The organism is Lacrimispora sp. (genome assembly GCF_032078915.1).
Lineage (GTDB): Bacteria > Bacillota > Clostridia > Lachnospirales > Lachnospiraceae > Lacrimispora.
In genome coordinates, this window is record NZ_DAMAUN010000021.1 from 30174 (window position 1) to 78708 (window position 48535).

At 41.1% G+C, this 48535-nt stretch carries 46 protein-coding genes and 1 pseudogene; 5 read left to right on the forward strand and 42 right to left on the reverse strand.

What is annotated here, in order from left to right; translation table 11 throughout:
- From RT269_RS10650 to RT269_RS10665, 4 genes are all read right to left on the reverse strand, one after another.
- The coding region (locus RT269_RS10650; protein WP_313182490.1) for an SdrD B-like domain-containing protein at window positions 1-1341 on the reverse strand (1341 nt) is incomplete at its 3' end.
- A gap of 217 nt (window positions 1342-1558) precedes the next feature.
- Window positions 1559-2545, reverse strand: a complete 987-nt coding sequence (locus tag RT269_RS10655; RefSeq protein ID WP_313182491.1) for a hypothetical protein — start codon at window positions 2543-2545, stop codon at window positions 1559-1561.
- A gap of 267 nt (window positions 2546-2812) precedes the next feature.
- The gene (locus RT269_RS10660; RefSeq protein WP_313182492.1) at window positions 2813-3193 is read right to left on the reverse strand and encodes a VOC family protein; all 381 of its coding nucleotides are present in this window, start codon (window positions 3191-3193) and stop codon (window positions 2813-2815) included.
- Window positions 3194-3237: 44 nt separating this feature from the next.
- Entirely contained in the window at window positions 3238-3564 is a 327-nt protein-coding gene (locus tag RT269_RS10665; RefSeq protein ID WP_313182493.1) for a cupin domain-containing protein, read from the reverse strand.
- Window positions 3565-3750: 186 nt separating this feature from the next.
- Between RT269_RS10665 and RT269_RS10670 the strand changes: the two genes are divergently transcribed.
- The gene (locus RT269_RS10670; protein ID WP_313182494.1) at window positions 3751-4092 is read left to right on the forward strand and encodes a winged helix-turn-helix transcriptional regulator; all 342 of its coding nucleotides are present in this window, start codon (window positions 3751-3753) and stop codon (window positions 4090-4092) included.
- A gap of 127 nt (window positions 4093-4219) precedes the next feature.
- On the opposite strand, the gene RT269_RS10675 is transcribed toward RT269_RS10670, so the two are convergent.
- From RT269_RS10675 to RT269_RS10700, 6 genes are all read right to left on the reverse strand, one after another.
- The gene (locus RT269_RS10675) at window positions 4220-5566 is read right to left on the reverse strand and encodes a DEAD/DEAH box helicase (RefSeq protein ID WP_313182495.1); all 1347 of its coding nucleotides are present in this window, start codon (window positions 5564-5566) and stop codon (window positions 4220-4222) included.
- A gap of 761 nt (window positions 5567-6327) precedes the next feature.
- A complete protein-coding gene (locus RT269_RS10680) occupies window positions 6328-7641 on the reverse strand; it encodes an MFS transporter (RefSeq protein ID WP_313182496.1) in 1314 nt (437 codons plus the stop codon).
- A gap of 79 nt (window positions 7642-7720) precedes the next feature.
- Complete coding sequence (locus RT269_RS10685; RefSeq protein WP_313182497.1) at window positions 7721-8284, reverse strand: GNAT family N-acetyltransferase; 564 nt, start codon at window positions 8282-8284, stop codon at window positions 7721-7723.
- A gap of 58 nt (window positions 8285-8342) precedes the next feature.
- Window positions 8343-8792 carry a YaiI/YqxD family protein gene (locus RT269_RS10690; protein WP_313182498.1) on the reverse strand — a complete coding sequence of 150 codons (450 nt, stop codon included), beginning with the start codon at window positions 8790-8792 and terminating at the stop codon, window positions 8343-8345.
- 112 nt (window positions 8793-8904) lie between these two features.
- Window positions 8905-9435 carry a GNAT family N-acetyltransferase gene (locus RT269_RS10695; RefSeq protein ID WP_313182499.1) on the reverse strand — a complete coding sequence of 177 codons (531 nt, stop codon included), beginning with the start codon at window positions 9433-9435 and terminating at the stop codon, window positions 8905-8907.
- 148 nt (window positions 9436-9583) lie between these two features.
- Window positions 9584-9811, reverse strand: coding sequence for a PDDEXK nuclease domain-containing protein (locus tag RT269_RS10700; RefSeq protein WP_313182500.1), 228 nt, complete (start codon window positions 9809-9811; stop codon window positions 9584-9586).
- 861 nt (window positions 9812-10672) lie between these two features.
- Here RT269_RS10700 and RT269_RS10705 point away from each other — a divergent pair.
- From RT269_RS10705 to RT269_RS10715, 3 genes are read left to right on the forward strand one after another with little or no spacing between them, the layout of a single operon-like run.
- Window positions 10673-11359 (forward strand): flavodoxin family protein, encoded by a 687-nt coding sequence (locus RT269_RS10705; protein ID WP_313182501.1) that lies wholly within the window; start codon window positions 10673-10675, stop codon window positions 11357-11359.
- Window positions 11346-11798: a MarR family winged helix-turn-helix transcriptional regulator gene (locus RT269_RS10710; protein WP_313182502.1), complete on the forward strand. Its 453-nt coding sequence runs from the start codon at window positions 11346-11348 to the stop codon at window positions 11796-11798. The genes RT269_RS10705 and RT269_RS10710 overlap by 14 nt, the downstream gene beginning before the upstream one ends.
- Window positions 11799-12062: a hypothetical protein gene (locus RT269_RS10715; RefSeq protein ID WP_313182503.1), complete on the forward strand. Its 264-nt coding sequence runs from the start codon at window positions 11799-11801 to the stop codon at window positions 12060-12062.
- Between the two features lie 74 nt (window positions 12063-12136).
- Here RT269_RS10715 and RT269_RS10720 read toward each other — a convergent pair whose 3' ends face one another.
- From RT269_RS10720 to RT269_RS10865, 30 genes and pseudogenes are all read right to left on the reverse strand, one after another.
- A complete protein-coding gene (locus RT269_RS10720) occupies window positions 12137-12796 on the reverse strand; it encodes a DUF4145 domain-containing protein (protein ID WP_313182504.1) in 660 nt (219 codons plus the stop codon).
- Window positions 12797-13215: 419 nt separating this feature from the next.
- On the reverse strand, window positions 13216-13737 hold the full coding sequence (locus RT269_RS10725) for an SF0329 family protein (protein WP_313182506.1): 522 nt from the start codon (window positions 13735-13737) through the stop codon (window positions 13216-13218).
- A gap of 297 nt (window positions 13738-14034) precedes the next feature.
- Window positions 14035-15675: a hypothetical protein gene (locus tag RT269_RS10730; protein ID WP_313182508.1), complete on the reverse strand. Its 1641-nt coding sequence runs from the start codon at window positions 15673-15675 to the stop codon at window positions 14035-14037.
- 1155 nt (window positions 15676-16830) lie between these two features.
- Complete coding sequence (locus RT269_RS10735) at window positions 16831-17553, reverse strand: hypothetical protein (protein WP_313182510.1); 723 nt, start codon at window positions 17551-17553, stop codon at window positions 16831-16833.
- Window positions 17554-17625: 72 nt separating this feature from the next.
- Window positions 17626-17805: a RhuM family protein gene (rhuM, locus tag RT269_RS30385; RefSeq protein WP_331664134.1), complete on the reverse strand. Its 180-nt coding sequence runs from the start codon at window positions 17803-17805 to the stop codon at window positions 17626-17628.
- Between the two features lie 774 nt (window positions 17806-18579).
- Entirely contained in the window at window positions 18580-19416 is an 837-nt protein-coding gene (locus RT269_RS10745; RefSeq protein WP_313182512.1) for a pentapeptide repeat-containing protein, read from the reverse strand.
- A 649-nt stretch (window positions 19417-20065) separates the two neighbouring features.
- Window positions 20066-21605 (reverse strand): annotated as a pseudogene (gene tnpC, locus RT269_RS10750) (IS66 family transposase).
- Window positions 21606-21691: 86 nt separating this feature from the next.
- Complete coding sequence (tnpB, locus tag RT269_RS10755; RefSeq protein WP_158418561.1) at window positions 21692-22048, reverse strand: IS66 family insertion sequence element accessory protein TnpB; 357 nt, start codon at window positions 22046-22048, stop codon at window positions 21692-21694.
- Window positions 22042-22416: an IS66 family insertion sequence element accessory protein TnpA gene (gene tnpA / locus RT269_RS10760; RefSeq protein WP_313182515.1), complete on the reverse strand. Its 375-nt coding sequence runs from the start codon at window positions 22414-22416 to the stop codon at window positions 22042-22044. Before tnpA ends, tnpB begins: the two co-directional genes overlap by 7 nt.
- A 280-nt stretch (window positions 22417-22696) precedes the next feature.
- Window positions 22697-22999: a hypothetical protein gene (locus RT269_RS10765; protein ID WP_313182517.1), complete on the reverse strand. Its 303-nt coding sequence runs from the start codon at window positions 22997-22999 to the stop codon at window positions 22697-22699.
- Between the two features lie 568 nt (window positions 23000-23567).
- The gene (gene rlmD, locus RT269_RS10770; protein ID WP_313182519.1) at window positions 23568-24932 is read right to left on the reverse strand and encodes a 23S rRNA (uracil(1939)-C(5))-methyltransferase RlmD; all 1365 of its coding nucleotides are present in this window, start codon (window positions 24930-24932) and stop codon (window positions 23568-23570) included.
- Window positions 24933-25165: 233 nt separating this feature from the next.
- Complete coding sequence (locus tag RT269_RS10775) at window positions 25166-26848, reverse strand: DEAD/DEAH box helicase (protein WP_313182521.1); 1683 nt, start codon at window positions 26846-26848, stop codon at window positions 25166-25168.
- 440 nt (window positions 26849-27288) lie between these two features.
- Window positions 27289-27885 carry a cytidylate kinase-like family protein gene (locus tag RT269_RS10780; RefSeq protein ID WP_313182523.1) on the reverse strand — a complete coding sequence of 199 codons (597 nt, stop codon included), beginning with the start codon at window positions 27883-27885 and terminating at the stop codon, window positions 27289-27291.
- A 16-nt stretch (window positions 27886-27901) separates the two neighbouring features.
- Entirely contained in the window at window positions 27902-28564 is a 663-nt protein-coding gene (locus RT269_RS10785) for an amino acid ABC transporter permease (protein WP_313182525.1), read from the reverse strand.
- Window positions 28558-29292 (reverse strand): amino acid ABC transporter permease, encoded by a 735-nt coding sequence (locus RT269_RS10790; protein WP_313182526.1) that lies wholly within the window; start codon window positions 29290-29292, stop codon window positions 28558-28560. Before RT269_RS10790 ends, RT269_RS10785 begins: the two co-directional genes overlap by 7 nt.
- 24 nt (window positions 29293-29316) lie before the next feature.
- The gene (locus RT269_RS10795; protein ID WP_313182527.1) at window positions 29317-30207 is read right to left on the reverse strand and encodes a transporter substrate-binding domain-containing protein; all 891 of its coding nucleotides are present in this window, start codon (window positions 30205-30207) and stop codon (window positions 29317-29319) included.
- Window positions 30208-30246: 39 nt separating this feature from the next.
- Window positions 30247-30978 (reverse strand): amino acid ABC transporter ATP-binding protein, encoded by a 732-nt coding sequence (locus tag RT269_RS10800; protein ID WP_331664135.1) that lies wholly within the window; start codon window positions 30976-30978, stop codon window positions 30247-30249.
- A gap of 185 nt (window positions 30979-31163) precedes the next feature.
- Window positions 31164-32156, reverse strand: a complete 993-nt coding sequence (locus RT269_RS10805; RefSeq protein ID WP_313182529.1) for an ABC transporter ATP-binding protein — start codon at window positions 32154-32156, stop codon at window positions 31164-31166.
- A gap of 1 nt (window position 32157) precedes the next feature.
- Window positions 32158-33177 carry an ABC transporter ATP-binding protein gene (locus tag RT269_RS10810; RefSeq protein WP_313182531.1) on the reverse strand — a complete coding sequence of 340 codons (1020 nt, stop codon included), beginning with the start codon at window positions 33175-33177 and terminating at the stop codon, window positions 32158-32160.
- 16 nt (window positions 33178-33193) lie between these two features.
- The gene (locus RT269_RS10815) at window positions 33194-34078 is read right to left on the reverse strand and encodes an ABC transporter permease (protein ID WP_313182532.1); all 885 of its coding nucleotides are present in this window, start codon (window positions 34076-34078) and stop codon (window positions 33194-33196) included.
- A gap of 6 nt (window positions 34079-34084) precedes the next feature.
- A complete protein-coding gene (locus tag RT269_RS10820) occupies window positions 34085-35038 on the reverse strand; it encodes an ABC transporter permease (protein ID WP_313182533.1) in 954 nt (317 codons plus the stop codon).
- Window positions 35039-35161: 123 nt separating this feature from the next.
- Window positions 35162-36787 (reverse strand): ABC transporter substrate-binding protein, encoded by a 1626-nt coding sequence (locus tag RT269_RS10825; RefSeq protein WP_313182535.1) that lies wholly within the window; start codon window positions 36785-36787, stop codon window positions 35162-35164.
- A gap of 159 nt (window positions 36788-36946) precedes the next feature.
- Complete coding sequence (locus RT269_RS10830) at window positions 36947-37639, reverse strand: MgtC/SapB family protein (RefSeq protein WP_313182537.1); 693 nt, start codon at window positions 37637-37639, stop codon at window positions 36947-36949.
- 175 nt (window positions 37640-37814) lie between these two features.
- Window positions 37815-38591 carry a 5-deoxy-glucuronate isomerase gene (locus tag RT269_RS10835; RefSeq protein ID WP_313182539.1) on the reverse strand — a complete coding sequence of 259 codons (777 nt, stop codon included), beginning with the start codon at window positions 38589-38591 and terminating at the stop codon, window positions 37815-37817.
- 141 nt (window positions 38592-38732) lie between these two features.
- Complete coding sequence (gene iolG, locus RT269_RS10840) at window positions 38733-39746, reverse strand: inositol 2-dehydrogenase (RefSeq protein ID WP_313182540.1); 1014 nt, start codon at window positions 39744-39746, stop codon at window positions 38733-38735.
- Window positions 39747-39775: 29 nt separating this feature from the next.
- On the reverse strand, window positions 39776-40675 hold the full coding sequence (gene iolE, locus RT269_RS10845; protein WP_313182542.1) for a myo-inosose-2 dehydratase: 900 nt from the start codon (window positions 40673-40675) through the stop codon (window positions 39776-39778).
- 54 nt (window positions 40676-40729) lie between these two features.
- Entirely contained in the window at window positions 40730-42661 is a 1932-nt protein-coding gene (gene iolD / locus RT269_RS10850) for a 3D-(3,5/4)-trihydroxycyclohexane-1,2-dione acylhydrolase (decyclizing) (protein ID WP_313182544.1), read from the reverse strand.
- A 21-nt stretch (window positions 42662-42682) separates the two neighbouring features.
- Window positions 42683-43717: a 5-dehydro-2-deoxygluconokinase gene (gene iolC / locus RT269_RS10855; protein WP_313182545.1), complete on the reverse strand. Its 1035-nt coding sequence runs from the start codon at window positions 43715-43717 to the stop codon at window positions 42683-42685.
- A 120-nt stretch (window positions 43718-43837) separates the two neighbouring features.
- On the reverse strand, window positions 43838-45361 hold the full coding sequence (locus RT269_RS10860; protein ID WP_331664136.1) for a CoA-acylating methylmalonate-semialdehyde dehydrogenase: 1524 nt from the start codon (window positions 45359-45361) through the stop codon (window positions 43838-43840).
- Between the two features lie 58 nt (window positions 45362-45419).
- Entirely contained in the window at window positions 45420-46268 is an 849-nt protein-coding gene (locus RT269_RS10865) for a class II fructose-bisphosphate aldolase (RefSeq protein WP_313182546.1), read from the reverse strand.
- A 226-nt stretch (window positions 46269-46494) separates the two neighbouring features.
- On the opposite strand from RT269_RS10865, the gene RT269_RS10870 reads away from it, so the two are divergent.
- Window positions 46495-47271, forward strand: a complete 777-nt coding sequence (locus RT269_RS10870; RefSeq protein ID WP_313182548.1) for a DeoR/GlpR family DNA-binding transcription regulator — start codon at window positions 46495-46497, stop codon at window positions 47269-47271.
- Between the two features lie 110 nt (window positions 47272-47381).
- On the opposite strand, the gene RT269_RS10875 is transcribed toward RT269_RS10870, so the two are convergent.
- Window positions 47382-48230, reverse strand: coding sequence for a carbohydrate ABC transporter permease (locus RT269_RS10875; RefSeq protein WP_313182549.1), 849 nt, complete (start codon window positions 48228-48230; stop codon window positions 47382-47384).
- The coding region (locus RT269_RS10880; RefSeq protein ID WP_313182551.1) for a carbohydrate ABC transporter permease at window positions 48230-48535 on the reverse strand (306 nt) is incomplete at its 5' end. The genes RT269_RS10880 and RT269_RS10875, both read right to left, overlap by 1 nt.

Sequence of the window (48535 nt, forward strand, 5' to 3'; positions counted from 1 at the left end):
CCCTTCAACTCTCGCCTGAAACGTCACTTCTGTAGTAGTTCCACCTGGAATATCCGGCAGCGGAAAGCCTGTATTAGGATCGGCTCCTGGCTCAGGAACTCCATTAACCATTGCACTTCCAGATATGAATAATAGACCAATAGGGATGCTATCCTTAAAAAATACATCTGTCAGAGGACTGGTACACGTATTTGTTAATTCAACCGTATACGTTACGATATCGCCTACTTTTGCAGTAAACGTGCTGCTTGATTTAACTGGAGTAAATGTTGGTACTAAGATTTCCTGTAAAGCAACATCATCAATCGCATAATCATTCCCTACAACAGCTTCTCCTTCACTGAAGAATTCCACTGTAATTTGAGTGTTATTCATAGAATTAATGACAGTTCCTATTTGTTTCCACTCTGGTGCATTTATATTAACTGGAATTTCAACTCCTAATGCTTGCTGAAACAGTACATTGCCGTTTTGATCAAGGATTCTGACACCTAACTGTGCTGGCGGAAAGCCTGTTACTTTAAAAAGATTAAGAATCCAGGTGCTGAATAAATAATTCGTATTCGGTGTAACCGGTACTGCAGACCTAAAAAATACGGCTCCTGGGTTAAATCCATTTACTACCATCATTCTTCCGGTTTCATTTCCTGTCGTATGGTCAGCGATACGCCACCAAGCCCCTATAACATTGCTCATTGCATCTGTCATAATATTTTGTACCGTATATTCTCCATCAATTGGTGTAAACTTAGTTGGATCCGGTACTACATACGTAAAATCTGGTGTAACATTGGGATATGGTTCGACCGCTGGTCCTGTATTGGCTGGTGTCCCTGACGGGAAGAATCCAAATGTTCCGTTATCTGCATCTGTAATAAGATTCGTATTGGATACCGTTGTACATGGGTCTAATATCGTTGCAATTGGTGTATAAATCACTGGGCCATTTAGTATATTTTGATTGGTTACATCCGCTCCTGTTACTGTTATTAATATTGTGTTAGGCGTTAAACAATCCAGGTTTGTTGACCCTGCGGGGGGATTTACAACAAAATTAATAGGGGGTGTTGCCGCTGTAGGAACTGGTCCTGCCATTGCCAGGGTAAAATCACCTGGTGTTGGTACTCCCCCCGCAGTACCATACGCTTCTACAATTCTATAGCTGCCATTTGGAACATTAATAAATGCATAATTTCCTGCAGCATCCGTAAGAACTACCAGCCTGACACCTGTTGTTATATTCTGTAATACAACAGGTACATTTGCTATTCCAGAATCACCAGCATCAATAGCAGCACTTCTATTTCTATCAAATATAATTTGACCTGATACTGTTGCCATATTATCACTCCTTTATATGAATTCTGTAATACTATAATATTCTTCCAAACTTTTATTGGTGACAGCCTAATCCTTTTATACTTACTCCCGTAACTCAAACTTCACGTTTTATCCTCTTTAAATTTGGGCATAAAAAAGAGAACCTTTTTACAGTTCTCTTAGTTTTAATTTTGATTATATCAATTGATATTTATGAAACCCTTAAACGCTTCTTTCTTTAGAATTTACTTGAAAGGTAATTGACTATTGTACTTATATCTTTATTGTTTCCGGAATCATTTATTTCCTGGCTCAGCTTATCGTCTCTTGTAAACGCCCCGTCATCCTCTTGCAGCAAAACGGTGGCTATTGGTTCTCCAGACGCACCATCATAGTTGTCTTCCGCAATAATAATTATATCCTTTAATCCATCCTTATTTACATCCTGAAATGAAACTGCTTTAACATCTACGCTGTAAGGGAGACCTGCATAGATATAATTAAGAATATCTCCTTCTTCATTGGTTAAATAAAATACTACAGGTATATGGTTTCCACCTGTTAATTTACCTGATACAAATTTAACATTACCCCATGAATCTAAATCCACCATAAAAGTTTGATCTTTGGTAAGTTCAAAACCATTTATATTTTTAAGATTATCTGGAGAAAATTCAAACGTACCTTCCGGAAGGCACATAATTGTATCTTCGGATCTCTCGGTTATTGTAATCGTGGCCTCAATGGTATTATCAGGTTTCAATAAAAGTTCAACAGTTCCCTTATTTCCCCTCGAATCATTTACAAGCTGGCACTCTGCTGTATCATTTATAATAGTTCCTTCAAGTTCCGCGCTATCCATATTGTATGCCGGGGCATTGCCCACTACAGTGATCTCCCCCTGGATTTTACCATCTGCAATTTTTGAAATTGTAATACATACGCCGCCGTTATCAGGAAAACCAGTATCAGTATTTCTGACCCATGTTTTTTTAAGATATTGCTTATAGTCAGTGGTGTTACTTGTTGATGCAGCCGTTGTAGCTGCGGTAGTTGTTGTTATGGGGATACTCTCTTCTTGAGATTCTGTCGTTACACTATTTTCTGCAGAAGTCTCCAGGGATGGCTTCTCATTTTGCTGCGGATTATTGGTTGAAGCATTTTTCCCACAGCCTGCAATTAGGAGAGAGATTGTGATAATTGTTAACAGCATCTTTTTATTCATTATTACCTCCGATGGCAGTTCTATTAGACTTTGTTGATAAACATGATCATGAGTATATGAAACAATTCCTATTATATCATTATCTCATCTAGCTTTCTATCTTTATTTGAAAACTCTATTTATCTGTTGCCTCATCTGTTTTAATAGCAGGCTTTCCTTCCGCACATCAAATATATGTCAATGAATAAAGAATCCTGGGTCTCATGGCAGAATACAATAGCCAGGGGATACTTCATCACTCTCATGTCCTTTATAACAAATTACATGTTACCCTCGAAACTCAATGAATTCGCCGTCAGGGCCTTGAAAAACAACTCTTTTCCAGCCCTTTTCCTGAGGAGTTCTGGGCTCAGGGTTATGTGGCTCAGTTACAACCGGGATCCCTGCATTCTTAAGCCTTTGATAATCGGAATCAAAATCATCGCTAATGAGACAGAAATGATATCCCTTATTCTCCTTTTCATTTGTCCAGTGTTCAAACTCTAACACGGTATCGCCCAACTGAAGGTAAACAACCTTTTCAAGGTTCGGAACCCCGGGAACATCGTGTTCGTAATATTTTTTAAATCCAAAGTTTTTTTCATAGAAGTCCATCGACTTTTGTCTGTCTTTTACTGAAAATGCTACATGATCTATTCGTGTAAACATGAAACAATACCTCCTCCGCTCAATCTTGATCTTTTAAATATGATTTAATTCTTTTTGGAAGTTTCAATTTTAATCTGCAGAACGACCCAATTGTCAGAACTGGTATTATTGAATCCGTGCGTCTCACCATTTGGGGAGAAAATTATATCCTTTTCCTTCACATGCATTTCTTCATTGTTTATAGTAATGGTACCTTCACCAGAAATTACATAAAAGACTTCATCGATATCTGAATGCTTATGATCAGGTGTTGTTTGTCCTGGGGTATATAATAAAAGTCCTGTATCCAACTGGCCTTCTTTGAAAATTGCCTTACGCGCACTTTTATCCGCTGCAAAATCTAGTATATCGTCAATATTAATTTTTTTCATTTTTAACTCCTATCTATTTGAAATAGTATTCAGCAATCATTATCCATTTAAATCGGAACCAACCGGTTTAATGGTACTGCTGTATAATCACTATAATATCGTTACATACTTTTTGCAAGAAGGCACTATTTTGTGCTATACTAACCAAATAGTAAGTAAATACAACAGTTGATAGGAGTGATCATAATGCCGTGTGATAAATTATGCCCTATTGAGCATACCGTCAATCTGATCGGGCACAAATGGAAGGTACTTATTCTGAGAAACCTATTCAATAACGGTACACAAAGATTTATTGAACTCAGTAAAGGAATCAACGGAATAAGTCAGAAGATGCTGACTCAACAGCTTCGCCAGCTGGAGGCCGATGGGATAATTGATAGAAAGGTTTATCCGGAGGTACCCCCAAAGGTCGAATATTCTCTTACGGAACTTGGAAAATCTTTAAGTCCGATTATGGAGGAAATGAATCGATGGGGATTAGAGCATCTAAAACAAAGCAATCGAAATAAGCAAAATAATGGGTAATTTTAATTTCATCATTCAAATCTTATCTTTATGGAAAAAAGGAATGCCGGCGTAAGTTAAACACCGGCATTCCTTTTTCTATATTTCCTTACTTCATCAAAATCTATGGTACAACGGAAGAGCATATCTACCGCTTTTTGTCATTCTTTGAAAAGTTATTAAAACTCCTTTTTTCTTTTAATGTTCCATCTGCTGTCATACGATACTTTTTCTTTGATGATGAAACACGATCTATGGAAGCTGTATGCAATGATCCTCTCTTTGGCGAAGCACCCGTTTTCGCTGTTTTTGCTCCATCTCTTCTTGGCTGCACAACCTTTATCGCCGGAAAATTGTTCACTAATGGGTAGGGATGATCTTTTATTTCTGTTATTTTCTTTCCAATCAATTTTTCAATATCGTTAAGTTGTCCTTTTTCATCAAAATCGCAAAAAGATATTGCTGTTCCACCAAGTCCTGCCCTGCCTGTTCGCCCAATACGATGCACATAAGTCTCTGGTATATCTGGCAGGTCATAATTAATAACATGGGTTAACTCATCTATATCTATTCCTCTTGCCGCAATATCAGTTGCAAGCAATATTCGCAATGTTTTGTTTTTAAAGTTGTTTAATGCACTCTGACGTGCTCCTTGTGATTTATCACCATGAATCGCCCGCGCAATCACGCCATCCCTTGATAATTGCTTCATAAGACGATCCGCCCCGTGCTTGGTACGTGTAAATACCAGCGCTGAATCTATATTTTTATCTTTTAGAATGTGCAAAAGCAAATCCTTCTTATTACATTTATCAACAAAATACAGATACTGCTCAATGGTATCCACTGTTGATGATACCGGAGTGATTTCTATTTTCGCAGGACTCTTTAATATCGTACTGGCCAGCCTGGCGATGTCTGGCGGCATCGTAGCCGAGAAAAGTAATGTTTGCTTTTTTAATGGTGTTTTGGCAATGATCCTTTTAACATCATGAATAAATCCCATATCCAGCATGCGGTCCGCTTCGTCCAATATAAATATTTTAATATGTTCTATATTTATAATATTTTGATCGATTAAGGCTAGTAGTCTTCCTGGTGTTGCCACCAGTATATCTACCCCTTGCTTTAATTTTTCCTCCTGAGGCTTTTGAGATACGCCCCCAAAGACTACACAACTTTTTAAATTGGTGAATTTTCCATAAGTATTAAAACTTTCATAAATTTGCAGAGCTAACTCTCTGGTCGGTGTTACGATTAAAGCCCTTATATTTTGTTTTGCCCGATGAGGCACTTTCTCTTCGCTGAGCAGCTGAATCGTTGGTATTGCAAATGCAGCTGTTTTTCCGGTACCTGTCTGGGCACAACCAAGTAAATCCCTGCCGCTTAATATAACTGGTATTGCCTCTTCCTGTATCGGCGTAGGAACATCATAATTTTCATTTTTCAAAGCCTTAATAATATCAGGCATAATATTTAATTCTTTAAATTGCATAAATTCTCCCTTTTATTCTGTATTGTATTAATTTATCTCTTATCTGACGCTTGACCAAGCCAGTCCATTCAGAACGGAATGATCGTCTAACTTTTAATTATTTCGTTTTTTACCTCCCCACTCTCACAACTCTTCCAAAACGGGTAATAGAGTTTCTGCTTTATCTGTCAGAAGTACTCAACTTTAGGAGGGATTCCATTTACCACCAATCACTGACATTGTATAGCCAAAAGGTGTATCCTGAATATTTTTAACTTTACCATACAATCAGCCAAACCCATATTTACATACACTATCCTTTCGAATAGTACCTATCAGTATAGTGCTTGCTATTCTTTTATATTAGCTTAGTATATACTAAGCTTACTTTAAAGTAAAGGAAAGATAATAATGACGAATACTAAAACCTACAAACACGATCTTCCATAGGAAGACAAACACGGTACCGCACAAGGCTGCTGCGTTAACGGCACTCTATATATTTCGGGTCAATTCTCCCATGATATGCAGGGCATTTTATTGGAGAGGGCCATACCCTCTCGGTGTGTCAGGTATGGCGTTCCCTGACCAGCTGATTGAAATTCGTGCTGTAGCACATATAACTATATCGTTCACAGGGTTACAAGGTGCCAGGAAATCAGGCTTCAAATTGGCCCAAAAAAAAGAACCGCTCCCTTACTTTATGACAGGGAGCAGTTCATTATACGCCTCTGTTATTTATCAACTCTGGATTAAAAATCCTAATGCTACCGATGAAAGAGTTAACCATGAGCCACAGGATTATCAACTTCCCTATGCGCTTTACCGAATTCAGGATCACGGATACGGCCAACGATAATAATTGCTACGATGTAAATAGTAAATGTAAACACAAATGGCAAGCGGCGGTCAATACTTGATAACCAGCCAGCAAAGTAGCCAAATGGTGAGGCAAAAGCAATGGTAAAGGACATAATCAAAGCATTAATACGAGCACGCTCCTTCGGATTAATATTTAGCTGGAGCAAGGCATCTTTACGAGGAATTACAAGGGCACTGGCTACTGCTGCAACAAAGACATAAATGATAATAAACGGCATACCACCGATCGGAGTCAGTATCAGAAGAATGGAGCACGCAGCATACAATACCAGACCGATCCACATAGGAATCCGGAATTTTACAGATTCCAAGCGGTGCTGCACTCCAATCATGAAAATCAACATTACAGCCGCATTCAAAATAGGAAAGAATGCCAGATAGCGATCCGCTATACCTAACCTTTGTGTTACATACAGGCTAAAGAAGTTAGTACTGACAAGATTCGTTATATGTAATATCACAGAGACAATAAGCACCTTCATAATCTCTTTGTCCATTAGCACTTTGGGTATCAGATCCTTGTATTCATATAACATCTGTAAAACAGTGGTATCTTTCGTTTCGGTCATACGAATCTTTCCTTGCCGGGTTTCATCACAATACCGAAAAGTAACTATTACCTTAATCAGCATATTCACAGCGAAAACAAAATATAAAACACGGACAACCGGTACCACGGTAAAGGAATTTATCAACAATCCCGAAATTGGTGCAAAAAAGATTGCAACTAAACCGCCTATATTCACCCAGGTATAGATTCCTAATAAATCCTTGGAATCTGCATCTTCAATCAATAAACAATACCATGCAGTCTGGTTAATCTGTTCAAAACTGTTAAATAAAACTGCAATTAAAAAGAGCCAAAAGTTACCCGAAACAGACCATATCAGACAAGCGACACACCAACCAAAGAAATCACCCATCATGGTGGTAAATTTGCGGCCAAACTTATCGGTGATGATACCACCGAAGAAGGAAAAAAACACCTGGACAAACATGGCAACCGATAGAATCAGTCCGATTTGAACGTCCGTTATTCCCTGCGTGTACATATATAATGTAGCAAAAGGTGCGATCAAGTTATACGGAATACCCCAGAGTGGTTCCATCAAAATCAGAGTTCTTGGATTCCCTTTGTTATTTTTTAATAATTCAATTAATGGGTGCTTCCGCAGAGTTTTTATTTTTTGTACTGTATTCACTGGTTTCTCCATTTTCCCCGCCTCGGTTGTGAGATAGAATCCTGATAACCTGAGGTTTACATATCAACATCCACTGTTATCCTTACATGAATCACTTCAATAAATCATTATTTAATAGTGAGAACATTTTTAAATCCTGTTGTTTATTTCTAAAAAAAGCATATCCCTTTAATAAGCCTTCGTAATCAAACCCTATCTTCCTTAACAGTTTTTCTGAATTCTTATTTTCAGGATATACCATCGCTTCAATTCTTGACAATTGCATATTACTAAAACCATATTCTATAATTGTTTTTATTGCTTCTTTTGCATAACCTTTCCCCCAATAATCTTCATGTAATTCATATCCGATTTCAGCTCTTTTATGTCTATGATTCCAATTATGAAATCCGCAAGTACCAATTATTATATTTGATTCTTTTAGTTCAATCCCCCAACGTATTGCGAAGTCTTCGTTAAACGAATTTTTATAACGAATGATAATACCTTTCGCTGTTTCTACATCTATTAAGGGAAACATTCCAAAATATTGCGTAACTTTCTCAGATGAGAGAACAGAATACATCCTTAACGCATCGTCTTCAACTAATTCTCTAAGTATGAACTGACTTGTGGATAAAATTGGAAATTCACTTGGCAAAATTCTATTATCCATAACATTAACCTCCTTACCCTGGATTAATAAATGCAAATTTTATTCAAAAATCTGATCGTTATCTTTCACCAGCATGGGCGATTAATTTTCGAAACGATTCTTCAAACTGCTTGTCATCTTCCTGAGTTCTTTTTCTTGGTCCACTCAGATGATTTTTAGATTTTGCTCTCCTCGCAGCTTTTGCCATATGCCGCTCCATAAGAAGTTGATCTATGTTGTCATTGGTATACCATCTTCCAGATTGATGAATCGCATAAGCAGCTTTTCCCAATACCATTGCTGCCACACCATAATCCTGGGTTACCACAATATCACCGGATTTACACAGGTTAACCAATGCAAAATCCACTGCATCTGCTCCTGCTCCGATAACCTTTATCACGCTATAATTGGACTGTAACACATGATTGGTATCGCATAGGAGACAGACTTCTATCTTATTCTCTTTTGCTATCTTTTCCACTATTTTAACTACCGGACAGGCATCTGCATCCACATAAATCTTCATTTACTTCTTCCCCCTCATTCAGCATACGTTAACAAACAGTCACCTCCACTGCTACTCTACTATTAAATCCTTTATATTACAAGTTCCATTTTTCCAATTATATCATAGCAGATCACAGAACAATCCAATATCTCTGTATGATACCAGATTCACTTATGCCCACCGTATCCTCTACTTCACTTTCCAGTATTCCACCATTGTCTATAATGACCTTTGAAGAAGCAATGTTTCCTTTATCGCAAGTCAACAAAACTCTCGCTTCATTTAATTCTTTACATCTGCATAATATTAATCTCAGGATTTCCTTGGCATATCCGTTTTTTCTTTCTAATGGTCTTACACTATATCCGATATTACCACCATATTTCAGCAAAAACTCTGATAAGGGATGCCGATAATCTATGATTCCAATCAGCTTATTATCGGAAAGTCTTACTGCTAAATAAACTTCAGAAGGAACATATGCATCTCCATATTTCTTTGATAATCGTCCTTCAAAATTTAGCCAGTCATCATATTTATCAACATCTTCCAAACCAGCGCAACCGTCAAAACTATCATTATTTTTCAGCATTTCTGCTTTATATTCCATTACCTGGTTTTCATATTCTTTAGACGGTACTACCAATTTCACTCTATACATAATGCTACCACCATTCAATTTTCTCTCTTAATGCACTTTTTAGTTATCAATTCGACAAAGCTCTAACCATTTGCCAAAACATTGGTGTCAGAGTATAGAATTTTAAATTGTGCAATGGTTCTTGCACAATTAATTATTAATCGCATTTTCAATCTCTTCTATATGTAGGCAAACTTGGTTTCATATCTTCCGACAATTCTCTTGTAAGCGGTTGCTCCCATTCTGCTACACCAATTGGATTCTTATAACCAGATAAGGAATACTCTGCCACAATCTTATTTTTATTTTTTACTAATAGCAGACCAATCGTTCGTTTATCATCTGGATGCCTTAGCAAATCATCAACGACATTCTGATACATAATTAGTTGATTCACAAATCCTGGTTCAAAAGTTCTATCCGCTTTATGCTCTGATTATATCGTATTTGAAATGGGATTGGTAGAGATACTTTTGTCCTAAATATAAAAAAGCAGCTTATGTCTAAAAATATAGTCTTGTAGACAGTCGCAATTTAGTATTCAGGCGAATATCCTCTAAAGAAATACTCTTATTCTGTGGCAAATCAATCTCGATTACATATTTTCAAAATCGTTCAATGCTTCATTACAAAACAATTACGTACTGCGATTCATCTATTTCCGACATGATTTGACGCAAACCTCACAGTGTGTAGATGCTGTGATTCGGATTCACACAAGGCGTAATTTGGACTTGCCGGAATCGTTATCGTTCATGCTGAGCCGGATCATAAACTCTTTTTTTGATAATCACTTCATTCCTGCTTTTCAATTATACCATATCTTCATGTGGCCGTTGACAGAAATATTCATGCTCGCGTATATGGGCTGCATTCAGCAAATAAGTATTCTTGTCATGCTCACCGGGGCGGTACTTTTCCATGATTTCCGCCGGTGCCGCATCAACCCACGCATTGAGGCTTTGCGCCGCCATAACACCGCACTTCGGGCCAAGTTGGAGACGTTGTCAAAGACCTTGGTAAATATGTTAATCATCGCATTCCTCCCAGCAAAAATGCCACGGTCTTTTTCAGTGGCAGAGCATTTAGTCTTCCTGAAACGCAAAGCAAGGCAGATAATTTAAATCTGCCTTGCTTTATTTTATGCCTGATAACCAACTACTTGACATATACTTGATTCATCAAATATTCTCATTGACAAGAACCAGTGAGAACAATTATACTTGATGAATCAAGTAATTATATGATAGGATGAGCTATGAGAATACTACTGATTAACAGTAGCTTTAGAAAAAATGGCGCCACAGCGAAAATTCTGAATGAAATACTTAAAGTTCTAAAGACACATGATGATATTGATGCGAGTATTCTTCATTTATCAGATTTCAAATTAGATTATTGTAAGGGTTGTTCTCAATGTTTTCAAACAGGAGAATGCTACTTACAGGATGATGCGGAACACATATCAAATCTAATTGCAGAAGCAGATGCAGTGGTTGTAGGAGCACCCACTTATGCAAGCAGTATCCCCGGACAGATGAAAACATTGATTGACCGTGGACACTTTGTTATGGAACAGCTGAACCATGGGAAATATACTCTTTCAGTTGCCACCTATGAAAACGCAGACGGGATATCCGTTGTCAAATCTTTAAATAAACTATTCCTTTATTCCGGGGCAGTGCTAAGCGGCAGCATTTGCATCAAAACGGTTTTTAATCAGGAACCTCTCAATAGCCGATCAAAAAAAGACAACGTGCGGAAGCAGGCGGAAAGGCTTTATTGGAATATGACAAAGAGAGCGAAAGGAAATATCATACACCGCATCATTCATCATACTGTTTTTCATGTTGGCATAAAACCCTTTGTTCTCAAAGAAAAAACAAGATATTCCGGGGTTCTTGACCATTGGAAAAGGAGAGGGATTTTTAATGCAGCAGTTTAAGCTATTTGATACACTCGGTTTTTTAACCATTAATACGGCCTTTCAGGCTAAACAGAATCTAAACAGTATTTTCTTGCGAAACGGTATAGATGCCTCGATGGATCAATTCGTCATCTTGTCAGTGTTATTGATAAATAACGGTATTGTGCAAAAAGCATTAAGTGAACAGTGCTGCAAATCAGATTCCAATATAACCAGGATATTGAATGTCATGGAAAATAAAGAGCTGATTGAACGGAAAAAAGGTAAGGATGCTCGCAGCCGAAGTATTTTTATAACACAGAAAGGTACGCTTCTGTATCAAAGACTGGCTCCACTTGCAGCGGCATACAACAGCCAATTGTTTGAAGGTTTTTCTGAAGAAGAAATAATAATATATCGAGGGCTTCTCATGCGTATGAGAGAAAACTTAATGAAGCGGGAAGGTGAACGCAAATAAATGGAAACCCCAATTACTAATTGTTATACAGCTACAGGCAATAGCTATACAGCTGCGAAAGCGATATCCCTTCAAATCGGGGCAGAGCTTTTGCCCATTACTCGTGTTCCCCACCTTTTTATGGGTTTGCCGGGTATCGTGGAAGAGTTTGTCCGAAAAATCTCCATTGACGGCAACCCGTATCTATTTGGCGTTACCACCAGCGGTCCAATGCCGGGGGATTCACCCGGACATCTCAACCGCATTCTTTTTGGAAAAAGGTAAGTCCCTGCATTACAGCTCCCAAGTATTTGAGTATATGAAAAAGATTACAAAGCGGCATTACTGCACCTTGATAGTCATTTTTTTCGTTCGTTATAATCCATTCTCCTTTTTAAATCTGCTAACTTTTCTGGATATACATAAGCATAGTCGAGAATCATACGATAAATATCATCCAGAAGCTGTACATCCCATATATCCAACCGAATCCCAGAAGCATGTGAACCAAGATTCCCCACTTTACGTATCATATTTATCATTTCTTTGAGAAGCTGTCCGGGAAAAACCCCTTTACTTGATAAATCCTCTAGTTTCGCGTACAAATTGCTTCCTTTTGCTTGTTTATCATCACATAACAGTTCTAAAGAGGCCCTAATCTGATTTGCAAAAGCATTTGGAGCTTTTTCTCTAATGGGTCTTATTTCTCTATAAATTTCACGTATATTTTTAGGAATCCCGTTTTCGAGTTCCCCAAATGAAGGATATAATAATGTTAAATTAGAGGACAATATATCACCACTCCATATAAAATCTCCATATAGAGAAACACAATCACATGTAGTACATTTCAATACAGCAAATTTATAGGGCTCATAATACTTTCCATCATCCATTTCTTCATAAAGTTTTTGTCCAACTGACTCATAAACTAATTCCTGTACTGTTTCGTTAAAGCAGTGCCCACACATTTTTACTATTTTTTCTTTGTTGATTTTTTCATGTTCTTTTTGTTCCATGCTCTCATCCTTTGTCTATAATATTTTAAGATTTAGATTTCTTATATCTATTTCCACTTTATTTTTTCATACAGTTCTCATTCAGTTGATTACTATTTCCAGCACAATTCGACACAAACTTCACAATGTGTTGATGCTGTAATACAGATTCCTGAAAAGCATACTTTGTCCTTGGCGTAGACATTAAATTGACTAAAGCTTATAGAAGAAAGATACCCGTTGAAGCCTTGAGTTTGTCAACTTACATTTACTTATGCCGTTTGAAGCTGGTTGGACCTTGGCTAAAACCCATATTTCAGTAACAGTTGATTGAATAATATTGAAAACCAATCGCCAGGTAGTTGGATGCTACGCTAGGCGCTATAATCACACTGGTCATATTTATTATTACCTACAGCAGCCACCGTGCAGTCTCCTTCCTATTCCTCATAATTCTCCACATTTAATCTTAACCTATAGAACCGTTGAAGCCATTCACTTTGCTCTTCCATCGTTTCTTTCAGCTTTCCGAGGCTTCTTTTACCAACTCGTCTATCTAAAACAGCAAACATTCTTTCCAATGGATTTACAGATTGTATGCTGTCCTGAATACTTTGATTTCGGTAATTCTCCAACGACTTACAGAATTCATTATCCGTATATTCTTGTCTAGCTTGCATTGGAACAGAATCCATGAGTGTCCAAAACTCATCCCAGTATTCGCCTATACCAAAGTGATTTGAATTCTTTTTATATCCTTTTTCAATAAAATAAGTATTCACTGTTTCCCAAGAAAACTGCTTCACCAGTTTGTTATCAATGTGAACTTCGAAAATATGACACCCATCCATGCCAACATAAGTAGTACAGTTATACCGAATTCGTCCGTGCAAACTGTCTGCAAGCATTTCCTGCTCAAGATATTTTCGCATTCCACTCCATGATCTTAATATTTTTCCCATTCAACTCCCCCTATAACTCCAAGTTTACCGGCTTAAACAGTTGCTAACCTTAAAGCAATAATGAGACCAACTCCATTTGCCAGACAGCGTCTGGCATTTTTCATAATTGGATGTTTCTATCATACTGTACATGACTGCACTGGCATCTGCACCTGCCACAGAAGTGCGGAACTAGAAAAATCCGCATAAATATCTCGGAATTTTCGGAGAATTTCTTCTTCCATTATAGAATTCAAACATTATCTATTCAATTTTACTTTGGTTATGCTACTATAATCCAACCATAAACCTAACCTTTTACTTGTTATCTTTCCTCTCGACTTTATTAAAAATCTTCGTATCTGTCTTTATATTTTCTTTTTTAATAAGTGTTTGTGCCGTAGAATCTATTACTAGTATGTTGTCGTTTATAACATCATAGTCCGATACAATAACATACTCTACGTCCTCATAAATAACAGCATAATTATTATCAATTATTTTATAAGATTTCTGATGAGCAGCCATGTCTCTTCCGTAAGCATAAGCCATAAAAACATATAGTGAGATACCAAATATCAAGATAAACAATGTAGAAAAGCTCATAAGTTTGTGCAATAAAATAACCTCTCCATTTTTGCTTTTATCTTTTTGATTTCTAAACGAAATTGGCATCAATAATCCTAGTATATATCCCAGTACTGTTAGTATTAGGGAATCTATGGCTAATTGAATAACTGTTTGTGAGTTTAATATAAAATTATGATTAACAGTCACTTCGTTTAAAAGAAAAAACACAAACAAACCGCCTGACGTGAAAGTTAATAGTATGATTAGTTTAAACAACTTTTTGTACCAAGTTTTTTTTGAAGTTAGAATAGCAAACGGAATGTAATTAAGAGCAATATATATTATAGAACCTGCAGCAAATAATAATATTATATACAACATATTTTCATTGGAGATATTAATATATGTATGACTAATCCCCCAATAATCAAGCTTACCACATATAAATACGTAAAAAAAACCTTTTAATAGAATAGATGTTAAACCAATAGCAAGAGTGAACATAAAAGTAAAAATCCCAACATGATCATTTATATATTCAATTTTTTTAAAAAAATTGCTTTCTTTCAATTCATTTATTAGCTTCTTTTCTTCTTTTGTATACTGCTTATCTAATGACTGATTAATGCTATTTAACTTAAATCGTTTCATTAATTTATCAAACTCAACTCCGCTCATACCTACATACATATGTTGAATATATGATTTTCCAAATTTACAGAGGTTTGACAACGAAAATTTACATATCCATATTATTTTAAATCTATGTAGTATTTTTATTTTAGCATTATCTTTAGACTCTTTAAATCCCATACGTACAAATACAATTTGATATTTACCGAAAACAGTGAACATATATGAAATGGGAATATATAAAACTGAAAATACAATAGGTATTAACAAAGTAATCAAGGTGTCTAATACATTAAGAGTACCCAGTCTGCACGTTGCAATTGATACAGTTTCATATAAAAAAATTATATTTATTATAATAATTATGACAGAAATTAGTTTTTTGGCAGGTCTATACTCACTATTTGTGGCAGCTATTGCATCAAGCATAAAAATAAAAACAAGTACGGGTACCATAATAATTTCCCAAATTAATGGAAAAGTAAAGGAACTCACAAAAAACTCCGTAAGTACTGTCAACTTAAAATTGCTTACTACTGCTTTTCTAAAATAGTGTTCCTCGAAGCTTTTATTAATTGAACCAAAAAACAAGGGAGTTCCAACAAATATTACCCAAAGTACAATATCTTTAATAAATATGCTTTTCCAAAGTGAGGTTCTGTAAAATAGATATGTTATGCCTAAAGAATAGGCCATCATAAAAAAGAAAGGTAAAGACAATTGTATTGAACGAGCAGTTTTCAAAAGATCAATCATGCATTTCCGCGTAGGTTTATATAATAACATCCATGCAATAAAGATGATAAGCCATATACCTATTGAAGTCTCTCTTGTTGAAAATACATTAAACAAATAAACCACCCCTTATTCGTAAATTATTAGCCAGGATCAAAAATCGCATTCATTAGCATTTATGCGATTTTGTAAAACGACTTTCAGGTCGTACCAATATGGTACTTACATTCCCATTTTGAATGTGATAATCTATACATATCCATTTGGATAACCTCCTTTGATTAATTTGTGCGGTTGTGAACCCACACTTATTATATCACTGGAGGTTTTTTACTTGACGCTAAAGCTGACTGTGGTCACACCTGCATAGCAGGTGGTTGATTAAAAGACTGCCATACAATCAAACTCCCAGAATTATTTATAATATAATCCTGGGAGTCCTATTCTTATTGATATGTAATATATCTATTTAATTTTAATGATTTATCTTTCATTAAGCTCAATTCTCCATTTTTATCATTCTAATTCTGTATATTCTACCCCAAAAATAAGACATATAATAATAAGTTTGCTTTTTAAACAAGTTATTTTTATTTTACCATATTACAAGAATAAGGTATATCACTTGTACCAAGTTTTTTGTCGACACATTTCGACAATTATTTCAGAGTGCCGTGAGGAGATAAAAAAGATGATCATTGAACCCAATATCCCCTTGGTGTCAGCTAATCCTTTTGCTTGACACTAATGTTAACATTGTAAACAATAAAACTTTCAAATCCTTGTCTATGGATTGCCAGCTTGAAAGCTTTATTCGGTACAACTTCCCAATTCTGCATAACATAAATATAAATGTAACCATAAACAAATTTCCTTTTATTGTAATACTGCAAGTTTAAATAAAACATCATATTGGAATTGTATAAAGGGGAAAACTTTACTCATGGCCCTCGTCACTGTTCTTGCTATTATTTTTTTGATTCTGTTTACCATTAGCGATAGCAAGAGCAATAAAACAGCAACCACTTAGAACATACACATAGTTTTTGCCAATCAATGCAGCGAGAAAAAGCAAATAGCCGTTATTAAATTTAGAATAACAATTATTTTATTCCTATCTCTCATGGTGTTATCCTTTATGGCAAATGGAAAATTCAAATTTGTACCAAGGCCATCTCATTCAAGCTTAAAATCCTTGTCAAATCTTGATTGAAAGTAAGAAAATGCTTTGTCGGGCTTTCCAAACCGATCCCGAAGATTTGCCACCGCCCTTTTATTAAGTTCAAGATAAGAAAAATAAAAAATATCAGCGTGTTTTCTCCGCTCTGGCAACCTTTTTTCCGTAACACCAATTAGAATAGGCTGCGAAAAAAATGCGGCATATTCTTGCAGCTGCGGTGTCGGATCGGCGGCACCCAGCTTTACTTCAAATAAAACATCTCTGCCAGAGCGTGGCTCTTTCGCCAAGAGGTCAAGACGGAAGCCTTCAAACACGGCTTCACGTTTTACCAAGGTCAGTTCCGGAAAAATATCTGGAAAACCCTCCTCTATCATTCGGACATAATCCGCCTCCTTATGCTGCTGATCATCTTGTGCAACATAAGCCGCTTCTGCGAATACTTCCATCAGCATGTCGATATAAAAGTCACCAAACTGACTACGGAAATTATTCAGCAAGGAAAAGAATATTCGATTTATCATAGCACTATGCCACTTTTGATGAAAAGCTGCGAGGTTATATAAGTCTTTTGGTTCTCGTACATCTTCCAGTTGTCGTAATATATTACTGATTATAATTTTCATACTTTCCCATCTAATATAGTGCAATACTTCATGCTGCGGAATAGATAGTTTCAAAAAGCTTTGAACAGAATCATTCAGTACCGACCAATTATACATAATACCGCCTCACGATCGTTAAAAATAAACATGTTTATTTTGAGAAATTAGTTACTATATTTTCATTTATCGCTATTTATAGGTGCATCTTATTCTGTACGGCTTTAAAAAACGTTTGGTGGTTTTCGCATCTTTATCGTAATCAAAAGCTGTAGCATACAAATCAGTAATTTTTTGATAGAGCTTACGCTCAGAAAGACGTATTTCACGGATATTTTGTAGCTGTCGTTCAAAATATTTATCTGTGAACATATGACCTTTTTAAGACGTTCTTTATCCATCGTCCAGCCTTGAATAGTATAATCTTTGACAATTTAACCTGACCATTTTGGGAAAGAGAACCGCATGGTCACTACTTACCTTAAACCCAACAGAGATAATCATCTACAAATTATAATGGATAACTTCACGATTAACCTGACGCGAACCGGAAACATATTTTTATCATAGCTATTATTTAAATCCAACCGCCTTCCCTTATTTTCGACATAATTCTATAATTATCTCACAATGTCTTGTTACTGTAATTCAAATGCCAATTGGGACTGATACCCTCTTGGCATAAAGAACAAAAAAAGTTCATATTTATCCTCTGAACATTTTTTTGTTCTTTATAACAGCATATCTTGAAAAGACATTAGTCTACTTCAGTGCAATTTTTATGAATTGATATTATATACTTGGTTTTAGTCTCACTGTTACTCTAATTAATCCTCTTTCTTCTTAATCTTCAAGTCTCAGAACATTACTTACCTTTTTATTAAATACCTTCATCCTATCTATTCTTGCCAATAATGAAATTTGACAACAAATTATCATTTACAATTTAGCAAGACTGTAACCCAAAGCACACAATAAATAATTGCTATTTATATAATGCTATGATACAATAAAGTTAGTTCGGTGCCTTGGCAGGCATGATATATTTATTATATCGTATGGTGGGTTCGATTCCCCCCTGAACCAAGTAAACAAGTGTTAAAATGTTTGTTTATTTGGTTCAGAGGAAAATAAATTTACCTTGAACTATTTTAGTAAACTTGGACGTAACCGCTTTACTAAGTCAATAATTTCTTCATCTAGTTTTGCATACTTCAAAGATTTACACTTAACTAGATCGGGAACATGAATATTTTTACAGCCAATTAAATTTGCTCTTTCTAAATTGCAATCTGAAAAATTCACTTTTTTTAGGTCGCAATTTTTTAATATAGAATACTTCAAGTCTACATTTGTAAAGTCTGTCATTTCAAGATTACAATCATACATTTTGATACTCGACATATTAGCATCTTTGCATTTTAGTAATCTTAGTTTGCATCTTTGTATTGTACAAGATTTAAAAGTAGTATTTTCACAAAGTGCACCTTGCAAATCGCTTTCAATAAACATAGAATGCTCAAAATTTGAATTACTAAGTATAGATCCCATCATCTGACATTCAATAAACTTCGTTTCCTTTAATTTAATATTAAACAAATAACATTTAGTTAGATTGAGTGAAAACACGTTTTCTTCTTGCAATAATCGTATTAATGAGCGTAACTTGAATGCCGCCTGCTCACTAAACCAAAAGCGACATGCTTCAATTTCATCCAAGTATTTTTTTATTGTATTCTTTGTTTCCCAACGGCTTAAAAGTAATGTTAATAGAACACTAAAAACTAAGAAGTCTAAAAGACTGCTATACATTCCAGTCACAATAGCCTCATAAAAAGAATCCTTGCCCCAAATTCCAAAAAAGTTCTGAAGAGGCAACATTTCATATAGCACAGTTAGTAAAATTGTAATAAAAAAATATACAACAAATATTATACATAAGATTGTTATATTTGAACTTTTATTCTTTCTTTCTTTTTTCATATTAACCCTCTCTTTAAACTATATATTAATTTCTCATTATTTATATAATGTAATGTTCCCCTTATTTCATTTTACCTATAGCTTAATTTCCATATTCTAAAAACTTTATATAATAGTTTTCTGCTTTAGAAGTGCCTACTAGATGTAAAGGCTCTTATTTTTTTAATATCTCTACTCTTCTAATCAACAATTTCTATTAAGAAACATAGATACATATTCCCTATATAATGTTCTTAGATCCTACAAATTTTTAGATTATTGTACCATAAGCATATAAAAAAAGATAGGAAAATGTTTTTTATTCTTAATCTTACATCTAAAATTAACCCTTTTAGTCTGACATAATTTTTCTTCTTTTTCTTAATTAACAACTTTTATATTCTTAATTCTTCGGTAACTAAAATTTAATCTAATTAAGCATTACTATTATTACAAATACATAAACTGCAGTCTGCTCACCTCTAAACATCTTAATGGAACAATTTTCTGAAATCAACCCAATGATGTTCTACTCTAATCTTAATATTATGACGTTCTAATAATATATCGAAAAAAGTTAACATTAACTTTGCATTCTTTAGTTGTAAGTGTCAAATAAGTTGGTGTATAGAAAAACAGACAGCCTCTGTTTATAATTGAAGGCTGTCTGTTAACGGCAAAGTTTTTGAATAATCGGATCCCATGGCATGTATTCTTCCAGATATTCTGGATATTCAAGAAATGAAATTCCGGGAATATCGCTGAGAATGAACTTTATGTACTTCCATGGATTTAATCCATTGGCTTTGGCTGTTTCAATTAATGTATAGATACCCGCACTTGCTTCTGCCCCTTTGGGACTTCCTGAGAACAGCCAGTTCTTCCGGCCAATTGTAAATGGACGGATGCTATTCTCTGCCAGATTGTTTGATATGCTGCAGTTGCCATCAAGAAGATAATTCATCAGTCCTTCTTTTTGGTTATTCGCATACTGAAAGGCTTTGCCCAGTCTGGAACTCGCGATAACTTTCGGTGAGGTCTCTTTTACCCACGACCAAAAGGCATCCAGTACAGGCTTTTCCTGTACTAGACGCTGTTCCTTCCGTCCTGCTGGGGATAGAACTTCCAGTTTTTTCTCAATCTCAAAAAGCTGATTGATATATCTGACTGCCTGGGCTGGAATGGTTGCCTCCGGGCTGTCGACATCCTTGGGAAGTGCTTCAACAAAGTATCTCCTCAGATGAGTCCAGCAGATGCACAGGGTAATACCGGATACTTTTTCATAACCTTTGTAAGCATCGGTATGAATGAATCCATGGTATCCCTTTAAATATTTCTGGGGATATGTTCCGCTCCGCCTTGGCTGATAAACGAACTGGCGGACTGGCTGCCCGGAGTTTTTGATGGAGCAGTATACCCACATATAAGAATCCGTTGTATTCTTCCGGTCCGGTTCATTCATGACCTGTACCGGCGTTTCATCGATGTGAAGGTATTGCTGCTTTAACAGTTTTTTATGAAGAAGCCCAACCACCGGGGAAAGCCAGTCCCGGTAACTGATAAGGATCCAGTTTGACATTGTTGCACGGCTTAAGGCTACTCCCAGGTTTCCCCATTCCTTTTCCTGACGGTATAAAGGAACAGCCAGCTCATACTTTTGATGAATAACCCATGCAACCGCTCCGGAGGAAGCATAAGAGTGCTGGATGACCGGATAAGGCATTGGGGATTTCTCCATATATTCTTTTTCTTCTTTACGGCACTTTCTGCATTCAAAGGTCTCACGGTAATAATCAATGACACGCACGCTGGCAGGAATGAATTCAATCTCTGTGCGGACGAATTCTTCCCCAACAGATACAATGGGAGTGCCACAGGTCTCACAGAAACGGTCCTCTTCCGCAAGCGTACAGAGTTTCTTTTCATGAAGGAGATCCTTTAGCGGTTCTTCCTTTTGCCCTTTATGTTTCCAACGGCGATAAGGAGGCAACGTCTTTTAAATCTGGTTCTGCAGCCTTCGGATCTACAGAGGTCTCCGCTTCATCAAAAAGAGACATCTGTCCCTCGAGTCCGAGAGATGATGTCTGCTCCGTAGTCCTGCCATAAAGTTTTCTGGTCAGAAAAGCAACCTTTTCATGAAGAAGAAGGTTCTCTTTTTCTAACTCAACGATGCGGTTTTCGAGATTTTCAAGCTGATTGTTATGCTCCATTTAATGACAGTTCCTTTGCTTATTAACTGTCATAATTATACCATAAAGATACGGTAAAATCCAGTAAATACGGCATTTGAGGACTTTTATATGATCCTTTCTGGCTGAGATTTCTTCACTGCTTTGGGCTGGTTAATGGACAGGCCTTCCATGAGCCACCGAAACTCCTGTCCTGAAATCAGCCGTACTTCAGCCTGTGTTCTTGGCCACTGGAACGTTCCATTCTCAAGCCTCTTATAAAGTAAGACAAAGCCATCCCCTTCCCAGAAGAGAGCTTTGATGCGGTTACATTTGCGTCCACAGAACAAAAACAGGCTGTTGGAAAAAGGATCAAGTCTAAAGTTTTGCTGTACAATGGCGGATAGGCCATCAATGGATTTGCGCATATCCGTATAACCGCAGGCAAGATAGATATGTTCTGCCTTTGAAATATCGCCTAACATAGATGCCTGATGGTACGAAGGGTATTTTCGATTGTTTCCTGGTCCGCACCATTCTGGATTTCCAGAGTTGTATTTCCAAGTCTGATAATAACAGCGGTTGATGAGCTTAAATTGGCAGTTGTATGCGAAACTTCAGCAAACATAGAGGGCTGGGAAGCAACAGTTGGAACTTTAGGTTTTCTTTCAGCAGGAATTGCATCAAACGCTTCGCGCTTGATCTTGCGAAGCCAGTAATAATAGGACTTTATACTGACATCATGAGCGGTGCACCAATCAGACACTTTCTGATTGCTTGCCCTGCATTCCCCAATCCGTTCAATCCAAAGGCTGAGTTTCTGGGAATCAGTTGCTACGGTTAAGTAATCCATAGATAAATCTCCAATCCCTTAAGGTACTTAAGTTCCTTAAGACTTTTAGAATTAGAGACATTATCTCACAATTAAAAGTCAAAAAATATACACCGACATATTTGACGCTTACCTTTAGTTCGATGAATTCATAACCATTAAACTGTTATTCACATCCTTTTAATTGCATTTTTCTATCACTTTTTACCATTTTTCATATAATCATGGTATCTATAATGATAACAAATACATAGTTACACCTCCTGTACTTTATTCTCAAAAAACGGACTCCCAGAATTATTTATAATAAAGTCTGGGAGTCAATACTCTTTTGATATGCGATAAAATTATCAAATGTAAAGAAATTGTTTTGTCTCATATGAAACTTTACTTGAATATGATCCTTTATGATATTTCGTAAATTTCCATCTATCTGAGGCTTAGAATAAAAGACTACGACATCATCCATTGATTTTATTTCGTCATATTCATATCCTACTTTTTCAATATCATATTGTTTATTCAACATCCTATTGACATATAACCAAATAACTAATTTCTGGTACTCGTCTCCCAGCTCTCTTGCTGTAATTGCATTACTCACATAAATAATCCTCCTGAGTCTAAAAAATTTACTTTTTATATGCCAGGAACCAAAACATACGTTCTTTCAATTGTAACATATTTTAAGATGTTTCACAATTATAATATTATATAAATCCCACAAACGGAAGCCTTCCGGTCACGGGAGATATCCCGTCCTTTTCAATCCAAAAGCCACAATATATTGTGGTCTAACCCCTGTTTTTCCCCTCTCAACCGCAATACGTCATCATTATCACTGCTTCAACATGCGTGAAGGATACGAAAATAATCCCTGAAAGATATGATTCCCCCTTTGGGGACGCCATAGCTTTCAATACATACAACATCATTTCGAAGCACAAAATTTTTGTCAAGCCAAATTATATCAGCACTATGCCCATCAAGAATTTGCTCCACTATATTGATTCACTTGAGTTGTTAAAATAAAATTTAAATACTATTAAAACGAAATACTTAACATCAAACTTATCATATTAACACTGGTAAGTAACCCCAAAGCCCATACTAATTTTCTAAAAAACAAGGTGCAATAAGATAGATCTGCACCTTGCTACCTAAAAAGCTCATTATTTTCGACATAAATCGACAATTATTTCCACATGCAACGACTGAGGAAACATATCGCACCCTCTAACCTTCTCCACCTCATACCCTCTCTCAGCCAGGTACTTCATATCTCTTGCCAATGTAGCCGAATCGCAGCTCACATACACCACTTTCTTCGGCGCCATCTTCACAATGGTATTTAAGCACGCCTCATCACAGCCCTTCCTGGGAGGATCCACCACAATCACGTCCGCATACACATGATTCTTCTCATACTGCTCCGGCAGGACTTCTTCCGCCTTCCCCACAAAGAACTCCACGTTATCCAACCCATTTAATCTGGCATTCTCCCTGGCATCCTCAATGGCCTGAGGAACGATCTCCACTCCATACACCTTTTTTGCCTTTTGTGCCAGGAAAAGGGAGATAGTTCCAATCCCGCAGTAAAGATCCCAAACCGTTTCCCCGCCGGTAAGTTCTGCATACTCAAGGGCTGTGCCATAGAGCTTTTCCGTCTGCACCGGATTCACCTGATAAAAGGAAAGGGGAGAAATGCGGTATTTCACATCGCCGATATAATCCGTAATATAGCCTGGTCCATAAAGGTTTTCCACCCGGTCCCCTAAAATCACATTGGTCCTATCCTTATTGATATTAAAAGAAATACTGGTCATACCTGGAATTTCCAAAAGACTATTCACCAATTCCCCACTGTGAGGAAGGCTTTTTCCATTAATAACCTGACAGACCATAAGTTCACCGGTCCGAAACCCTTTACGGATCAGGGTATGACGGATCAGTCCCTTGTGAGTGGCTTCGTCATAAGGCATGAGGTGATACCGCTCCATATGTGCCTTGACCCGCCTTAGGACCTCCCGGTTCTCCTCGGCCCCCAGGAGACAATCCTCACAGTCTATAATCGAATGGGTGCGTCCCGCATAAAATCCCACAATGATGTTTCCATCCTTATCCAGTCCCCATGGAAACTGCGCCTTATTCCTATATCTCCATGGCTCGTCCATCCCCATGACAGGCAGCATGGGAACTTCAGTAAAACCGCCGATCCTGGTGATATTGTTGTAAATCTTCCGTTCCTTATACCGAAGCTGTTCCTCATAATCCATCGCCTGAAGCTGACAGCCGCCGCAGGGACCTGCAACCGGACATTTGGGCGTCACACGGTTTACAGACGGCTCTGTGATCCGCTCCAGCTTTGCAAACCCATAGGACTTCTTGGTTTTCATCACCTTTGCCTGGGCCTTATCTCCTATAACTGTATCCTTAATAAACCAGGTAAATCCATCGGTCTTACCGATGCCTTCCCCGGTTTCGCTCATATCCTCAATCACTACCTCTATCCGATCATTCTTCTTCCACTCTGCCATCATAACCTCCTGTTTCCACATACCCGCTCACAGGCTGACTTTCGTGCACTGCCCGAAGCATTTCCAGGCTCTAAACCTCATGAAGCCGGTACCATATACACATCTTGAACTTATTGTAACTTCTTTTTCCACAAGAAGCAAGAAAACCTTTTACGCCCTGTGGACAAAAAAATAGGAGCAGGGTGGATCCGGTAAGACGCTCCGCCTTCCGTTCTCTCCCAGCTCCCGGAAATTTATCTGCCTTTTCCGTTGGCTTTTTCCATATGAATATTTTTTCCTTTGATTTTAACATCCTTCATAGCCTGTAATACTGTGTCGGCACTTTCTCTTGGCACCTCTACAAATGTATACTTATCATACATATCAATGCTTCCGACCATCTTACCCGGCATACCGGACTCTCCAGCAATGGCGCCCAGAATATCTCCTGGCTTCACATTCTGGTTCTTTCCGATGTTAATGAACAGACGGGCCATATCTTCTCTGGGAGAATCATATCTTCCTCCACGGCTGTTTCCATTACCATTACCGTTTCTGCTGCTGCGGCCACGGTTTCCGCCGCCATATAGGCTTTCCAGATCATCAAGAGAACGAGGCTCTCTTGTATCGATGATATCTTCATTTTCCTCGCCGATCATCATTTTCAGCAGAGCTGCTGCCAGATCAAGAGAGGTATAATCCTCTTCCAAAAGCTTCTTTTCAATGATGTTCACCATCTTGCTTAAATCAGTATCTCCAATGGTATCAGCCACATTTTCCAGAACCTTATCCACCTTAATGGCTGTTACGTCATTTAAGGAAGGGATTGCCTGAGGAATGATCTTGGTCTTGCAGTAACGCTGGATATCGCGAAGCTTATAAACTTCTTTGCCCACTACAAAACTGAAGGCAATGCCCTCACGGCCTGCACGACCGGTACGGCCGATTCTATGAACATAATATTCGTCATCCTGGGGAAGGTCATAGTTAAATACGGCTTCTACGTCGTCTACGTCGATTCCACGGGCTGCAACATCAGTTGCCACAAGGATCTCTGTCTTACCGTTACGGAAGCTGTTCATGACCCTGTCACGCTGGATCTGCTTTAAATCTCCATGAAGTCCTTCAGCAAAGTAACCACGTCCCTGAAGAGCCTGTACCAGCTCGTCTACCTGCTTTTTGGTATTGCAGAAAGCAACAGACAGCTTCGGTGCATACATATCAAGCAGACGGCACATAACTTCTACCTTGCTCTTAGGCTTTACTTCATAATAATACTGGGTTACCTTGGGAACGGTCAGTTCCTTCTTTACTACCTTAACGGTCACCGGCTCCTGCTGGAACTTTCTGGCGATGTCCATGATAGCCGGCGGCATGGTTGCGGAGAACATAACCGTCTGCCGGTCTTCCGGAAGCTGGCTTAAAATGGTTTCCATATCCTCCAGGAATCCCATATTTAACATCTCATCGGCTTCATCCATGACTACCGTATGGACGTGCTCGAATTTCACGGTCTTCCTGCGCATATGGTCCATAACACGTCCTGGAGTTCCGATAATGATCTGAGTACCGTCTTTTAAAGAACGGATCTGTTTTACAATGTCCTGTCCTCCGTAAATCGGAATGACTTTCACACCGTGCATGTATTTTGCAAGCCTGCGGATTTCATCTGCCACCTGAATGGCAAGCTCTCTGGTAGGACAGAGGGCAACCGCCTGTAACTTTTTCACCTTGGGATCGATCTTCTGCAGCAGTGGGATGCCAAAGGCTGCTGTTTTTCCGGTTCCTGTCTGAGCCTGCCCAACGATATCCCTTCCTTCAGCCTGGACCGGAATGGCCTGGGCCTGGATAGGAGATGCCTCTTCAAATCCCATGTCTGCTACTGCTCGCAGAATTCTTTCATCTAACTGTAATTCATCAAATCTAATTGTTTCCATAAATGCTTGGTTCCTTTCTTACGGCCAACCGGCTTCCCATGTTGCCGACGGCCTCGCACACACTTTTCGCAAACAAAACGAGAGGTATCAGGCACGTTTCAGACCTTCATCCTCTCGCTTCACACAAAGATATACTATAGCAGATTTTTTTTTGAGTGTCAAGGGTAATGACTTTATTTTTCCATATCTTTTCAATAGGAAATTATTACCAAATCCCTTAATCCCTATCTTTTTAGTCTACAGGTTTTGTCAAAGTACTGGATCCGCTCCATTTCATGAAGTGTTTTTTCCGCTTCCTCACCGGATCCCTGCCAGCCTGTTCCTTTATCCAATTTTACCCCTGGTTCTCTTCCATTTCAACAAAACAGGCCCTTTCAGCGAAAAACGGGCATTCACCCGGTTTTCGCCAGAAAGGCCTGTATTTACAAAAGCTTCCTATTCTATTCGCCATACAGCTGGTGCACAATCCCAGCGATCAGCTTTGCAGTTCCTGTAACTCCAAGAAGGGAGGAGTCAATCATTAAATTCTTATGCTCCGGATCACCTGGCAGATAGCCGGCGAATTTCTTATGATAGGCATTTCTGGCCTTGTCTACGGAAGCGATCATTCGTTTCGCCTCACTCTCAGTCATGCCAAGAGTATTTACACAGTTTTCCAGCCTTTTTTCATAAGGGGCATAAACGAATATATTAATGTTGTTCTTTTCCTTTTCCAGTAAGTAATCCGAGCATCTTCCTACCAGGATGCAGCTGGACTTTTTGGCCAGATCCAGAATAATGCCTTTTTGAACATCAAAAATAATGTCCTGGATATAAGTCTCGTCAGTTCCCAAAGGAAACATGCGGGGCAAAAAGCTTTGCTTTGACTTTTCTTCTTCCTCGCTGACCGTAGAGACAGGAAGGTTCAACTGCTTTGCGACCTCCTCCACAATATCACGGTCATAGAATTCCACTCCCAGCTCTCTGGACAACTCCTTGGCGATGGAACGTCCCAGGCTTCCGAATTCACGGGTAATGGTGATTGTAAACTTTTTCATATCAAGATGATCCTCCCTAACCAGTCACAATGGTTTTCTGATATCCCCTCACCGCGCAGCTAAGTGCAAAGCAGATGGTAAAATAGCAGAGAGCTTCAAAGCCGAATAAAAGCAGCATACCTCTGACATCGTATATGCTTCCAAGAACAACGGAGCAGTTTCTCATAAACTCCGCCACATCCACCATCTTTAAGAAGGAAGTGTCCTTGATGATGGTGATCACCTGGCTGAGCAGAGCCGGAATCACCTTCTTATACATCTGGGGAAGCACGATAAATATAAGAGTCTCTATGAAACTGAATCCCTGGGACTGGGCTCCCTCGAACTGCCCCTTAGGAATGGAGTTTAAGCCCCCTCGGAATATTTCAGCCATGACCGCTGAGGTGAAAAGAGAAATCGCAAATACTGATACTCCTACCTTATTCCCCTTTACTGTGAAATAGATCCATAGTATCCACAAAAGATTGGGTGTACAGCGGAAAAATTCTGTATAGGCAGCCACGATCCCTCCTGCCCACTTCCATTTTCCTGTTGAATAGGTCCTGATAAGAGCCAGGATCGTTCCGAAAAATGTACTGATAATGGTGGCAAGAACGGCGATCATGACTGTCATCCTCAACCCCTTCAGCATGAAAGTCACATTAGCCGGTGTAAATATCTGATGAAATAATTCTAACATGCTGCCTCCTCATCTGCCTTAATATCAAGCGTTTTTGCTACGGGCAGCCGCATGGATCTGATTTCTAAATAACGGGCCAGCCTTGCCAATGGGAAACAGATGATAAAGTACATCACGGCGCTTGTAAAATACGCCTGGGCAAAGTATCCCCGGTCAGCTCCCCAGGAATCCGTAAAATACATAAGGTCCATACCGGCCACCATAGCCAGAATGGAGGTATTCTTCACCAAATTCAGCGCCTGATTCGCAAGAGGCGGCATAATAATCTTGATAGTCTGAGGCAGAATGATATGATACATGGTTTCCAGATAGGAAAAGCCCTGAGACGAAGCTGCCTCGGACTGGCCTTTTGGTATGGCTTCGATTCCGGTCCTTATGACCTCTGATATGTAGGCGCCATGATAGACACCTACCCCGATCACTCCCAGCGCGAACTTAGGAATCCTGAAGCCTGAGCTGGAAAATACCATAGGCAGCACAGAATAATAGCACAATACCTGCAAAGCCAGAGGCGTATTCTGTATGAATTCCACATAAATTCGTGAAATTATCTTTAATGGCTTAAATTTAGCCGAGGAAAACATACCAAATATCACTCCCAGGACCAGCGCAACGGCCAGCCCCACCAGTGATATTTTAAGCGTCATAAGAAAGCCCGGTATATAATATTCGGGGAATGCCTGAAACAGGGCATTCCAGCGTTTTGTATCAAAAAGACCTTTTATCATATCATCTATCCTTTACATAAGGGTTTACTGCAAGCCCCATTTGTCCTGAAGATCCATAAGAGAACCGTCAGAAAGCATGGAAGTCACTTTTTCATCAACGAGAGCTGCAAGCCCTGCATTCTCTTTTGCTGCTGCCACACCATAATCCTGTTCCGCGAACCGATCCTCTAAGATCTGGTTGCCGTCGTTTAAATAGCCGGCCAGGATCGCACGGTCTACGGAAAAGCAGTCAATCTGATTGGTTGCCAGCGCCTGAGCCAGTGCCGGATAACCGTCAAACTCCTGGAACTGAGGATTTACCTTGTATCCTTTTTCATCAACATATTTCTTAAAGCCGTCCTTTGTCGTAGAGGACTGGGCAACTCCGATGATCTTGCCATCCAGATCTTCGATGGACTCGATCCCGGAACTCTTATTAACCAGAAGTCCTACCGCATCGGTAAAGTATGGGGTAGAGAAGTTATAAGTTTCTTTTCTTTCCGGTGTAATGGTAAAGGTAGCGATAACCAGATCGATCTCTCCGTTCTCTAAGAGAGGTCCTCTTGTCTTAGCGGTTACGCCCTGGAATTCTACCAGCTTCTTTTCTTTTGCTTCATCTGCGGTGCATCCGAAGATGGTGCCGGCGATCTCATAAGCCAGGTCATCCTCAAAGCCTTCATATTCTCCGGTTGCCGTATTCTGTAAGCTGAACTTTGGAATATCTGCCTTACAGCCGACCTTTAAAACTCCTCGGTCAATAATCTTCTGTACGTCTGCTGCCGCCTTTCCGCCTGCAGCATCTGAGCCAGCCGCTCCTTCCTTTGCAGTAGACTCTGCTGGAGCAGCTGTAGTAGCCTCCGGAGCCTTTGCGCCGCATGCAGTTAAGGATGCCACAGTCGCAAAAGCAAGGGCAAGTGATAACATTTTCTTCATCATAATTGGTTCCCTCCTCATTATTATAATTTAATCAACATCCTAATGAAGGATCTTGCTTAAAAACGCTTTGGTCCGCTCATGTTCCGGACATTCAAAAAAGTGTTCCGGTGTTCCCTCTTCCAGGATATAGCCTCCATCCATGAAGATCACCCGGTCTGCCACCTGGCGTGCAAACCCCATTTCATGAGTCACACAGATCATGGTGATGTTTTCATGAGCCAACTCCACCATAACATTTAAAACCTCCTGAACCATCTCAGGATCCAGTGCAGAGGTAGGCTCATCAAAGAGTATTAAGGGCTGCTTGGTGCATAAAGCCCTGGCTATGGCCACTCTCTGCTGCTGACCGCCGGAGAGCTGGACCGGATAATTTCCCGCTTTTTCCTTTAAACCGACTCGTTCCAGGCATTTGACAGCATTCTTCTTTGCCTCTTCCTTGGGAACATGCTGCAGCTTAATGGGTGCTAAAGTCAGATTTTCTAAGACAGTGAGATGGGGATATAAATTGAATTGCTGAAAGACCATGGATGAATACTTTTTAGCCATTTCCAAATGGTTCTTTTTTGTCACTTCCGTGCCTGCCACGGTTATCTTTCCGCTGGTGGGTTCCTCTAAGTAGTTGATGCAGCGGATAAAGGTGGACTTACCTGAGCCGGAGGGTCCGATGATGACCAGCTTTTCGCCCTCCTTTACTGTCAGGCTTATATCCTTTAAAACCTCTAAATCTCCGAAGTTTTTCTTTAAATTTTCAACTTTCACCATATCTGGCATAATTCCATCCCCTTTCCTTTTATTTCTTGTTTATGTCTTTTGGACACAAGGCGTTCTGTATTTCTTCCTAAAAATATGCAAAAAGACGCCTTAGAGTTTGAATGTCTTAAGCGTCTTTGCTTAGTCTTTTTTAATTGTTGTTATTATAAAAAGTTTTATTTGAAAAGTCAAGGATTATTTTCTTTTCATCCTTTAATTGGCAGACAAGAGCATGCCACAAAATGTCCGGGTGAAACCTCTTTCATCTCCGGAACAGCCCTGCTGCATTCTTCCCTGGCATACATACATCTGGTATGGAAATGGCAGCCGGAAGGCACATGCATGGGGCTTGGAAGCTCTCCATGAAGCATCAGCCGCTTTGATTTTGCAGAAAGCTGCGGATCAGCTACCGGGATGGCGGAAAGAAGCGCCTTTGTATAAGGATGAAGAGGATTTTCATACAGTTCGTCGCTGTCTGCGATCTCCACCAGTCTGCCTAAATACATGACGCCGATCCGTGTGGAAATATGGCGTACCATGGACAGATCATGTGCTACAAACAGATAAGTAAGCCCCATCTCCTCCTGTAAGTCCTCCAGCATGTTCACTACCTGTGCCTGAATGGAAACATCCAGGGCAGAGATCGGTTCGTCACAGAGTAGAAATTCCGGTTCCACGGCCAATGCCCTGGCAATTCCGATCCTCTGACGCTGGCCTCCCGAAAACTCATAGGCATACTTATACATGTCATCAGGCTTCATTCCAACCTTTTTAAGCATCTCTTCGATTCTGCCGTCTACCTCGCTTGCCGCTATGCCAGATACCGCCGCCATGGACTCTCCAATGATTTCCCGCACATTGTGATGAGGATCCAGGGCTGAATAGGGATCCTGGAAAATGATCTGCATCTGCCGGTGGATAGGAAGTAATTTACTGCCCTTTACCCTGGTGATATCCTGTCCCTTAAACAGGATGGACCCGCTGGTGGGATCATACATACGGATTAAGGTCCGTCCTAAGGTAGATTTCCCACAGCCGGATTCTCCTACCAGTCCAAAGGTTTCCCCTTTTCGGATGGTAATATTCACACCGTCCACTGCCTTTACCTCTGCCTTCTTGCGGCCGAAAAAATCCTTGGCAGGAAAATATTTACATACCTCCCTGGCTTCCAGCAGGATTTCCTGGTTCCTGTTATCCATATCAGTCTACCTTCCTTTCCCTTGCATCCAGTTCCTCTGCCGAAAAGATACACATGGCTCTCTGGGTGTCCGAATATACCCGGTACTTGGGAATTCCCTTCTCACACTGTTCACAGGCAAATTTACACCGCTCAGCAAACGGACAGCCATCCGGGGGATCTATCAAGGACGGAGCCATACCCGGGATTGGTTCCAACCGCTTCCGGTCCCCTGCCTGAGGTTTGGGAATTGCCTGAAGAAGAGCTCTGGTATAGGGATGCTTAGGCGAATAAAAGATTTCTTCGGTAAGCCCTTCCTCCATCATAAGTCCGCCATACATAACCATGATCCGGCGGCTTAAGCTTGCCACCACTCCCAGATCATGAGTGATGAGTATGATACTCATTCCCGTTTCATCCTGCAGCTTTTTTAAGAGTTCCAGGATCTGGGCCTGAATGGTAACATCAAGAGCCGTAGTCGGCTCATCTGCAATCAGCAGCTTCGGCCGGCAGCAAAGGGCCATGGCAATGAGCACCCTCTGTCTCATACCTCCGGAAAATTCATGAGGATACTGATTAAGCCTCTTTTCCGGAGACGGGATTCCCACCTGTTCCAAAACTGCAACCGCTTCCTTCTGAGCGGCACGCTTATCCATTCCCCTGTGACGTTTCAGCACCTCTGTCAAATGAAAGCCGATGGTTCTCAAAGGATTCAAAGCCGTCATAGGATCCTGGAACACCATGGCGATCTCTTTTCCCCTCATCTTTCTTTGCTGTTCCGGTGTCATTTCAAGTATGTTCTTATCCATAAATAATATCTGGTCCGCAGTGACCTCTGCATTTTCCGGCATCAGGCCCATGATGGATTTCATCAGTACACTTTTACCGCTGCCGGATTCCCCTACAACGGCCAGAATTTCCTGATGGCCTGCATAAAAGCTTACGCCGCGAACTGCCTTTACCGATTTCCCGTGGGTGTGGAAGGTGGTATGCACATTTTGGACGGACAGGATTTTATCATCTTTTTTCTTTATCTCTTCCAATTCCTGTTTCCTCGCTTTACTCTTTTTCGTCGTTCATAATTTTCGGTTCCACGAAAACCCGGAGCAGATTTCCCAGCTTATTAAAAGCAAAAATCGTAATGATGATTAAAAGTCCCGGGATCAGCGCCATGTAAAAGGTATTCTGCATGGTTCCCTGGGCGTTTTGCAAAAGACTTCCCCAGGAAGACATCGGCTGCTGGATTCCAACTCCCAGGAAGCTTAAGGAAGACTCTGTCATAATAGCATTGGCCATGCTTGTGGTCGCCGATACAATGATCGTAGGAAATACAGAAGGTATGATATGACTAATAATGATCTTCCAGATACCCACACCGGAAAACTCAGCATAAAGGATGAATTCTCTTTCCTTAAGGGATAGAGTCTCGGCCCGCACCAGCCTGGCAATCTCCATCCAGGTAAAAAAGCCGATAACCAGAATGATGGACTTTAATCCCGGCCTTAAAAAGATACTGACAACAGTAACCAGGATCATCCACGGAATTGAATACAGGACATCAACGATACGCATAAGAACCATATCCACCATCCCGCCGCAGAAACCGGAAATGGTTCCCACCGCCACACCGATGGTAAGGCTTGTAAGCATAGCCAGAAATCCAACCAGCAGGGAAACCCGGCCCCCGTAGATAACTCTGGCAAAATAATCACGTCCAACTTCATCGGTCCCGAACCAGTGTCCGGCAGATGGAGGCTGAAGACGGTTTGCAATATTGGTGGCATTCGGTTCCACAGGAAGAAGGGGCGCAATGAGTGCAAATAAAATGATTAATCCCAAAAGAATCAGGGAAATGACCGCCGCCTTATCATGTTTTAATGCCAGGAATACGCTGTCCACTCTCACAGATCTGCTCTTCTTTTTGTTCACTTCGTTTCTTTTCATCTTCTGTCACCCCATTTCCCTGATTCGCGGATCCGTAATACAGTATAGGATATCCGACAGAAGGTTACCAAGAATCACGAGGGAAGAGGACAGAACCAGAACGATCATGACGATAGGATAATCCATGCCCTGAATTGCCTTGATAAAATAAGGTCCGACGCCCGGCCACCCAAATACGGTTTCCGTAATGATGGCCCCTGTTACAAGCAGCTGAAGAGCCATGCCCAGCCTTGTAATAATGGGAAGCAGGACGTTCTTACAGACATGCTTAAACATAATTTCCCCTCTGGAGGCACCAAATGCCCGCTGGACCAGAACATAGTCCTCAGAAAACTGGGTGACTGTGGAGGAACGGACAAATTTAACATTGGCCGGTAAAAATGTAAAAGTAAGGGTGATAAAAGGCATAATAAAATGCCTTAGAAAATCCGCCATAGAAGCTTCCTTTCCTACGGAATGCATTCCTACAATGGGAAGAAGCTTAAGCTTATAACCCAGGACAAAAATCAAAAGCATGGAAAACCAGAAGGAAGGTACGGCGATCGCTACGGAAGAGATTCCGTCAATCACTTTGTCTGCTGCCTTATTCTTGTGGGAGCCTGCCAAAAGTCCCAGGATGATTGCCAGGATATAAGCGGTTCCATAGGCCGGAAGAACCAGTTTTATGGTATTGGGAATCCTCACTGCAAGATCCCCGGCAATGCTTTGCTTGGTTACGATGGAATATCCGAAATTCCCGTTCAATATCCCGTTCAGCCAGCGTAAATACTGGATGAACAGAGGCTTGTCGTACCCATATTTGGCCTTAATCAATTCAATTGTTTCCGGTGACATCTTTGGTGTTGTCATTGCATCAATGGCATTATACGGTGCAAAATGCATCAAAGCAAAACATAGAATTGTGATTAAAAGGACCATGGGTATGGCTGTCAATATCCGTCTTAATATATATTTCGCCATATGGTTTCTCCTTATATATAGAAAGAGGTGTCTGCCGCAGGATTCCAGCAGCAGAACACCCTTTCCTCTTCACAGCTGATCCACAGCCCGCCATTTCTGCTGCTTACGTATCTGCTGCTATCATTACTTCATCTGTAGCTTGGAAGTATCTTCAAAGGTATAAACAGGAACCAGCTTTGACTCTTCGATTCCTGATACGTTTTTGGATACTACAAGAAGGCGTTTATTGGAATACAGGGGATAGAAGCAAGCGGTATCCTGCAGTTTCTGCTGGATCGTTGTATAGATTTCTTTACGCTTTGCATCATCTGTTTCCTTCCGGCCCTGGGCAAAAAGGTCATTCATCTCAGGATAGTCGTAATGCATATAATTGTATGCTGCACCTGATTCAAATAAGCTTGAAAACGTATCCGGGTCAATGCCCATGATATATCCGCCAAAATACATATCATAAGGATTATCAGCCTGCTTCATCTGCTGGCTGAGAGCCGTCGAATCCACGCCGGTTAAGTTCACTTTGATTCCTGCCTTCTGAAGCTGTTCCTGTATCATGATGGCAGAGGTGGACTGGAGGCTGTCGGAAGCGTTATAGGCAAGTGTTAATTCCGGATTTGTTACACCGGAAGCTGCAAGAAATTCTTTGGATTTATCCAGATTCTGTTCGTATTTCTCCACATCCTCCGTAAAATACTGGCTGTTGGGAGGCATGAAGCTCCATGGCAGGTCATAATACTGGGGATCCAGGAGTGCTGCGTCTGCAATGGCATTTTTATCCAGGGCATAGAAGATGGCTTTCCTGAAGTTTTCATCCTTTATGCGGTTTGCATTTATCATCATATATCCCACACGGCCTTCCTGGTATGGGTAAACCGTCAGATTGGCTGCTTCCAGGTTCATCTGTGCCACCTGCGCAGGAGTACCGATCCAGGCGTTTACTTCCCCGCTCTGAATGGCTGTCATGGCTGTATTTTCATTTTCAATGATCCGGTATACAAAATTATCAATAGAAGGAGCACCTAAGAAGTAATTCTCATTCTTTGTGAATTTCACATAGGAGCCTGGGGAGTATTCTGCCATTACATAAGGTCCTGTACCGACCGGCTTGGTGTTTACGTCATTGTTTTCAAAGTTTTCCACATTTTCATAGATATGCTTTGGCATGATGAATATCTGGGAAAACATTTCCACTGCAGCGGAGTTAACAAAAGGCATGGTAAGGGAAACCGTATAGTCGTCGGTCTTTTCGATCTTAACCGATCCTTCTGGGAATACCAGCTGAGAATATGCCCAGCCTGCGTTTTTCTCATCTTCCATGGCTTCAAAGGTGAAGACAACGTCATCGGCAGTGAATTTCTCTCCATCAGACCATTTTACATCATCCCGAAGGTGCATGGTATAGGTCAGTTTGTCATCGGAGGTGTCTATGCTCTTTGCCAGGAAATAATTGATTCCATCAGCATTATACATATACAATGGGGAATAGATCATTTTAATAGTCATAAGGCCGAAACGGTCGCTAGTTGTAATTACATTTACATTAGCGCCCGGATCCCCTGCAATTGCATAAGTAAATGTGCTTTCCCCTCCTGCAGCCGTTTGTCCGGCTCCGTCATTTGATCCGCCTGCTGAACTGGCATTCGCAGCTGTAGTGCTTTCTGCAACCGGGTCCTTTCCTCCGCAGGCAGTAAGACCTCCCAGCACCATGACAGATGCTAACAGGAATGCTGCACTCTTCATAAATCTTTTCATACATTTCTCCTTTCAGTTTTCCTATAATTATGCCTGATACCGTTACCGGTTATCAGTCGGAAAAGTCAGATTCATTATAAACATATTTCCGGAACTTTTGCAACTGTTTTTAAATTATTTCCTACTTTTTCTATATGCTTTAAGGTGATTAAAATTAAATTACCCACTGATGGAATTGATCCTCTTATCATTTGACCATTTGATGATCAGGTCATTTCTCCCGTATCCTGCAGGATAAAGGAGATCAAGCTCCACCTTGGTATAATCCTTGGATTTACCCACTTTAATGTTTAAAACCTTGACTTTTTCCTCATTTAGATAGTGAAGCAGCTCCATAATAACGGTGTCGTATTGGTTCGTAGTTATCTTTAAGACGCCTTGGAATGGCTCCCTGGACAAAAAAGGGACATCATGAAGGAGGATCTGGGTAAAAATAAGAAAAAGGCCTGCTCCGCATCCCATAAAGTATTCGCCTGCGCCGATTGCCATACCCACTCCCGCAGTTGCCCAGATGCCTGCCGCAGTGGTTAAACCACTGACGGAATGATTCTTAACAAAGATGACACCTGCTCCAAGAAAACCAATTCCTGATACGATCTGGGAGGCGATCCTGGAAGCATCAAAATGGGGGACATCCCGGAACCCGTACTTGGAAACCACCATCATCAAAGCAGCTCCCATGGCCACAATGGCATGGGTTCTCATCCCTGCTCCTTTATAACGATTCGTTCTCTCATATCCGATTAAATATCCTAAAAACCCTGCAACAACAATTCTAAAAAACAAACCCGTCTGGTAGATAAGGTCATACCTTTCCACAAGGCTTCCCAGCACTTTCCAAACCTGGCTCATGATTACTCCTCTTTTCTGATATTAATTATCCATCAATATCTTATAAAGTATGCTGCCAGAGTATATCATGTTTGCAAAAAGCCCTGCTGGGAATCTGTTTGTCCGGATCTGCAGGAAATGACAAAAGCGTGGTGTTTTATCCGGGATAAAACACCACGCTTTCTAGCCGATCAGTTTATTTTAATTCTTTGATCCAGTTGTATCTGGGATCATCTACCCGTGTTGTCCACGGATTATCCGGAAGGTGCCGGATCATCCAACAATAGTACATGGGAAACCCAGGGGCAGTAACCTGGGGATGGGTCCTTCCGCCGGGAATGGCAGCACAGCTTCCATCCTTGATTTTAAAGACATCCTCTCCGATAAAGCAGGCGCCAAAACCTTCCGGCCGTTCAAACCGGTAATAGTAAACCTCAGGCTGAGGATGTTCATGAGGGGTGTAGCTGGACCAGCCTCCCTGATGATTGATCACTTCTCCGTTTACCATATTAGAATAGGGAGCATTGTTGTAGTCGAAGACGGTGCGGACCGTCCGTTTCATCTTACCATCCAAAAGCCCTTCCCCAAAAATATCATTGGTACAGTCCTCCGGCCTATAGAAAACGCTGTCAAACTCCCTGTCATTTCTGGTGCGCTGAACCAAAACCTGACTGTCCTCTTTTGCCGCCACGCTTACCATAATGCCCTTTGAAACGTGTAGACAATAGGGTCCCTCTTCTATCAGGCTGCTCCGTTTTCCCCACTCTTTCCTGTCTTCCCAGGAAAACAGGATTTCCCCGGTCAGGAGAAGGACCGCCATCTCATCCGACTGACTGGAGAAGGACCGCTCCTCTCCTGCCTTCATCTCATAAACGGCAATGTCCATTAACATATCATTTTCCCTATCCCCAGCTTTGGTGAGAAGTTTTACTCCCTTGGGATCAAATTCCGGGTAACTGAATAATTTGCTCATGGCAGCTCCTTTCGACCTTCGCCCTGATGAGCTTGCTCATCTTCGCTCTCTTGCGCTCATTATCCCAGGAACCTTACGGTTCCTGAGCGGCATTCGCCGTTCGCGCTGATGAGCGAGCTCATCTTCGCTCTCTTGCGCTCATTACATCATGATTTCGGAAATTCTTACGGGTCTGTGCTCCTGTACGGACTTTTTGGCAGCAATGCCCATTAATACAGGTTTTAATCCATCCACTACGCCAAGAGGAGTATCGGTATCATTCTCAATGGCTTCGATGAAGCAGTTCACTTCCTTTGCAAAGGACTGCATATAGCGTTCTAAGAAGAAGTAAAGGGGCTTTTCACCGGCGACGCCATCGGCGGTGCTTAATACTGCGCTGGATTCGGTATCATTGGAGGTTGCCACCATTCCCTTGGAGCCGAATACCTCTGCTCTCTGGTCATAGCCGTAAGCGGCCTTTCTGGAATTATCAATAACTGCGATGGCACCATTCTCCATCTTTAAGGTAATAACTGCGGTATCCACATCCCCAGCTTCCCCGATGGCCGGGTCTACAAGCACTGCGGACTGAACGTAGATCTCCTCCGCATCACAGCCTGCCAAATAACGGACCATATCAAAATCATGAATGGTCATGTCTAAGAACATGCCGCCGGATACTGCCGCATACTCTGCGCTAGGCGGCTCAGGATCTCTGGAGGTCACTTTGATGATGTGAGGCTCCCCGATCTTTCCGGCTGCAACCGCATTTCTAACTGCCTCAAAATTGTGGTCAAAGCGGCGGTTAAAGCCTACCTGATATTTTATCTTACTGCCCTTTAAGGCTTCAATCACTTCCTTGATCTTATCAATATCGTGGTCAATGGGTTTTTCACAGAATACATGCTTTCCTGCTTTAATGGCCTCAACAGAAATGGGGGAATGGGTGTTGGTGGAAGAGCAGATCAACACGGCATCGATCTCAGGATCTGCTAAAATCTCCTTGTAATCCTTTGTGGTATTAGGAACTCCCATGCTTTTTGCCCATTTGTCTGTTTCCTCATTCATGAATGGATCGGCAATGGTCTTGATCCTTCCGTTCTTTACAAGGTTGCAGATGCTGGTTGTATGTACTTTTCCGATTCTTCCTGCTCCGATAATTCCTACAGTTACCATAATTTTCTTCTCCTTCTTTTTTCTTATTCTTAAAGACCGGTTTTTTCAGCAATGAATTTTCTTGCGCGGATGGCATATTCCAGAGGATTTGCCTTTGCAGGATCCTGCTCTGCTTCCACTACCATGTATCCCTCATAGGAAGCATCTTCCAGCACCTTGAAAATAGGATCAAAGTTCACGCAGCCGTCTCCTGGAATGGTGAATGCACCTGCCCGTACCCCTGCCAGAAAGCTCATCTTTTCTTCTCTTACTTTTTTTACAATCTCCGAACGGATGTCTTTTAAATGAACATGCTTGATGCGTCCCACATATTTTTCCACCATAGCAACCGGGTCCTCACCGCAGTATGCAAAATGGCCGCTGTCAAACAAAAGGCTTACATATTCCGGGTCCGTGTTCGCCATCATGCGTTCTACCTCTGCTGCACTTTGAACAACGGTTCCCATATGATGATGGAAGGTTAAAGCTACCCCGTATTTTTCTTTGGAAAGCTTTCCAAGGCGGTTTAAGCCTTCGCAAAGCAGCTCCCATTCTCTGTCATCCATCTCATGCTTCCCTTCAAACACCGGCTGGTCTAAAATCCCCTGTGTGCTGTAGCTCTGCTCGGAAACGCCTACAACCTTAGCTCCCATGGCTGCAAGAAACGCCACATGCTTTTCAAAGCCTTCTTCCGTCTCCTCATATGGCTTGCTGATTAAGAAGGTGGAAAACCATGCGTTGCAGATCTCTACGCCACGAAGGTCCAAAGCCTTTTTTAACACCTCAACATCTCTTGGATATTTGTTGCCTACCTCGGAACCGGTAAAGCCTGCCAGAGCCATTTCGCTGACACACTGTTCAAAGGTATTTTCTTTCCCCAGATCCGGCAAATCATCATTGGTCCATGCAATCGGTGCAATACCTAATTTTACTTTCTCCTTGTTTAACATATTTGCATCCCTTCCCTGTCATATAATTTTTCATTCCGCCGGCATTGCGGCAGATTAATACTTTCTGGCTTCATTTCTTCCTTCTAAGACCCTTTCCCACGCCTCTCTCACGCTGCTCTTTTCCGAGGTTGTGGCAATTCCTACGTTCCACCAGGATTCATAACCATCCGACATGGTTTTGGGGATCACCTTTAAATCAAACAGGCAGGCCCTTTCCTGTTTTTTTGCATCTTCCAGAGCCTCCTCCAGTTCTTTAGTGGTTCTGCAGGTATAAGCTTTCAGACCATACCCCTCCCCGATTTTGGCATAGTCAACCGGGATTAGATCCCCCGAGGGCTTCTTCCCATCCGTATAGCGGAATTCCGTGGCAAGACTTCCGATCCCATGGTTCATTTCCAGATTATTGATGCAGCCAAAGCCGCAGTTATCAAATATCAGAATATTGACCTTCTGCCTTTCCTGCATGATGGTCATAATTTCACTATGTAACATCTGGAAGCTGGCATCGCCGACAACACAGTAAACCTCTGTTTCCGGCTCTGCGAATTTAACACCCAGTGTGGCTGCCACTTCATATCCCATACAAGAGTACCCGTACTCCGCATGATATCCGCCCCGCTTGTCAGTCGTCCACATACGCTGCATACAGCTAGGAAGGGAGCCCCCTGCCGTTATGATAGTAGCATCTTCATCGATGATTCTTCTGATTGCTGCAAGTGCAGCTGTTTGGGTGAGCCTTCCATCGGTTAACTTAACAAACTCCGGAATGGTTCTGGGATCCCGCGCTTTTATGTTGGGTTCAAAATCCTCTCCAGTGTATTCAATGCTGCCCAAGCGTACCATCTCTTCAGCCCATTTTCTTTTTGCATCAGCGATCTCGTCTTTATACTGAGATATATACTGTTTTTCCCTCAGCTTTTCTGCCAGTGCCTGAACGGTTACCTTCGCATCTCCCACTGCTTTAACCGCATCCATTTTGTACGCATGGAATCTGCTGTTATTGATGGTAATAAACTGGACGTCTTCCCTTTTAAACAGCCACTTTGAGCTTGTTGTAAAATCACTTAGCCGGCTTCCGATGGCGATCACCACATCCGCATCCTTTGCAATCACATTGGAAGCATAGGTACCGGTAACTCCGATTCCGCCAAGACAGTAAGGATGGCTTGATTTGCAGGCACTCTTCCCTCCCTGGGTTTCCCCAAAGGGTATGTTAAATTCTTCACAGAATTTTTCTACGGTTTCTCCCGCCTCGGAGTAGCGGACTCCTCCGCCTACAATTACAAACGGCTTCTTTGCTTCTGCAAGGATGTCCGCGATCTCATCCAGTTCTTCTTCTACCGCAAGAGGTCTGGTAATCCTGTGGACCCGTTTCTTAAAAAAGTAATCCGGATAATCATAGGATTCTCCTTCCACATCCTGACAAATGGAGATACAGCATGCTCCGGTCTCTGCCGGATCTGTAAGCACACGCATGGCATTGATCAAAGCGCTCATGATCATCTCCGGTCTGGTGATTCTGTCCCAGTATTTGCATACTGGTTTGAACGCATCATTGGTTGTGGTCGCAAGGCTGCTGCTTTGTTCCAGCTGCTGCAATACCGGATCAGGCTGTCTGGAGGCAAAGGTATCGGCTGGAAATACCAGCAGAGGAATGTTATTTACCGTTGCGGTTGCACAGGCAGTTACCATATTGGCAGCACCTGGTCCCACGGATGAGGCACACGGAATGATTTTCTTTCGGTTGCTCTGCTTTGAAAAAGCAATGGCCGTATGGCACATCCCCTGCTCATTTCTTCCCTGAAGAACCTTAAGCTGTCCAGGGTCCGTATCCAGAGCCTCTCCTAAGCCAACTGCGATTCCATGACCGAAAATAGTAAAAACACCTTCAACAAACTTTGTTTCCACTCCATCAACAGAAACATACTGGTTATCCAGGAACTTCACAAGTGCCTGTGCTGTTGTCATTCTGATTGTTTTTGACATGTTCCGCTCTCCTTTACTTTTTTATACACGGGCAATCATTTCACCAAACTTTTCCTTTTCTTCTTTTATAAATGCATGTACCTCCTCCGGAGTCGGCAGGGAATCCGAACAGTTATTGCTTTTTACCATCATGGAGGCCTCTGCAGAGCCAAATTCCAGGCAGTCTATGATATCCCAGCCCTGATACAGGCCATAAAGGAACCCTGAACCATATCCGTCGCCGCCGCCAAATCCCTTTCTGGCCTCCACTGGGAACGGTTTAATGGAAAATGACTGTCCGTCATATGTATAGGCCGTAGATCCTTTCATTCCATGCTTGATGACTACGATTCTGGCACGATATCCCTGCCATAGAACTGCACTTTCTTCATCTGTCATGCCTGGTTTGATCAGTTTCTCCGTTAAATCAAATTCTTCTCTTGACCCCATAATAATGTCAGCTTCTTTGGCAACTGCAGAGTAGTATATGGATATTTCATCCGCATTTTTCCAGTTATAGGCTCTGTAATCGATATCAAAGATAATTCTGACATCGTTCCTCTTCGCCAGCATGACTGCCTTAAGAGCTGCTTCTCTTGACGGGCTTTGTGCAAGCGCCGTACCTGATATCAAAATTGCTTTTACCTTTTTGATATACGCTTCATCGATATCTTCTACGTCCAGCTGTAAGTCAGCAATGCAGTTCCGGTACATTAGAATATTACTTTCACTGGAAGAGAGCATTTCTGTAAAAGTCAGTCCCAGCTTTTCTCCATTTTTGCATTTTGTAATATGAGAAGTATCGATCTCCTGTTCGTTAAAATAATCCACTACAAATTCACCGAACTGGTCATCTGAAACTTTCCCGATAAATCCTGCTTTCATGCCATGCCTGGTCACACCTACGGCGATGTTAGCCGGAGAACCGCCCACGAACTTTTCAAACATGTGCACTTTCTTTAAAGGCTTGAATTCTTCTTTCACATACTCATTGTAAGCCGGATTAAAATCAATTGCTACCCTTCCAAGAAGAATTAAGTCCATTTCTCTGGTTTCATCAAATCTTACATATTCCATCGTTACATCTCTCCCATCCCGTTTTGCATGATCAGCAGCCATTACATGGAACGAAAAAACACACTGCAAGGTCTTAATCCGCCTTGCAGGGCGTTTTTATCTATCATTGGCCGGCATTTTTTAGATTGTACCATCCCAGGTATTTACGTTTGTGGATTCTCCGGTTTCTTCGTCGAACCACCTGCTGGTAACAACTTTATTTTCTGTGAAGAAGCGGAATCCATCCTTGCCTAAGCAGTGCAGATCTCCGATGAATGACAGTTTTTTGCCGTTGAAAGGAAACATTCCTACCGGAACAGGAATTCCCACATTGATGCCGATCATACCACCGTCGGTGTGTCTTGCAAACTCTCTGGCATAGTGACCATTCTGCGTAAAGATAACAGAACCATTTGCATATGGATTGGCATTCATGATCTCTAATCCTTCTTCAAAAGTCTTCACTCTCTTGATGCACAGCACCGGTCCAAAGATTTCTTTTTCCCCTATACTCATGCCTGGAGCCACATGGTCGAATATGGTCGGCCCTATGTAAAAGCCGTTTTCATAACCTTCGACTACAATGTCCCGTCCATCCAGTACAAGCTCTGCGCCTTCTTCTATTCCTGTGTCAATCCACTTCAAGATGGAATCTTTATGAGCCTGATTTACCACAGGGCCGAGTTTTGTACTCTTATCATACGCCGGACCTACTTTAAGAGTCTTGGCCTGAGCGATTATTTCCGCCACAAGGGCATCAGCGATTCCCTCCTGTGCTACCACAACAGGGAGAGCCATACATCTTTCTCCTGCACAACCGAATGAGGAATTAATGATTCCAGCCGCTACCCTCTTGACCGGAGCATCATTTAACACCAAGGCATGGTTCTTTGCTTCACAAAGAGCCTGAACTCTCTTTCCCGTAGCTGCAGCTGTTGAATAGATATGCATACCTACGGATGTAGAACCTACAAAGCTGATCCCTTTGATGTCGGGATGAGTGAGAAGAATCTCTGCTTCGTTTCTGGAGCAGGTGACTATATTAATAACGCCGTCCGGCAGCCCTGCTTCTTTATAAAGTTCTGCTATACGCATGCAGGACTGAGGGGTAAAGGAAGCGGCTTTCAGTACGATGGTGTTGCCGCAGGCGATACACATAGGGGTCATCCAGCCCATCGGTATCATTGCAGGGAAATTAAAAGGGATAATACCGGCAAATACCCCAAGAGGCATACGGTACAGAACCGTATCAAATCCGCTGGAAGCGTCCATCAGGCTGTCTCCCATCATCAGTGACGGAGCACTTATGGCCTGTTCGGTACCTTCTTTGGCTTTCAGTACATCACCCTGAGCCTCTTCCCAACTTTTACCGTTTTCTTTTGCCACCAGCATGGTCAGTTCATCCATATGCTCTATAAGCAGATCCCTGAGCTTATAAAGTACTTGAACTCTCTTTATTACTGGGGTAGATGACCATGACGGAAACGCCGCTTTGGCTGCCTCTACGGCTTCCTCTACTTCTGCTTTGGTGCAGCATGGTACCTTAGCAATTACTTCACCGGTACTGGGATCGTAAGCATCAGAATACTTCTCTGTCTTTGATTCCTTCCACTGACCATTTACAAGAAACTTTAATTTTTTAACTTCTCCCATTTTTATATCCATTCCTTTCTCTTCGCTTAATGGCTGCTTTAAGCGGTTTGATTTCATGTTTCATACTGATTTATGTAAGCGGCTCCACACATTGAAAGATCCGGATATGCTGCTTTACATTCTCATACACTCCCCGGACCATCGCTTCATTCAGTCCGAAATAATCATGCTTGCCTTCCGATTCCAGATACTTTTCCGCTTCTTTTGTAAGACTGTCAAAGCTGGCTGTTGCAATATTGATCTTCCGGATTCCAAGGCCTATGGCCTTCCTAAAGTCCTCTGGAGTAATTCCGGTCCCGCCGTGTAGAACCAGAGGTACATCAATCTTCTGATCAATGGCTTCCAGTACATCAAAAGCCAGTCTGGGAGCCACCGGATAATTGCCGTGGGCATTGCCGATCGCTACTGCCAGTGCATCCACACCGGTCCTCTCGCAAAAAATTCTGGCATCTTCAGGATTGGTGCAGCGGATTCCCCCATCCGTGCTTCCATCTTCACTGCCGCCCACCAGACCCAGCTCTGCTTCCACGGTTGCTCCATATACTCTGGCGAGGTTGACCGCTTCCAGGGTTTCTGCCATATTCTCCTCAAAGGGAAGATGGGAACCATCGATCATTACGGAGGTGAACCCATAATCCAGAGCCTGTTTTAACACCGGTATGGTCTTGCCGTGATCCAGATGAACTGCGATATCAACCTTAGATTGTCTCGCCGCCTCTACCATCATAGGTCCCATCAGGGACAGCGGGGAATGGGGAAGACGAACTTCCGCGATCTGTAAGATAATGGAGGCATTCATATCTTCCGCTGCCTTTACAGCTCCCTTCACCATCTCAAGGTTTCCCACACTGAAGGCCCCGACCGCCCTGTTATTTTCAGAGGCCTGATTCAGCAATTCCTTCATTTTTACTAATCCCATATTTCTTCTCCTTTTACTTTATGGGTACATTTTGATTTAGTTTGTGTAACATCTTGGTTATATTTTAGCACTTATCACGGGAACGGTCAAGATAATCTTTTAATTTTTTTCTATTTTAGGTAACTTTATGGTAATATATTGGCTACTTCTTGATGTTTTCTTGTACATCTGTTATAATCTAACCATAACAGCATGTCAGAGAGACAGCTGAGCAAGGAGTACAACTATGAGAATTTCCCGAATTGACCAACTGGAACAGTATATTCTGGAGCACAAGACAGCCTCCATCGATGCCCTGTGTGAAGAATTTGAAATTTCAAAAAACACCCTTCGCAGGGATTTAGAAATCCTTGTTGCCCGAGGCAGCGTGGAAAAAGTCTATGGAGGTGTCATTGCATGTGAGAATGCGTCCTCTGTCCCGAATCTGATTGCATTCCATGAACGCGCAGGCAGAAATGCCCAAAGCAAGCAGAGAATTGCCGCACTTGCCGCCTCTTATGTACGGGAGCGGGATATCATATTCATTGACAGCGGAACCACTACCATGAATATTGTGGATCATCTGTCCCATCTGGCCACGGTTACGGTCATTACCAACAGCATCCAGGTCATCAACAAAGCCATGAATTATCCTAACATTAACGTAATCGTCCTGCCCGGGTCCTTAAAAAGAGATACAGCTTCCTTAGTCGGCAGCTCGTGCGTGGAATACTTAGAGGATTATAATATTATCCGGGCATTTATGGCCTGTACTGGAGTTTCCCTTCAGGCCGGAGTCTGTAACGCTTCCACAGAAGAGTACACCATCAAGAAAACAGCATTAAAAAAAAGCCAGAAGCATTATCTTCTGGCAGATTCCTCAAAATTCGGACGGGCATCTCTCATGACCTACGGAGACATCGGACAGTTTGATTATATCTTAACCGAACGGACGCCTGATGATGATTTCAGTTCCAGCTGTAAGGAATTGGGCTGCGTCATTGAGATTGCTCCTGAACTATAGACCGTAGTTCTCTTCTTCCTATTAGAAAAGCGTAACCAAGAGTCCTTTTTTACCGAACTCCTGGTTACGCTTTTTTAGTGCTCTACATCATGTTTTACTTCATGCTTTACTTAACCCTTTACACTTCCTGCAGATACCCCCTCCACAAAATATTTCTGTGCAGAGAAAAACAAAATGGTTCCTGGAAGGAGCGACAGAACTGACATAGCCAGAACCTGATTCCAATTTGCTGCTGCCGTGGCATCCAAAGACATCCGCAATGCCAGCACAATGGGGAATTTCCTGACACTGTTAATGTATATCAATGAATTAAAGAAATCGTTCCACGTCCAAATAAACTGAAAGATAGCAGCTGAAAACAAAGCCGGTTTCGTCAATGGGAGTAAGATGGTCCAATATACCTGGAAGGTATTGCAGCCATCAATGGAAGCAGCTTCATCCAATGCAATCGGAATGCCCCTGAAAAACTGGACCATCATGTAAATAAAAAATGGATAGCATGCAAACAGGGCAGGGATCGTAAAAGGCAGGTAACTGTTCAGCCAGCCCAGCTTGTTGTACAGGATATACCGCGGAATTATTAAAACGGAATTTGGCAGCATTAAAGTCGAGATCATTAGCATAAATAAGATTTTTTTCCCTCGAAAACGGAACCGTGCAAAGCCATAGGCAACAAAAGAACAGGAGAATACGGTAAAAAGCACTGTAGGGATGACAAGTTTAAAGGTATTGATATAAAATTGAGTATAGGTGACCTTTCCTGTCCCTTTCCATCCTTTTATAAATGAATCCCAAACAGGCTCTGCCGGCAATAAAGCGGTAGATCCAAATATTTCAGCGTTGGTTTTAAATGCGGAAAGCAACATCCAGATCAGAGGGTATAGCATCACGATTCCAATTAATATCATGGCCAGATGGGTTATGATTGTCAAAATGTATTTTTTCTCTTTTCCGCTCATTAAAAATCCCCCCCGTCTTCATAATAGGTAGCCGCTTCTGAAAACCGGAAAAATATAGCGGTAAAGATTAATATGATAACAAATAAAACCCATGAAAGAGCGCTGGCGTAACCCATCTTAAAGTATTTGAATGCTTCGTCATAAAGTTTAAGAGCATAAAGATAGGTCGAATTCAGCGGGCCGCCGTTTGTAATTACAAATGCCCCGGTAAAATCCTGAAACGCATTAACCAGCTGCATAAGAATATTAAAAAATAGAACAGAGGTTATCATGGGTAATGTAATTTTGAAAAACATGCGGACAGC

Bases quoted from the DNA above. Each gene is read 5' to 3' on its own strand.
- RT269_RS10655 (WP_313182491.1), bottom strand. From the start codon at position 2,545: ATGAATAAAAAGATGCTGTTAACAATTATCACAATCTCTCTCCTAATT.
- RT269_RS10660 (WP_313182492.1), bottom strand. From the start codon at position 3,193: ATGTTTACACGAATAGATCATGTAGCATTTTCAGTAAAAGACAGACAA.
- RT269_RS10665 (WP_313182493.1), bottom strand. From the start codon at position 3,564: ATGAAAAAAATTAATATTGACGATATACTAGATTTTGCAGCGGATAAA.
- RT269_RS10670 (WP_313182494.1), top strand. From the start codon at position 3,751: ATGCCGTGTGATAAATTATGCCCTATTGAGCATACCGTCAATCTGATC.
- RT269_RS10675 (WP_313182495.1), bottom strand. From the start codon at position 5,566: ATGCAATTTAAAGAATTAAATATTATGCCTGATATTATTAAGGCTTTG.
- RT269_RS10680 (WP_313182496.1), bottom strand. From the start codon at position 7,641: ATGGAGAAACCAGTGAATACAGTACAAAAAATAAAAACTCTGCGGAAG.
- RT269_RS10685 (WP_313182497.1), bottom strand. From the start codon at position 8,284: ATGGATAATAGAATTTTGCCAAGTGAATTTCCAATTTTATCCACAAGT.
- RT269_RS10690 (WP_313182498.1), bottom strand. From the start codon at position 8,792: ATGAAGATTTATGTGGATGCAGATGCCTGTCCGGTAGTTAAAATAGTG.
- RT269_RS10695 (WP_313182499.1), bottom strand. From the start codon at position 9,435: ATGTATAGAGTGAAATTGGTAGTACCGTCTAAAGAATATGAAAACCAG.
- RT269_RS10705 (WP_313182501.1), top strand. From the start codon at position 10,673: ATGAGAATACTACTGATTAACAGTAGCTTTAGAAAAAATGGCGCCACA.
- RT269_RS10710 (WP_313182502.1), top strand. From the start codon at position 11,346: ATGCAGCAGTTTAAGCTATTTGATACACTCGGTTTTTTAACCATTAAT.
- RT269_RS10715 (WP_313182503.1), top strand. From the start codon at position 11,799: ATGGAAACCCCAATTACTAATTGTTATACAGCTACAGGCAATAGCTAT.
- RT269_RS10720 (WP_313182504.1), bottom strand. From the start codon at position 12,796: ATGGAACAAAAAGAACATGAAAAAATCAACAAAGAAAAAATAGTAAAA.
- RT269_RS10725 (WP_313182506.1), bottom strand. From the start codon at position 13,737: ATGGGAAAAATATTAAGATCATGGAGTGGAATGCGAAAATATCTTGAG.
- RT269_RS10730 (WP_313182508.1), bottom strand. From the start codon at position 15,675: ATGATTGATCTTTTGAAAACTGCTCGTTCAATACAATTGTCTTTACCT.
- RT269_RS10735 (WP_313182510.1), bottom strand. From the start codon at position 17,553: ATGTATAATTGGTCGGTACTGAATGATTCTGTTCAAAGCTTTTTGAAA.
- rhuM (WP_331664134.1), bottom strand. From the start codon at position 17,805: ATGTTCACAGATAAATATTTTGAACGACAGCTACAAAATATCCGTGAA.
- RT269_RS10745 (WP_313182512.1), bottom strand. From the start codon at position 19,416: ATGAAAAAAGAAAGAAAGAATAAAAGTTCAAATATAACAATCTTATGT.
- tnpB (WP_158418561.1), bottom strand. From the start codon at position 22,048: ATGTTAGGCGATATTTCAAAGGCAGAACATATCTATCTTGCCTGCGGT.
- tnpA (WP_313182515.1), bottom strand. From the start codon at position 22,416: ATGGATTACTTAACCGTAGCAACTGATTCCCAGAAACTCAGCCTTTGG.
- rlmD (WP_313182519.1), bottom strand. From the start codon at position 24,932: ATGGCAGAGTGGAAGAAGAATGATCGGATAGAGGTAGTGATTGAGGAT.
- RT269_RS10775 (WP_313182521.1), bottom strand. From the start codon at position 26,848: ATGGAAACAATTAGATTTGATGAATTACAGTTAGATGAAAGAATTCTG.
- RT269_RS10780 (WP_313182523.1), bottom strand. From the start codon at position 27,885: ATGAAAAAGTTTACAATCACCATTACCCGTGAATTCGGAAGCCTGGGA.
- RT269_RS10785 (WP_313182525.1), bottom strand. From the start codon at position 28,564: ATGTTAGAATTATTTCATCAGATATTTACACCGGCTAATGTGACTTTC.
- RT269_RS10790 (WP_313182526.1), bottom strand. From the start codon at position 29,292: ATGATAAAAGGTCTTTTTGATACAAAACGCTGGAATGCCCTGTTTCAG.
- RT269_RS10795 (WP_313182527.1), bottom strand. From the start codon at position 30,207: ATGATGAAGAAAATGTTATCACTTGCCCTTGCTTTTGCGACTGTGGCA.
- RT269_RS10800 (WP_331664135.1), bottom strand. From the start codon at position 30,978: ATGCCAGATATGGTGAAAGTTGAAAATTTAAAGAAAAACTTCGGAGAT.
- RT269_RS10805 (WP_313182529.1), bottom strand. From the start codon at position 32,156: ATGGATAACAGGAACCAGGAAATCCTGCTGGAAGCCAGGGAGGTATGT.
- RT269_RS10815 (WP_313182532.1), bottom strand. From the start codon at position 34,078: ATGAAAAGAAACGAAGTGAACAAAAAGAAGAGCAGATCTGTGAGAGTG.
- RT269_RS10820 (WP_313182533.1), bottom strand. From the start codon at position 35,038: ATGGCGAAATATATATTAAGACGGATATTGACAGCCATACCCATGGTC.
- RT269_RS10825 (WP_313182535.1), bottom strand. From the start codon at position 36,787: ATGAAAAGATTTATGAAGAGTGCAGCATTCCTGTTAGCATCTGTCATG.
- RT269_RS10830 (WP_313182537.1), bottom strand. From the start codon at position 37,639: ATGAGCCAGGTTTGGAAAGTGCTGGGAAGCCTTGTGGAAAGGTATGAC.
- RT269_RS10835 (WP_313182539.1), bottom strand. From the start codon at position 38,591: ATGAGCAAATTATTCAGTTACCCGGAATTTGATCCCAAGGGAGTAAAA.
- iolG (WP_313182540.1), bottom strand. From the start codon at position 39,746: ATGGTAACTGTAGGAATTATCGGAGCAGGAAGAATCGGAAAAGTACAT.
- iolE (WP_313182542.1), bottom strand. From the start codon at position 40,675: ATGTTAAACAAGGAGAAAGTAAAATTAGGTATTGCACCGATTGCATGG.
- iolD (WP_313182544.1), bottom strand. From the start codon at position 42,661: ATGTCAAAAACAATCAGAATGACAACAGCACAGGCACTTGTGAAGTTC.
- iolC (WP_313182545.1), bottom strand. From the start codon at position 43,717: ATGGAATATGTAAGATTTGATGAAACCAGAGAAATGGACTTAATTCTT.
- RT269_RS10860 (WP_331664136.1), bottom strand. From the start codon at position 45,361: ATGGATATAAAAATGGGAGAAGTTAAAAAATTAAAGTTTCTTGTAAAT.
- RT269_RS10865 (WP_313182546.1), bottom strand. From the start codon at position 46,268: ATGGGATTAGTAAAAATGAAGGAATTGCTGAATCAGGCCTCTGAAAAT.
- RT269_RS10870 (WP_313182548.1), top strand. From the start codon at position 46,495: ATGAGAATTTCCCGAATTGACCAACTGGAACAGTATATTCTGGAGCAC.
- RT269_RS10875 (WP_313182549.1), bottom strand. From the start codon at position 48,230: ATGAGCGGAAAAGAGAAAAAATACATTTTGACAATCATAACCCATCTG.